Source organism: Nocardia sp. NPDC004654 (assembly GCF_040609595.1).
In the GTDB taxonomy this organism is placed as follows: domain Bacteria; phylum Actinomycetota; class Actinomycetes; order Mycobacteriales; family Mycobacteriaceae; genus Nocardia.
In genome coordinates, this window is sequence record NZ_JBEXKI010000013.1 from 1 (window position 1) to 55983 (window position 55983).

At 68.9% G+C, this 55983-nt stretch carries 55 protein-coding genes and 1 pseudogene (1 of these 56 only partly in view); 18 read left to right on the forward strand and 38 right to left on the reverse strand.

The genetic code is table 11. The annotated features are described in order from the left end of the window. Window positions 1-229 precede the first annotated feature (229 nt). Window positions 230-328 (reverse strand): transposase, encoded by a 99-nt coding sequence (locus tag ABZV58_RS33330; protein WP_355004171.1) that lies wholly within the window; start codon window positions 326-328, stop codon window positions 230-232. Between the two features lie 609 nt (window positions 329-937). Here ABZV58_RS33330 and ABZV58_RS33335 point away from each other — a divergent pair. Next, entirely contained in the window at window positions 938-1267 is a 330-nt protein-coding gene (locus ABZV58_RS33335) for a hypothetical protein (RefSeq protein WP_355004172.1), read from the forward strand. A gap of 34 nt (window positions 1268-1301) precedes the next feature. On the opposite strand, the gene ABZV58_RS33340 is transcribed toward ABZV58_RS33335, so the two are convergent. Beyond that, window positions 1302-1835, reverse strand: a complete 534-nt coding sequence (locus ABZV58_RS33340) for a DinB family protein (protein WP_355004173.1) — start codon at window positions 1833-1835, stop codon at window positions 1302-1304. An 88-nt stretch (window positions 1836-1923) separates the two neighbouring features. Between ABZV58_RS33340 and ABZV58_RS33345 the strand changes: the two genes are divergently transcribed. After that, the gene (locus ABZV58_RS33345) at window positions 1924-2886 is read left to right on the forward strand and encodes a YafY family protein (RefSeq protein WP_355004174.1); all 963 of its coding nucleotides are present in this window, start codon (window positions 1924-1926) and stop codon (window positions 2884-2886) included. Window positions 2887-2949: 63 nt separating this feature from the next. Here ABZV58_RS33345 and ABZV58_RS33350 read toward each other — a convergent pair whose 3' ends face one another. Next, a complete protein-coding gene (locus ABZV58_RS33350) occupies window positions 2950-3456 on the reverse strand; it encodes a hypothetical protein (RefSeq protein ID WP_355004175.1) in 507 nt (168 codons plus the stop codon). Between the two features lie 529 nt (window positions 3457-3985). Between ABZV58_RS33350 and ABZV58_RS33355 the strand changes: the two genes are divergently transcribed. Beyond that, window positions 3986-5956, forward strand: a complete 1971-nt coding sequence (locus tag ABZV58_RS33355; RefSeq protein ID WP_355004285.1) for a UvrD-helicase domain-containing protein — start codon at window positions 3986-3988, stop codon at window positions 5954-5956. Between the two features lie 109 nt (window positions 5957-6065). Here the strand turns inward: ABZV58_RS33355 and lipA are convergent, their stop codons facing one another. The 6 genes and pseudogenes from lipA to sucB form a co-directional block, all read right to left on the reverse strand. After that, entirely contained in the window at window positions 6066-7106 is a 1041-nt protein-coding gene (lipA, locus tag ABZV58_RS33360; protein WP_355004176.1) for a lipoyl synthase, read from the reverse strand. A 251-nt stretch (window positions 7107-7357) separates the two neighbouring features. Next, window positions 7358-8053: pseudogene (gene lipB, locus ABZV58_RS33365) on the reverse strand (lipoyl(octanoyl) transferase LipB); the annotation flags it as partial. A gap of 469 nt (window positions 8054-8522) precedes the next feature. After that, entirely contained in the window at window positions 8523-8660 is a 138-nt protein-coding gene (locus tag ABZV58_RS33370) for a hypothetical protein (RefSeq protein ID WP_355004177.1), read from the reverse strand. Between the two features lie 53 nt (window positions 8661-8713). Further along, window positions 8714-9238, reverse strand: coding sequence for an N-acetyltransferase family protein (locus tag ABZV58_RS33375; RefSeq protein WP_355004286.1), 525 nt, complete (start codon window positions 9236-9238; stop codon window positions 8714-8716). 127 nt (window positions 9239-9365) lie between these two features. After that, on the reverse strand, window positions 9366-10274 hold the full coding sequence (locus ABZV58_RS33380; RefSeq protein ID WP_355004178.1) for a TIGR01777 family oxidoreductase: 909 nt from the start codon (window positions 10272-10274) through the stop codon (window positions 9366-9368). A 21-nt stretch (window positions 10275-10295) separates the two neighbouring features. Continuing rightward, on the reverse strand, window positions 10296-12068 hold the full coding sequence (gene sucB / locus ABZV58_RS33385) for a 2-oxoglutarate dehydrogenase, E2 component, dihydrolipoamide succinyltransferase (protein WP_355004179.1): 1773 nt from the start codon (window positions 12066-12068) through the stop codon (window positions 10296-10298). 260 nt (window positions 12069-12328) lie between these two features. Between sucB and ABZV58_RS33390 the strand changes: the two genes are divergently transcribed. Beyond that, a complete protein-coding gene (locus ABZV58_RS33390) occupies window positions 12329-12691 on the forward strand; it encodes an oxidoreductase (RefSeq protein ID WP_355004180.1) in 363 nt (120 codons plus the stop codon). Between the two features lie 370 nt (window positions 12692-13061). Here ABZV58_RS33390 and ABZV58_RS33395 read toward each other — a convergent pair whose 3' ends face one another. The 3 genes from ABZV58_RS33395 to ABZV58_RS33405 all read right to left on the reverse strand — a co-directional run bounded on the left by ABZV58_RS33395 (window position 13062) and on the right by ABZV58_RS33405 (window position 15939). Continuing rightward, the gene (locus tag ABZV58_RS33395) at window positions 13062-13478 is read right to left on the reverse strand and encodes a hypothetical protein (RefSeq protein ID WP_355004181.1); all 417 of its coding nucleotides are present in this window, start codon (window positions 13476-13478) and stop codon (window positions 13062-13064) included. A 145-nt stretch (window positions 13479-13623) separates the two neighbouring features. Then, a complete protein-coding gene (locus tag ABZV58_RS33400) occupies window positions 13624-15135 on the reverse strand; it encodes a leucyl aminopeptidase (protein ID WP_355004182.1) in 1512 nt (503 codons plus the stop codon). Window positions 15136-15144: 9 nt separating this feature from the next. Continuing rightward, window positions 15145-15939, reverse strand: a complete 795-nt coding sequence (locus ABZV58_RS33405; protein WP_355004183.1) for a helix-turn-helix domain-containing protein — start codon at window positions 15937-15939, stop codon at window positions 15145-15147. Between the two features lie 88 nt (window positions 15940-16027). Between ABZV58_RS33405 and ABZV58_RS33410 the strand changes: the two genes are divergently transcribed. Then, window positions 16028-16639, forward strand: coding sequence for a GNAT family N-acetyltransferase (locus tag ABZV58_RS33410; RefSeq protein ID WP_355004184.1), 612 nt, complete (start codon window positions 16028-16030; stop codon window positions 16637-16639). A gap of 151 nt (window positions 16640-16790) precedes the next feature. Here ABZV58_RS33410 and ABZV58_RS33415 read toward each other — a convergent pair whose 3' ends face one another. After that, window positions 16791-17435 (reverse strand): hypothetical protein, encoded by a 645-nt coding sequence (locus ABZV58_RS33415; protein ID WP_355004185.1) that lies wholly within the window; start codon window positions 17433-17435, stop codon window positions 16791-16793. A 176-nt stretch (window positions 17436-17611) separates the two neighbouring features. Between ABZV58_RS33415 and gcvT the strand changes: the two genes are divergently transcribed. The 4 genes from gcvT (at window position 17612) to ABZV58_RS33435 (ending at window position 20677) form a co-directional block, all read left to right on the forward strand. Beyond that, entirely contained in the window at window positions 17612-18712 is a 1101-nt protein-coding gene (gcvT, locus tag ABZV58_RS33420) for a glycine cleavage system aminomethyltransferase GcvT (RefSeq protein ID WP_355004186.1), read from the forward strand. Window positions 18713-18863: 151 nt separating this feature from the next. After that, window positions 18864-19964, forward strand: a complete 1101-nt coding sequence (locus ABZV58_RS33425; RefSeq protein ID WP_355004187.1) for a branched-chain amino acid aminotransferase — start codon at window positions 18864-18866, stop codon at window positions 19962-19964. Between the two features lie 286 nt (window positions 19965-20250). Further along, window positions 20251-20493: a hypothetical protein gene (locus ABZV58_RS33430; RefSeq protein WP_355004188.1), complete on the forward strand. Its 243-nt coding sequence runs from the start codon at window positions 20251-20253 to the stop codon at window positions 20491-20493. Window positions 20494-20497: 4 nt separating this feature from the next. Then, window positions 20498-20677, forward strand: a complete 180-nt coding sequence (locus ABZV58_RS33435; protein ID WP_355004189.1) for a hypothetical protein — start codon at window positions 20498-20500, stop codon at window positions 20675-20677. A 260-nt stretch (window positions 20678-20937) separates the two neighbouring features. Here ABZV58_RS33435 and ABZV58_RS33440 read toward each other — a convergent pair whose 3' ends face one another. The 5 genes from ABZV58_RS33440 to ABZV58_RS33460 all read right to left on the reverse strand — a co-directional run bounded on the left by ABZV58_RS33440 (window position 20938) and on the right by ABZV58_RS33460 (window position 26104). Then, on the reverse strand, window positions 20938-21651 hold the full coding sequence (locus tag ABZV58_RS33440; RefSeq protein WP_355004190.1) for an MBL fold metallo-hydrolase: 714 nt from the start codon (window positions 21649-21651) through the stop codon (window positions 20938-20940). A 405-nt stretch (window positions 21652-22056) separates the two neighbouring features. Further along, a complete protein-coding gene (locus tag ABZV58_RS33445) occupies window positions 22057-22809 on the reverse strand; it encodes an adenosylcobinamide-GDP ribazoletransferase (RefSeq protein ID WP_355004191.1) in 753 nt (250 codons plus the stop codon). Then, window positions 22806-23882 carry a nicotinate-nucleotide--dimethylbenzimidazole phosphoribosyltransferase gene (cobT, locus tag ABZV58_RS33450; RefSeq protein ID WP_355004192.1) on the reverse strand — a complete coding sequence of 359 codons (1077 nt, stop codon included), beginning with the start codon at window positions 23880-23882 and terminating at the stop codon, window positions 22806-22808. The genes ABZV58_RS33445 and cobT overlap by 4 nt, the downstream gene beginning before the upstream one ends. A gap of 154 nt (window positions 23883-24036) precedes the next feature. Then, on the reverse strand, window positions 24037-24588 hold the full coding sequence (locus tag ABZV58_RS33455; protein ID WP_355004193.1) for a bifunctional adenosylcobinamide kinase/adenosylcobinamide-phosphate guanylyltransferase: 552 nt from the start codon (window positions 24586-24588) through the stop codon (window positions 24037-24039). A 541-nt stretch (window positions 24589-25129) separates the two neighbouring features. After that, window positions 25130-26104 carry a helix-turn-helix domain-containing protein gene (locus tag ABZV58_RS33460; RefSeq protein ID WP_355004194.1) on the reverse strand — a complete coding sequence of 325 codons (975 nt, stop codon included), beginning with the start codon at window positions 26102-26104 and terminating at the stop codon, window positions 25130-25132. Window positions 26105-26190: 86 nt separating this feature from the next. Here ABZV58_RS33460 and ABZV58_RS33465 point away from each other — a divergent pair, with 86 nt between their 5' ends. Beyond that, window positions 26191-26346: a hypothetical protein gene (locus tag ABZV58_RS33465; RefSeq protein ID WP_355004195.1), complete on the forward strand. Its 156-nt coding sequence runs from the start codon at window positions 26191-26193 to the stop codon at window positions 26344-26346. Between the two features lie 119 nt (window positions 26347-26465). Here ABZV58_RS33465 and ABZV58_RS33470 read toward each other — a convergent pair whose 3' ends face one another. Further along, window positions 26466-27137, reverse strand: coding sequence for a DUF3043 domain-containing protein (locus ABZV58_RS33470; RefSeq protein ID WP_355004196.1), 672 nt, complete (start codon window positions 27135-27137; stop codon window positions 26466-26468). A 190-nt stretch (window positions 27138-27327) separates the two neighbouring features. Here ABZV58_RS33470 and ABZV58_RS33475 point away from each other — a divergent pair, with 190 nt between their 5' ends. Further along, window positions 27328-27678 (forward strand): iron-sulfur cluster assembly accessory protein, encoded by a 351-nt coding sequence (locus ABZV58_RS33475; RefSeq protein WP_067785873.1) that lies wholly within the window; start codon window positions 27328-27330, stop codon window positions 27676-27678. A gap of 239 nt (window positions 27679-27917) precedes the next feature. Then, entirely contained in the window at window positions 27918-28886 is a 969-nt protein-coding gene (locus ABZV58_RS33480) for a carbohydrate kinase family protein (protein WP_355004197.1), read from the forward strand. 177 nt (window positions 28887-29063) lie between these two features. Here the strand turns inward: ABZV58_RS33480 and asnB are convergent, their stop codons facing one another. Continuing rightward, window positions 29064-31007: an asparagine synthase (glutamine-hydrolyzing) gene (asnB, locus tag ABZV58_RS33485; protein ID WP_355004198.1), complete on the reverse strand. Its 1944-nt coding sequence runs from the start codon at window positions 31005-31007 to the stop codon at window positions 29064-29066. Between the two features lie 490 nt (window positions 31008-31497). On the opposite strand from asnB, the gene ABZV58_RS33490 reads away from it, so the two are divergent. Both ABZV58_RS33490 and ABZV58_RS33495 read left to right on the forward strand, forming a co-directional pair. Then, on the forward strand, window positions 31498-32484 hold the full coding sequence (locus ABZV58_RS33490; RefSeq protein WP_355004287.1) for a cytochrome c oxidase subunit II: 987 nt from the start codon (window positions 31498-31500) through the stop codon (window positions 32482-32484). Between the two features lie 13 nt (window positions 32485-32497). After that, window positions 32498-32914, forward strand: coding sequence for a cytochrome c oxidase subunit 4 (locus ABZV58_RS33495; RefSeq protein WP_355004199.1), 417 nt, complete (start codon window positions 32498-32500; stop codon window positions 32912-32914). A 61-nt stretch (window positions 32915-32975) separates the two neighbouring features. On the opposite strand, the gene ABZV58_RS33500 is transcribed toward ABZV58_RS33495, so the two are convergent. From ABZV58_RS33500 to ABZV58_RS33520, 5 genes are all read right to left on the reverse strand, one after another. Further along, on the reverse strand, window positions 32976-33938 hold the full coding sequence (locus ABZV58_RS33500; protein ID WP_355004200.1) for an SDR family NAD(P)-dependent oxidoreductase: 963 nt from the start codon (window positions 33936-33938) through the stop codon (window positions 32976-32978). Between the two features lie 132 nt (window positions 33939-34070). Next, window positions 34071-35348 carry an FAD-binding oxidoreductase gene (locus ABZV58_RS33505; protein WP_355004201.1) on the reverse strand — a complete coding sequence of 426 codons (1278 nt, stop codon included), beginning with the start codon at window positions 35346-35348 and terminating at the stop codon, window positions 34071-34073. Between the two features lie 172 nt (window positions 35349-35520). Next, window positions 35521-37077, reverse strand: coding sequence for an alkaline phosphatase D family protein (locus ABZV58_RS33510; protein ID WP_355004202.1), 1557 nt, complete (start codon window positions 37075-37077; stop codon window positions 35521-35523). 401 nt (window positions 37078-37478) lie between these two features. Continuing rightward, entirely contained in the window at window positions 37479-39068 is a 1590-nt protein-coding gene (locus ABZV58_RS33515; RefSeq protein WP_355004203.1) for an AarF/ABC1/UbiB kinase family protein, read from the reverse strand. Between the two features lie 86 nt (window positions 39069-39154). Beyond that, window positions 39155-39919, reverse strand: coding sequence for a sporulation protein (locus ABZV58_RS33520; protein ID WP_355004204.1), 765 nt, complete (start codon window positions 39917-39919; stop codon window positions 39155-39157). 217 nt (window positions 39920-40136) lie between these two features. Here ABZV58_RS33520 and ABZV58_RS33525 point away from each other — a divergent pair, with 217 nt between their 5' ends. Next, on the forward strand, window positions 40137-40997 hold the full coding sequence (locus tag ABZV58_RS33525) for a DMT family transporter (RefSeq protein WP_355004205.1): 861 nt from the start codon (window positions 40137-40139) through the stop codon (window positions 40995-40997). 70 nt (window positions 40998-41067) lie between these two features. Beyond that, entirely contained in the window at window positions 41068-42384 is a 1317-nt protein-coding gene (locus ABZV58_RS33530; protein ID WP_355004206.1) for a hypothetical protein, read from the forward strand. A 56-nt stretch (window positions 42385-42440) separates the two neighbouring features. Here the strand turns inward: ABZV58_RS33530 and ABZV58_RS33535 are convergent, their stop codons facing one another. From ABZV58_RS33535 to ABZV58_RS33580, 10 genes are all read right to left on the reverse strand, one after another. Then, window positions 42441-43163: a lysophospholipid acyltransferase family protein gene (locus tag ABZV58_RS33535; protein ID WP_355004207.1), complete on the reverse strand. Its 723-nt coding sequence runs from the start codon at window positions 43161-43163 to the stop codon at window positions 42441-42443. A gap of 180 nt (window positions 43164-43343) precedes the next feature. Beyond that, entirely contained in the window at window positions 43344-44357 is a 1014-nt protein-coding gene (locus ABZV58_RS33540) for an ROK family protein (RefSeq protein WP_355004208.1), read from the reverse strand. Continuing rightward, window positions 44354-45121, reverse strand: a complete 768-nt coding sequence (locus ABZV58_RS33545; RefSeq protein WP_355004209.1) for a hypothetical protein — start codon at window positions 45119-45121, stop codon at window positions 44354-44356. Before ABZV58_RS33545 ends, ABZV58_RS33540 begins: the two co-directional genes overlap by 4 nt. Window positions 45122-45134: 13 nt before the next feature. Then, window positions 45135-46454 carry an ArsA family ATPase gene (locus ABZV58_RS33550; protein WP_355004288.1) on the reverse strand — a complete coding sequence of 440 codons (1320 nt, stop codon included), beginning with the start codon at window positions 46452-46454 and terminating at the stop codon, window positions 45135-45137. Next, a complete protein-coding gene (locus tag ABZV58_RS33555) occupies window positions 46451-46888 on the reverse strand; it encodes an SRPBCC family protein (protein ID WP_355004210.1) in 438 nt (145 codons plus the stop codon). Before ABZV58_RS33555 ends, ABZV58_RS33550 begins: the two co-directional genes overlap by 4 nt. Window positions 46889-46952: 64 nt before the next feature. Beyond that, a complete protein-coding gene (locus ABZV58_RS33560; RefSeq protein WP_355004211.1) occupies window positions 46953-47348 on the reverse strand; it encodes a polyketide cyclase / dehydrase and lipid transport in 396 nt (131 codons plus the stop codon). 29 nt (window positions 47349-47377) lie between these two features. Next, window positions 47378-48505: a glycosyltransferase family 4 protein gene (locus tag ABZV58_RS33565; RefSeq protein WP_355004212.1), complete on the reverse strand. Its 1128-nt coding sequence runs from the start codon at window positions 48503-48505 to the stop codon at window positions 47378-47380. A 63-nt stretch (window positions 48506-48568) separates the two neighbouring features. Further along, the gene (locus ABZV58_RS33570; protein WP_355004213.1) at window positions 48569-49570 is read right to left on the reverse strand and encodes a hypothetical protein; all 1002 of its coding nucleotides are present in this window, start codon (window positions 49568-49570) and stop codon (window positions 48569-48571) included. A 6-nt stretch (window positions 49571-49576) separates the two neighbouring features. Then, a complete protein-coding gene (locus ABZV58_RS33575) occupies window positions 49577-50602 on the reverse strand; it encodes an NlpC/P60 family protein (protein ID WP_355004214.1) in 1026 nt (341 codons plus the stop codon). Between the two features lie 257 nt (window positions 50603-50859). Next, window positions 50860-51441 carry a C40 family peptidase gene (locus tag ABZV58_RS33580; protein ID WP_355004215.1) on the reverse strand — a complete coding sequence of 194 codons (582 nt, stop codon included), beginning with the start codon at window positions 51439-51441 and terminating at the stop codon, window positions 50860-50862. A gap of 593 nt (window positions 51442-52034) precedes the next feature. Here ABZV58_RS33580 and ABZV58_RS33585 point away from each other — a divergent pair. Then, window positions 52035-53813 (forward strand): DEDD exonuclease domain-containing protein, encoded by a 1779-nt coding sequence (locus tag ABZV58_RS33585; RefSeq protein ID WP_355004216.1) that lies wholly within the window; start codon window positions 52035-52037, stop codon window positions 53811-53813. Here the strand turns inward: ABZV58_RS33585 and ABZV58_RS33590 are convergent. Continuing rightward, window positions 53810-54088: a hypothetical protein gene (locus ABZV58_RS33590; protein ID WP_355004217.1), complete on the reverse strand. Its 279-nt coding sequence runs from the start codon at window positions 54086-54088 to the stop codon at window positions 53810-53812. The two genes, ABZV58_RS33585 and ABZV58_RS33590, sit on opposite strands and share 4 nt — an antisense overlap. 255 nt (window positions 54089-54343) lie before the next feature. Between ABZV58_RS33590 and ABZV58_RS33595 the strand changes: the two genes are divergently transcribed. Next, on the forward strand, window positions 54344-54619 hold the full coding sequence (locus ABZV58_RS33595) for an Lrp/AsnC ligand binding domain-containing protein (protein ID WP_067785820.1): 276 nt from the start codon (window positions 54344-54346) through the stop codon (window positions 54617-54619). A gap of 4 nt (window positions 54620-54623) precedes the next feature. Here ABZV58_RS33595 and ABZV58_RS33600 read toward each other — a convergent pair whose 3' ends face one another. Both ABZV58_RS33600 and trpD read right to left on the reverse strand, forming a co-directional pair. After that, the gene (locus ABZV58_RS33600; protein WP_355004218.1) at window positions 54624-54902 is read right to left on the reverse strand and encodes a hypothetical protein; all 279 of its coding nucleotides are present in this window, start codon (window positions 54900-54902) and stop codon (window positions 54624-54626) included. 223 nt (window positions 54903-55125) lie between these two features. Then, on the reverse strand, window positions 55126-55983 hold the 3' portion of the coding sequence (gene trpD, locus ABZV58_RS33605; protein WP_355004219.1) for an anthranilate phosphoribosyltransferase. 204 nt of this gene lie beyond the right edge of the window; only the last 858 of its 1062 coding nucleotides appear in the window; its start codon lies off the right edge, out of view; it ends in the stop codon at window positions 55126-55128.

Genomic DNA, 55983 nt, shown 5'->3' on the forward strand with positions numbered 1-55983 from the left:
GGCCGTTTGACGCCAATCGAATACGAGACCATCATGACCCCACCGGCCAGTCAGGCCGCGTGATCGAACCTGTCACCCGATCGTGCAGCAGTCCCGTCCGACTCCGCTCTACAGTTCCGGCCCTGTCGAAGGCCACGTCAACCGCGTCGAGATGATCAAGCGCCGGATGTTCGGTCGGGCAAACCTCGACCTGCTTCGCAAGCGCATACTCCTGCAAGCCAACTGAGTATTACGAAGAGTGTGCCAGTGCCCGGATCTTCACGTGCACGCAGTCGATGAACACCACCGGATACACCGCGTCCAGGAGTCGGTTCTGCCATTCGGTCACGGCGGGATGGATCGGTCTGGCGCGGATACGACACCGTGCTCGACCGTGAGCGCTCGCTCGCTTCCTCCGTGGCGAGTTCCACAAGGCGAGAACGGAATTCGATTCTCTTGCCGCCGCCTCGCCGCCGGGATCGGATTCACCACATTGGCATCGGCTTTCGTATCGCCGAGTGAGTCAGGTGTCGTGGTCAGTGCCGACCGCCTCGCTGCTATCGAGGTTCCTGGTTTGTAGGAGATCCGTCGACCCTCGTTGTCGTAGGCCGGTCGTCCTTGCTTGTCGAACCACTCGCCCGTTTTCGGATCTCGGGTCCAGCCCTCGAACGTGGGCCGAGGCGGCCCTGCCTGATACGGAGAAGCGGACGCCCTCGCTTTCCAGCCTCTGGCGGGGTCGTCGATGCACGTCGGATCGGTCCATTGGAAGCCCTCGGCGAACGAACCTTGCGCGTTGGGCACTCGGTGTGCGTTCCAGGCGGGGTGCGACCGATTCCAATTCGCGAGCGGTTGAGCGGCGGTACCGAGTAGATTGGCGAGGTCGCCGTAGGTTGTCCAGCGACCTGCGGGCAGGGCCGCCGATACGTTGAAAAGCTCTGCCCACAAGGGGTTTTCGGATATGGAGAACTCCATCCGGCGTGCCATGGCCGTCATTAGCGCGTTCGATTCCAATACCCGCCCTCTTCTGGAAAAGCACGGCGAAAGTCTATCCAAAAGCTGGATAGGACAGGTGATCTCACCCAATGGCGAAGCGAACTGGGCGTTCCAAAGCATCACGCCGATGCTGCGGCAGCAGTTTCTTGGAAACGACTGCGGTTGCGGGCTAAGGCAATCGGGAGTTCACTCGTGCTGGTTCGGTGCTTGCCTGGAGGGTTCTGCAGGCGAGTTTCGGCGATCTCGAACTTGCTACCGGTTGTCACCTGCCGGCGCCAATGCCACCGACAGGTGATGTCCCGACTCGACTCCGCCGCAATTGGTTTCGCTCAGCCCATCGACTTCGCACCATCGAGCGATTCGCGGATGATATCGGCATGCCCTGCGTGCTGGGCGGTTTCGGTGGCGATATGCAGCAGCGTCCGCCGCGCGCTCCACCGCGCACCGGGCTCGAACCACGGCGCGTTCGGCAGCGGATGGGAGACGTCGAGGTCGGGCAGTTCGCGCAGCAGCTGGTCGGTTTCGGCCGCGACCTTCTCGTACTCGGCGAGCACGTCGGCGAGGGTCTCACCCGGCAGCATCGTGAACTGGCTGCTCCACTCGGCGATATCCGCCTCGGTCATCGATTCGAAGTCCGGCTGCGCCGTGGGCCCCTCCACGATGAACTGCGCCCATTTCCGCTCTACCAGCGTCACGTGCTTGATGAGCCCGCCCACACACAGTTCGCTGGCGGTGGTGCGCTGACCGGCCTGCTCGTCGGTGAGATCCCGAGCGGTAAAGCGCAGGAAATGCCGGGCCTTGGTGAGGGTTTCGAGGATGTCGGCGCGTTCGGAGTCGAGCTGGGGGAGCGTGGCGGTGGTCATGAGCGGGTTCCTCTCGTGATCGGTGTGAATCCCAAGGTAGAAACAATTGCGGCCAGTTTTCGTCCGCAATGTCGGCGATACTGAGAATATGGCTGATACGAGTGCGCGTACGTTGCGACTGCTGTCGCTGCTGCAGACCCATCGCTACTGGCCGGGAACGGAACTGGCTGAGCGCCTGGGCGTCTCCGCCCGCACCCTGCGCCGTGATATCGACCGCCTGCGCGACCTCGGCTACCCCGTCGATGCCCGCCCCGGTGTTGACGGGGGCTACCAGCTCGCCGCGGGCGCCGCGCTGCCCCCGCTCGTCGTCGACGACGAGGAAGCAGTCGCGTTGACCGTCTGTCTTCAGGCTGGTTCCCAGGGCGCCGTCGACGGTCTGGCCGAACCATCGATCCGCGCCCTGGCCAAAGTGGTTACTGTCCTGCCGACCCGCCTGCGCCGCCGTGTCGACGCCCTGCGCGCGATGACCGTCTCCACCGGCTGGACCGTCCCGCTCGCCGACGTCGACCCGGCCGTCCTCACCGACCTCGCGATGACCTGCCGCGCGGAGGAACGCCTGCGCTTCACCTACACCGCCGCTGGCAACGCCACCACTGATCGCGAAGTCGAACCCCACCGGCTGGTCTCCCTCGGCCGCCGCTGGTATCTGGTTGCCTACGACCTCACCCGCCACGGTTGGCGCAGCTTCCGCGTCGATCGCATTTCCGGCTCCGTCCCCACCGGCGCTCGTTTCCGCCCCCGTGATCTCCCCGCCCCCGACGCCGCCACCTTCGTCCGCAACGGAATCGGCTCCCTCCGACCCTCTTACGAGGTCTCTGCCGAAATCGAAGCGCCCGCCGACCTCGTCCGCTCCCGCATCGGCCGCTGGTGCACCGTCACCGACCTCCCGGACAACCGCTCCCGCATCGACCTCACCGCCGACGAACTACATTGGCCGCTCTTGGCCTTGGGCACCGTGGGCGCCGAGTTCCGCGTGCTGAGCCCAGCGGTGCTCGTGGACCGCGTGCAGGAATGGGGCGCGCGATTCACCCGCGCGGCCGAGCATCGCTGAGCCGGAACGTAATACGGTAATCGCGGAGTTCGTCGTCATTCGAAACATGGCATCCGAGAGGCTCTATATCTCGGCGACCATGACGTGCAGCAGGATCCGCTGAGGTTCCCGCTCGTCGACGCGAACTGTGCGGGACGTTCGATGGTTACCGTCCGGGGTCCTGCTCCGATCCCATGCAGCTCGGACGAGCGGTGAGTTGTCGACCAGCCGTGGCCCATCGACGACATCCGGATACCTGGCGTACGAGGTCTGGAATTCGCCGTGGAAGTCGGATATTCGCAGCGTTTCGTCGATCGCTTCTCGCGTTGCTGTCATCGACATGTCGTAATAGTCGTCGAGTCCGCTCGTGAAGCTCACGCCGAGAACGGTGACGCCGGGCGCGAGCTCGAACCGGGCGAATTCCAGTGCCTCTCTGATGCGATCGGGATCGATCGAGTGCTGATAGCCGCGGCCGTCGGTCCGGGATTCTTTTGTGCAGGAGGTGAGCGACGCTGTGAGCGTCGCACCGCAGGCGAGGGTGACGATGCTGGCTATCAAGGACTTTCGGAACCGCGCGCGTATTGCTTTCATCGACCGTAACCGTTCATTTGGTGAACACCGTAGCGACCGATCGAGCGCTGTGCGGATGCCAGCGCTGAGGAATCGGCTCGGTGCTCCGTGCTAGGTTACGACAATTCCTCACCGGCGGGGGTGCATGCGACGAACAACAGGCACCGTTCCAGCCGCACATCGCGCTGGTGGTCCGGGGGGTCGATCTCTTTCGGGGTGACCGCAGCGGGCGTGGGCAGAGCCGGATCACCCTCGCCCTGCCACTGGAGGAGGCGAGCGCGCTCATCGCGGAAGCGAGGCAGCTGGCGGGCGACCCACCGCCGCGCTGGCGGCGGTGGCGTTGGCCGAGTCCGGGCGGGTGTATGCACCGAGGCGCTCACCGCCCAGCCTCCCGCCGCTGATGACGTACCGGCGATCGCGTGCGCTGAATCGTTGATCAGCGAACCCGTTGTCAGTGCGAAATGTATTGAAGCTGGGCACAACTCGGGACAGCATGCGGGTTCGCGGCTATTCTGCTCGGTAGGGGTTGATTCGAATGGGAGGGGGTGTGATGGTCTCGATCGAACGGGAACGTCGCAGGCATTGGGTCGAGGGAAAGCTCGCCACACTCACCGGGTTGGGGCCATGGCATCGTCGGATTCTGTCGGTTGCTCTGATGGAATCCGGGTGGCATCTGCTTGTGGCGCGGGAACCGGAGTATCCGCCTGTCGACCGTGCGGCGGCATTCGCGGTGGGACGGACCGGGGTGTTCGCGCTCGTCTTCGCCGATGAGGTGCCGGGTGAATCGGAACTGCGTTCGGTGCGACGGCATGCGGAGGAGACGTTCGCGAATCTCTATTCCGGTCGCAGGCAATATGTTCCGCACATGATACAAGTGGTTCTGGTGTCTTCGGCCGACACGCCGATGGCGGCCGACGGCCGATTTCGGGTGGCGACCGCGGCGACTCTGCGCTCGAACCTGCTCGGAAACGACAAGGCGCTGCAGTCGAATTCTGCTCGCCACCTTGCCAAGACAGCCTCCGCTCGGCTGAGTGGGTACGAACTCATTACCACCGACGAAGCGCCGGCCGCGGAAACCGTCGAAGCGGAAGGTCTTTTCACCGAGGTCGAGGTGCGTGAGCATGAGCGTGACCGCATGCTCGGACGCCCATTCGCCGAGTGGATGACGTTCCTGGATCCCGAGCAACTCGCCCTCGTCAACCGCAATTTCAATGGCCCGGCGAGGTTCAGCGGGCCAGCCGGTACCGGAAAGACCGTAGTCGCGCTGCATCGGATGGCCCGGTTCGCTAAACACAATTCCGGGCGCCTGCTGTTCACCAGCTTCGTCAAGACGCTGCCTACCTACCATCGGTCGGGATTCGAAAGGCTCGCGCCGCACGTCGGCGATCGTGCCGAGTTCACCAGTCTGCACGCATGGGCGGTTCGCTTTCTCCGCCAACGCGATGTCATGCCCCGGCTGAACACCGACGTATGCGACAACGCCTACTCCCATACCTGGTTGAAGGCGCGCGAACACCTGGCCGATATCAAAGGCACCGGTGTCGAATACTGGAAAGACGAACTCGAACGCGTCATCAAGGGGCGCGGTGTCACCTCCTTGAAGGAGTATCAGGGGATCAACCGCACCGGCCGGAACCGTGTCATCCTCACCGATAGTCGGCGCGAAACCGTGTGGAAGGCAATATACGAGCCCTACCAGGCCATTTTGGAGCAGCACGAAGTCTGCGATCTGAACGACGTGGTCAGCGCCGCTCTGGCGGAACTGAGGCGTCGTCCGCTCGAGGAACCGTACGGGCTGGTCGTTGTCGATGAGGTCCAAGATTTCACCCTCTTGGAACTCCAGCTCGTGCACCAGATCGCGGGTGGGCGCGCCGATTCTCAGCTTTTGCTGGTGGGGGATGGCCAGCAGCAGGTGTATCCCGGTGGCTGGACGCTGTCGGACGCGGGCATCCCGATTGTCGGCCGCGGTGCTGTTCTGCGGGTCAACTACCGCAACCGCATGGCCGTACACGACTATGCGAAGTCCATCGACGCCACCAACGTCGTCGACGATCTCGATGGTGGCCCGGGATTCGTCCTGCGCGACACCGAGGTGGTCCTACCCGGCGGCCGCGCCGACGGATACACGGGGCGACGGTCGGATGTCGAGACGCGATTGATCGAGGCGGTCGAGAACGCGGCCGCGACGATCACCGACATCGCCGTGTTGACGAACACGAAGAGTGAAGCGGCACGGCTGGCCGACCGGCTAACCAGGGCCGGTATACCGACCTTGCCGCTCACCCGCTACGACGGCACACAGCATGGAGCGGTGAAGACTGGGACCGTGCACCGGGCGAAGGGAATGGATTTCGCCGCGGTCTTCCACGTCACCACTCGCTCCGGCGCACCGGTCGCCGAGCTGACGGGGGCCGAACGCGACAGAGCCGAACTGGCTGCCCGACAGACGATGGTCGCGCTGACCAGAGCACGCGACTACATCTGGGTCGGTGTTGTCGACAACCAAGTGCGGCCACTCTGACCATCCGCCGAGCGAGACTCCCACGGCGCTGACGCCTTCCGCGGCTACCGGGGAACTGTGTGATGTCCTGGCCGGCTCGCTGTCTGTGCGTCGACGTGACGGTCGGGAATCAACTCCCGAAGCGCGCGAGCACGGAGGAAGCTTCCTGGGAGGCGGTGCCTTCCTCGGCGAGATGGGCCATGGTGGGGGCGATCTCGCGGCCGTGGTGGGTCATCGCCTGGGCGTAGAGGCGGCCCGCTCGGTAGGAGGAGCGGACGAGGGGGCCTGCCATGACTCCGGCGAAGCCGATTTCTTCGGCGACCTTGGAGTGCTCGACGAATTCCTCCGGCTTCACCCAGCGGTCCACGGGGTGGTGGCGGGGGGAGGGGCGGAGGTACTGCGTGATGGTGAGGATGTCGCAGCCCGCCTCGTGCAGGTCGCGCATGGCCTGGGTGACTTCCTCAGGCGTTTCGCCCATACCGAGGATGAGGTTGGACTTCGTGACCAGGCCTGCTTCGCGGGCGGCGGTCAGGACGGCAAGGGAGCGCTCGTAGCGGAACGCCGGGCGGATGCGCTTGAAGATGCGCGGAACCGTTTCGAGGTTGTGCGCCAGGACTTCTGGGCGTGAGGAGAAGACCTCGGCGAGCTGGTCCGGGTCGGCGTTGAAGTCCGGAATCAACAACTCCACGCCGGTGTTGGGGTTCAAAGACTTGATGGCGCGGACGGTTTCGGCGTAGAGCCAGGCGCCGCCGTCTTCCAGGTCGTCGCGGGCGACGCCGGTGATGGTGGAGTAGCGCAGGCCCATGGCCTGGACGCTTTCGGCGACGCGGCGGGGTTCGTCGCGGTCGAGGGCGGCGGGTTTGCCGGTGTCGATCTGGCAGAAGTCGCAGCGGCGGGTGCACTGTTCGCCGCCGATGAGGAAGGTGGCCTCGCGGTCTTCCCAGCATTCGAAGATGTTGGGGCAGCCCGCTTCTTCGCACACGGTGTGCAGACCCTCGCGCTTCACCAGGCCCTTGAGTTCGGTGTACTCGGGGCCCATGGTGGCGCGGGTGCGGATCCACTTGGGTTTGCGCTCGATGGGGGTTTCCGCGTTGCGGGCTTCGATGCGCAGGAGTTTGCGGCCGTTGGGTGCGGACGCGTTGTGCGGTGTCGGGGTGTCGACTGAGGTCACTTGATCGACCTTACGCCTCGGGTGTCGGCCGCCGTCGGGGTGGCGGGAGCCGCGCTGTGGGATGCGTCGATGGAACGGTCTGCCGTCGAGGCGGTGGCCGCGCCCGCGGGCTCGGTACCGTTGTCCGCGACCTTCACGTCCGCGGTCGAGCTCTTCGGTGCCGCGGAGTCTGCGGCAGCCTCGCCTGCGCCGTCGGCGGCTCTTATGGCGGTCGTGGTCGCCGTGATGCCGGCGGTGGGGCTGGCCGCGGGCCGGTTGATGTCGTGGTCGCTGACCGGGAGATCGCCGTTCAGCGCGCGCACGATCGCATCGGCGACCAGTGGCTTGATCTCGGCGACGGTGACTTCACGGCCGAGTTCGCGGGTCAACGTGGTGACGCCCGCGTCGCGGATGCCGCAGGGGACGATGGCCCCGAAACCGTCCATGGAATTGCAGTTGAACGAAAGGCCGTGCAGGGCAACGCCGCGCTGCACGCGCACACCGATGGCGGCGATCTTGCGTTCGGGGGACCAGTCGTTGGCGGGCAGCCAGACGCCGGAGCGGCCTTCGACGCGGCCGACGATGAGGCCGAGTTCGGTGCACACCGAGATCAGCGCCTCCTCGAGGCGGCGCACGTACTGGACGACGTCGACGGGCTCCGCCAGCCGGATGATCGGGTAGCCGACGAGTTGTCCTGGACCGTGCCAGGTGATCTTCCCGCCGCGATCGACCTGCACCACGGGGCTGCCGTCGATCGGCAGGTCCGCGTCCTCGGTGCGGCGGCCCGCGGTGTAGACGGAGGGGTGTTCGAGGAGCAGCAGGTGGTCGGAGCCGAGGCCTTCGGCACGTTCGGCGGCGATGGTCCGCTGCAGGTCCCAGGCGGCGTGGTAGTCGATGAGACCGAGATCCTCGACGACGATCGGGGTGCGATCGAAGCGGGCGGACCAAGTGGTGCGCGTGTCGTTCACGCCGTTGACGGTACGCCCCGCGGTTTGGAGGCCGGTAGAGACTGGGTGTGCGGTATGCCACAGGCTTGCGGTGCCGCCCGGGTGCGTCCCGTCGGCCGCCGAGGTTCGGGCTCATCCGCCCGAGTGAAATGGTAGGTCCGGACGGAATCGTCAGGGCGCCGCGGGACGTGCTTCGCGCTGCGGGGTGCATCGCCGGAACGGATGGCTCGGTCGGGCTCGGGAGCTCCGCGGGAAAGGGCTTGTCCGGAGCAACTCCGTTCCAGCTGTGAGCACGCCACGGGTCCGGCGAGCGAGTCGCGATGTGGCGTGAGCGCGAGGTAACCAGCGCGCCGGCAGGGTCTGAAGCGGGTTGGGTGTGAGTTCTCTCGGTAACGGCGTGGTCGGGAACGGCGGCAGCATCGTCGGCGCGGTGGTCCGTTACGTGGTGACCTAGTTACGACCGAATTCGTGTACGCCAGGGCTTACCCCGTCAGCTGAAACGCTGCCCGCCTCGATCGGCAGGCAGCGGTCGGCCGCCTCGATGTTGCCCGAGGTGGCCGGTGGGCCAGACCTGGTAGTCGGTGAGGGAGCCCGCGGCGCCGAGGGCGTCGACGATGGGACGGTTCATCCTGGCGGGCAGCAGACTCTACGGATTTGCCGTGATCCGGTGACGCGGTGGATTCAGTCCACCTCGACCGGCAGCGTCAGCTGCATCAACGTCAAGTCCATCCAGCGGCCGAATTTGTGTCCCACCTCGGGCAATTGGCCGACCACCATGAAACCGAATCGCTCGTGCAGGACGATCGACGCGGCGTTCCCCGATTCGATGGCGGCGATCATCGCGTGCACGCGTCCGGATGTCGCGGCGCGGTCGATCAATTCGGTGAGCAGGGCGCTGGCCAAGCCGCGGCGTTGGAAGCGGTCGGCGATGTAGACCGAGTTCTCCACGGAGTAGCGGTATCCGACCTTCGGCCGCCACTGGCCGTAGCTGGCGTATCCGGCGACTTCGCCGTCGACCTCGGCGACGAGGACGGGCATGCCCGCCTCGACCCGGGAGCGGAACCAGGTGTGGCGCTCGTCGATGCCGACTTCGTCGATGTCCCAGATGGCGGTGGAGGTGGCGATGTTGGCGTTGTGGATGTCGAGGATCGCGGGCAGGTCACCTTCGCGCGCGTCGCGGATGACGGTGGCGTGGCGGGTGTCCATGGCGGTCAACGGTGTGCTCCGTGGTTCGGCGAAGGAGGTCAGCGGCGAGCGCGGTGTGTGCGGGCCTACCGTCGGTGTTCGAACCCGATCATCGCGCGTCCGGGAAGCTGCGGCAATGCGGGCTGGATCACCTGTCGTCCCCATCGCGGCCGATGGTTGCCGCCAACGCCGCACCGATCGTGGGGTGACGGAAGGGATACCCCGCCTCCTCCAACGCCGTCGGGATCGCCCGCGGCCCGCGCAGGATAGCCTCGTCGGCGAACTCCCCTATGAGCCCACGCAGCGCGAACGCGGGCAACACCAGCGGGGTGGGGCGGTGCAGCGCGCGGCCGAGTGCGCGATTGAATTCGGCGTTGGTGACCGGGGCCGGGCCGACCGTGTTGATCGGCCCGGACACGGTGTCGTTGGTGAGCGCGAAGACGATCGCGCCGATCTCGTCGTCCAGCGAGATCCACGGGGTGTACTGACGCCCGTTGCCCAGCCGTCCGCCGAGACCGAGCCAGTACAGCGGGTGCAGCATGCCGAGCATCCCGCCGTGCTTGGACAGCACGACGGCGCTGCGCAACAGCACCGTGCGCACGCCCGCGGCGGTGGCGGGACCGGTCGCAGCCTCCCAGTCACGGCACAGCGTGGCGAGGAAACCCGAACCGGCGGGGGAGGATTCGTCCACGACGCGGTCGCCGGTGGCGCCGCCGTAGTAGTGCACGCCGCTGGCGTTGACCAGCACCGGCACGCCCGCGGCGGCCACCTTGTTGGCGAGGACGTCTGTCGGGGTGATGCGGCTGTCGCGCAGCTCCTGTTTGTAGCTGCCGTTCCAGCGGCGTCGCCCGAGGCTCGCCCCGCACAGGTTGACCACCGCGTCCGCTCCGCGCAACGCCCGCTCGTCGAGCTCGGCGCGGGCGGGATTCCAGACGAACTCGTCCGGGGCGGCGGCGGGACGGCGCACCAGCCGAGCCACCTCGTGCTCGTCGCGGCGCAGTGCCGCGACGAGCGCCGTCCCGATCAGCCCGGACGAACCGGCGATCACGACCTTCATGCGGGACGAACCTTCCCCGGGTCAGAGGCCCAGATCGGCCTCGAACGCGGCCTCTTCGAGGCGGTGGCGGATCGTGGTCAGGAAGCGACCGGCGTCCGCGCCGTCGATGAGGCGGTGATCGTAGGTGAGCGGCAGGTAGCACATGGAGCGCACGCCGATCGACTCGTTGCCGGTCTCGTCGGTCACCACCACCGGGCGCTTGACGATCGCGCCGGTGCCGAGCATGGCCGCCTGCGGCGGGACCAGGATCGGGGTGTCGAACAGCGCGCCCTGGCTGCCGATGTTGGTGATGGTGAAGGTGCCGCCCGACAGTTCGTCCGGCTTCAGGCCGCCGTTGCGGGCCCGGTCGGCGATGTCGGCGATGGCGCGGGCCAGACCGGCCAGCGACAGGTCGCTGGCGTTGTGGATCACCGGGGAGAGCAGGCCCTGCTCGGTGTCGACGGCGATGCCGAGGTGCACCGAGGCGTGGTAGGTGATCTCCTTGGCGCCCTCGTCGTAGGAGGCGTTGACGTTCGGGTGCACGCCGAGCGCCTCGACGACCGCCTTCGCGAAGAACGGCAGGAACGTCAGGTTGACGCCCTCGCGGTCCTTGAACGCGCGCTTGGCCTGCGCGCGCAACGCCGCGATCTTGGTGACGTCGGCCTCGTGGACCTGGGTCAGCTGCGCGGTGGTCTGCAGCGATTCGCGGGTCTTGGTGGCGGTGATCTGCCGGATCCGGTTGGCCTTCTGGGTGGTTCCGCGCAGGTGCGCCAGCTGCGAGGCGGCCGGAGCCGACGGAGCCTTGGCGGCGGGCGCGGCGGCGGCCGGAGCGGGCGCGGCGGCCGGAGCCGGAGCCTTCTTGGCCTCGGCGGCGGCGAGCACGTCCTGCTTGCGGATACGGCCACCGACGCCGGAGCCCTGCACGGAGGCCAGGTCGACGTTGTTCTCCTCGGCGAGCTTGCGCACCAGCGGGGTGACGTACGGGGTGGCGCCGTTGCCGTCGGCGGCCGGAGCCTTGGCCGGAGCCGGGGCGGGCTTGGGGGCCGGGGCGGGAGCCGGGGCGGGCTTGGGAGCCGCGGCGGCGGGGGCCGGTTCGGGCTTGGGCTCGGGAGCCGGGGCCGGGGCCGGAGCCGGTTCGGGCTTGGCTTCGGGCGCGGGGGCCGGAGCGGGCGCGGGGGCGGAGGCGGCGGGGGAACCGCTGCCGATCACGCCGAGCTGTCCGCCGACGGAGACCACGTCGTCTTCCTGCGCGGTGATCTCCAGCAGGGTGCCCGCGACGGGCGAGGGGATTTCGGTGTCGACCTTGTCCGTCGAGACCTCGAGCAGCGGCTCGTCGACCTCGATCGTGTCGCCGACCGACTTCAGCCAGCGGGTGACGGTGCCTTCGGTGACCGACTCGCCCAGCTCGGGCATCTTCACCGGAGTGCCGTCGGCGGCGCCTGCCGACGCGGCGGCGGGCTGCTCGGCGGGAGCCGGTGCGGCGGGCTCGGGTTCGGGTTCGGCTTCGACCGACTCTTCGGCGGCGGCCGGTGCGGCGGCTTCGGGCGCGGGCGCGGTTTCGGCTGCGGGCGCCTCACCGGCGTCGCTGATCACGCCGAGCTCACCGCCGACCTCGACCACGTCGTCTTCCTGGGCGACGATCTTCGACAGCACACCCGCCGCCGGGGACGGGATCTCGGTGTCGACCTTGTCGGTGGAGACCTCGAGCAGCGGCTCGTCGACCTCGACCGTGTCTCCTTCCTGCTTCAGCCACCTGGTCACCGTTCCCTCGGTGACGCTCTCACCAAGAGCCGGCATCTGGACGGAGAAGGCCATGTCCGTTGACTCCTCTGACTGCTCGACGGGTTCTACAACAGTTGATCTCTGGCGGGTCGCCCTCCGCTGGTCGCGGTGAAAACCCGGAAGCCACCATCATTCTGAGTGGCACCGGAGATCTGTGCGGTTCTTGTACCGCGGTCCATCCTTGCACTCGTCCGCGTGGCGTGTAGCACAGGGCATGTCTCTACCGGGAAGCTGGCAGTATGGGAGGACCGGGTGTGAGCATTTGTCCGGTGTACAAAAGGAGGTCGGCGTCGATGGGTTTGCTGGATCGTTTCCGTGGCGCTCTGAACCGGGGCGGTCCCGCCGCACGTGCGTCGACCTCGGGCAACGACGACGCCCGCTACCTCGCCGACTGGGTGCGCACGCACATCGGTGTCGAGGGGTACTTGGAGCCGAAGACCACTATGACGGATGTCACGGTGGTGTTGGTCGCCGCCGACGGGGAGTGGACGCGACGGATCGTCGGGGAGCGCGGGGCTCAGCGGTTGGCGCGGGATCTGAGCATTCCGGTGTACGAGGTGCGCAAGACGGGGTATCCACAGCGGATGCGGGATTACGACGCTCGGAAGAGGATTGAGCGGCAGCGGGCGTTCGAGGAGGAGTTGCGGGATTTGTGAGTTCGGCAGTGCTGGGCGCGTCGGGTTCCGTACCCGGCTTACCTTCCGCAGTTTTTGTGCGGGGGTGCGGCTTCCGGCCGGGTCGACCGGCTCTGGTTGCGTTCAGAGAGCTTTGTCGAAGTGAGTGCCCTTGCCTTGTAAACCCCTGACCACCATTTGCCTACTTTCGATAGAGAAATGGATTCGACGGTAGTCATATGGCGGCAATTGAAGATCGAATAGCAGCCATTTGACTACCGTCGATTTTCAGCGTGTTTCTCCGCCCGCGTATTTCGCCCGTCGCCAGCCTCGCGCGACTGGGCTCGTCGAGCAGGTCGAGAGTGGGGGTGGGCTGGGGTCGGCGTGGGCAAGGCATCGGCCTGGTCAGCACTCAGATATCGCAGCGGCGGACGTTCACCAGGTTGGGCAGTCCATCGCGACCATTCCCATGGCCCCGCCACAGATCGCGCCAACCGGGATACCCGCCGTCGCTACCCCGAATCTCCACCAACCCGAAGATCGACTCCCCGACACTCGCGCGCACCCACTTCGGCAACAGAATCCTGTTCCCGCCGAGGACGACGATCGGTATCAGCAGCACCGAATAGCTGTACGGTTTCGGGATTTCCAGCATCAGTAGCAGCGGCACCGCAACGATCGAGCCGAACTGCAGGACGAAGTCGATCAACGTGGCACCCAACGACCGCAACTTGCGGGTCGACGGATATCGCGTATCGCCTTCCTCTCCATGGTATTTCGGCAGGAAATTGGGCGATTTCGCCAACCCGAGGGCATCCACCGAACTCATCGGACGATCATGCCACAGCCCGAATGCCGAGTGTGCTGACGCCGATCCCATCGCCGCCGCCGACCATCCGGGCGATGCGCATGCGGAAGCAACCAACCACCGGAAGTGCGCCGCCCCGATCGAAACCCGAACGGCGCACCCGAACTCACTCTCCGACGATGTCCTCGATCACCGCGATCAACGTCCGCACCGGCACACCGGTACCACCCTTCCCGATGTACCCGAACGGCCCACCCGTGTTGTACGCGGGCCCCGCGACATCCAGGTGCGCCCACTCCACGCCCTCTGGCACGAACTCCTTCAGGAACAGCGCCGCGGAGAGCATGCCGCCCCAGCGGTGTTGCGCGACGTTGGCGAGGTCGGCGATCTTGGAGTTCAGGTCGGCGCGGAGTTCGGCGGGAAGGGGCATGGCCCAGCCGTTTTCGCCGACCTCGCGGGAGAGGCGGGCGACGCGGTCGCGGAAGTCGTCGGTGCCCATCACGCCCGGGGTGCGGGTGCCGAGGGCGACCATCTGGGCGCCGGTGAGGGTGGCGACGTCGATGAGGTAGTCGGGGGAGTCCTCGGCGGCGCGGACGATGGCGTCGGCGAGGATCAGGCGGCCCTCGGCGTCGGTGTTGAGCACCTCGACGGTGGTGCCGCCGTACTGGGTGAGCACGTCGCCGGGGCGCTGCGCGGTGGCCGACGGCATGTTCTCGGCCATCGGGACAGTGGCGGTCACGGTGATCGGCAGGCTGAGTCGCGCGGCGAGCAGGGTGGTGGCGATGACCGCGGCGGCGCCCGCCATGTCCGAGGTCATGTTCTCCATGTTCTGCGCGGGCTTGATGGAGATGCCGCCGGTGTCGAAGGTGATGCCCTTGCCGACCAGCGCGATCTTCTTCGGCCCGCCGGAGTAGCTGAGCCGAATCAGGCGCGGCGGCCGCGACGAGCCTTTGCCGACGCCGAGCACGCCGCCGTAACCGCCCGCCTCCAAGGCCTTTTCGTCGAGTACCTCGACCTCGAGACCCGCGGCTTCGGCCAATACCTGGGCGCGCGAGGCGAATTCGGCGGGGAACAGGTGGCTGGGCGGGGTGTTCACGAAATCGCGTGCGGTGGCAACGGCTTCGGCGATCAGCTGGGCGCGGAACAACGCCTCCTCGCCGAAATCCGCTTCGGGGACCAGGAATTCGATGCGGGCGACCGGCTGTTCGTCCGGCTTGGGCGCGGACTTCTCGGACCGGAACGGATTGAACGAGTAGGCGCCGAGGTAGAAGCCCTCCGCGGCGGCGCCGAGATCCAGGCCCGACAGCGTGGTCGCCACCAGTTCGGTGCCGTTGAGCGAGCGACCCGCGACACCCGCGGAGCGGCGGATCTGCTCCGCGTCCACTTTGTCGGCGGCGCCCAGCCCGACGGCGAGCACGCTGGTGACGTTGTCCAGCCCTGCCGGCGCGGGCACCCTGGTCAGCTCTTCGGCCTTGCCCTTGGCGCCGACCGCACCCAGCTGGTCGAGCAGCTCCGCGCGGACCTCGGCGGTGAGCACATCGCCGAACAGGTCGTCGGGCGCGATCGACGGACCGTTCTCCGAAGACGTCAATCCGATCACCAGCACGTCGGTGTCCGGCCCGATGGTCAGGGTGCGCGCCAATTCCGGTCCGAGTGAGCGATCTGCAACAGCGGTCATTGGCACAGGCTATTCGGTCTGCTTCGACAGCCGCATGGCGACGCCGTCCAGCAGCAGTTCGACGCCGGTGGCGACCAGCGCGTCGAGGTCCAGCTCGGGGCCGGGCGGCCCGTCGGCGAACAGTTTGCGCATGGTCGGCCGAGTATCGACAAGTTCGGCGAATTCGGCTCGCAGCGACTCGGGCAGCGTCTCGAACTGCTCCCCGCGATCGGAACGCAGCAGCGCCAAGCCTTGAACCAGGCCGGAGTAGGCGAGATAGACCGTGATCACCTCGTCACGGGTGAGGCCGCTGGCGTCCAGCGCGGTGAACGCGCGCTCGAGGACGTCGAAGAGGGCGGGTCCGATCGGCGGTTTGGTGCGGGCCAGCACCGGCAGCACCCACGGATGGCGCTGGTAGAGCAGCCACTCCTGCTCGGCCTCGTGGGTGAGCGCGGCACGCCAGCCGGTCGGGGTGACCGGGGGCGGCGGGCTTTCGGCGAGGACGAGTTCGGTCATCGCGGTCAGCAGCGCTTCCCGGTCGGGGAAGTGCCGGTAGAGAGCAGCCGTCGCGACGCCGAGCTCGCTGGCGAGGCGGCGCATGGTGAGACCGTCGATGCCCTCGCGATCGGTCAGCTCGACCGCGGTCCGGGCGATCGCGACCGCGGTGAGCCGGGCGGGACGCGGACGCGCGGCGGGCACGCGCCGGTCGCGGCGAGCGCGGTAGGCACGGGCCTGACAGGAGCGTGAGCAGTAGCGGCGCGACCGGCCGCGGCTCGGCTGGGTCAAAGCCTGTCGGCAGGTGGCGCAGGCCGATGATTTCGACACACCAACAAGTGTGACGAAATGGTGGCTGAACCGCACCGCTCTCCATAAATTGGCGAACGTTGACGTCGTTCACAACGGGAGGTTGACCATGCAGCCCACAGTTCGCCGAGCGGGAATTCAGGAGATCGACGCCGTCGCGGCCGCCTTCGCGAGGGGGTCCGCCGACGAGGCGGTGACGGCCTGGGTGCTCGCCGACCATCCCGAGGTGGCGGAGGCCTTCCGGACCGAACACACGCCGCGCCTCGTCGAACGCGCGATCCACGACGACGAGGTCTGGCTAGCGGGAACCGGCGACGAGATCTGGGCGGTCTCGCTCTGGCAGAAGGTGACCTCGGCCGATCGGGTGCTCGCCGAGGCGGCCGAGGCGCGCGCCATGGCGAAGGCTGTCCCGAACGTTCGTCCGATGGAGAGGCTGGTGGCGGTCACAGCGCTGCTCGCGGAACATCATCCGCGCGAGTTCCCACACCGCTACCTCCAGGCGATCGTCACCGTGCCCGAACACCGCGGCAAAGGCGCGGGCGGCGCCATCCTCGCCGACCGGATCAAGGCGTACTCCGACGCCTCCGAGACCGCTTTCCTGGAGGCGAGCACCGAACGCTCGTCCCGCCTCTATGCCCGCAACGGGTTCGTCCGCACCGGGATCACGCATACGTTGCCCGACAACGGCCCGACGCTGATCCCGATGTGGTTCCGAGGCTGACCAGCAGTGGAGGCGGCTCCGGTGTGGGCGGGGCGTCCCGGTTCGTCCTGATCACGCTGTGGTTCCGGGGCTGACGTGTGGAGGAGCGGTGTCGGTCGCGCGGCCCGCTCATCGTGGTCCGCCGCGTAGTCCCCATTCGTCGAGACCGCCATCACAGATGACTGACGAAATCACCGTTGTAGACGCGGGCGACCCGCAACCTTGGTTGGTCGAAGCCTACGGCCTCTCCGGTATGGATCGCGATCAGCGAATCCGGCCCTCGCCACCAGGTATCGGCAAGGCCGCGAACCTCGGGCACGGGTTCGAAGTCGCGGGGCGGCAGCTCATCGATCGCGTCACCGCGAATTGTGGTGATCTGTCGAGCTCGAGTCGATGCGTGGTGAGCCAGCGCGACCGATTCGATCCAGCCTTCGATGCTCGCGTGCAAGGGCACCCATTGATCTGCGTCGATGCCGAATTCCCCTGCGGGACCGATCATGAACGCGTAGCCCATCGACACACGCTGCACACCCGCGTCGAACCACCCGACACGCTCGGGAGTTCCCGCGGGCAGGTCGCCCCACAGCATTTTCGGCCCGCCGTCGTAGTCCACCGACGGCGGCAGGACCAGTCCACCCCAGCGCTTCTGAAAATCCAGAATGCGATCGACCTGTGTTGCGGGAATACCGAACTCGAGCCACTGGTCCCCCAGCTTCTCGAAACTGGGCGATTCGACGCGAACACACTGCGTCGAAACAAACCACTCACCCCGACGCGTCAGAGGCTCAGCCGAATCGATGACGGGCCGCATGTCCACGCGACCGACGGTAACCGACTCGCGCGAACACGCGCTGCTGCCGCCCTCCCCGCGAACCTGAACGGTTCCCGTTCGTTGCCGCTGGCGCACCCTGAGGTGCGATGGGTTCCCCGGTCGACCCGCGCCCGGCTGTTCGGGTCGCCGTGGCGCGTGCGCCGAGCGGTTAAGCTCGCCGGGTGACCGAGACGAACCTGCTGCAAGGCCCGATTCACCGAGTCCACGTCGAGTTGGGCGCGACGTTCGCGCCGTTCGGCGGGTGGGAGATGCCGGTCTCGTACGCGGGGACGGTCGGGGAACATCAGGCGGTGCGGACTGCCGTCGGGTTGTTCGACGTGAGTCATCTCGGCAAGGCGACGGTCGCGGGTCCCGGTGCGGCGGCGTTCGTGAATTCGGCGCTGACCAACGATCTCGGCCGGATCCGTCCCGGCAAGGCGCAGTACACGCTGTGCTGCACGCCGGAGGGCGGCGTGATCGACGACCTGATCGCCTATTACGTCAGTGACGACGAGATCTTCCTCGTCCCGAACGCGGCCAACACCGCTGCGGTGGTCGCGGCCCTGCGCGCGGCGGCGCCCGAGGGGATCACCGTCACCGACGAGCACCGAGAGTACGCGGTCTTCGCGGTGCAGGGCCCGCGCTCGGCCGAGGTGCTCGGTGCGCTCGGCCTGCCCACCGACATGGAGTACATGGCCTACGCCGACGCCGAGTGGGACGGGCGTCCGGTCCGCGTCTGCCGCACCGGCTACACCGGCGAGCACGGCTACGAGCTGCTGCCGCGCTGGGCCGACGCCGAGGCGGTGTTCCGCGCCCTCGCGGCACAGGTGAAGGCCGCCGACGGCCAGCCCGCCGGTCTCGGCGCGCGCGACACCCTGCGCACCGAGATGGGCTACCCGCTGCACGGACACGAACTGTCCCTGCGTATTTCGCCGGTGCAGGCGCGAGCGGGCTGGGCGGTCGGCTGGAAGAAGCCGGAGTTCTGGGGCAAGTCCGCACTGGAACAGGAGAAGTCGGCGGGACCGCAGCGAACCCTGTTGGGGCTCAAGGCACTCGACCGTGGCGTGCTGCGTCAGGGACAGTCGGTGCTGCGCGATGGCGAACCCGTCGGCGAGACCACCTCGGGCACTTTCTCGCCCACGCTCAAGGTCGGCATCGCGCTCGCCCTGCTGGATACCGATGCCGATCTCCAGCCGGGTGAAGAGGTGGAGGTGGATGTGCGCGGCCGCCGGTTGCGCTGTGAGGTCGTCAAGCCGCCGTTCGTGCAGGCGCGTACCGCCTGAGCGCCGGGCGTCCTCGGGCTCGCCGCGCGCTGCGTGTGGTCACTCGGGGCCTACGGTCCGACTGAGGGCGTGACGGCGGGAACCGCGTGGAGGCCGAGCCGAATCCCGACAGGTGGACGGACGCGAATCGGGCACCGATAGGATCACCTCCATGACCGTCGCCGCACAGTTCGCCCATGTTCCCCATCCTGCGCCCGCACCGGCGCAGCGGGTACAGGAGATTCTGGCGGCGCCGGGGTTCGGCCGGTTCTTCACCGATCACATGGTGTCGATCGACTACACCGCGGGTGAGGGCTGGAGCAACGCGCGGGTCGAGCCGTACGGGCCGCTGCCGATGGACCCGGCCACCATGGTCTTCCACTACGGCCAGGCCATCTTCGAGGGGCTGAAGGCGTACCGGCAGAGCGACGGCAGTGTCTCCTGCTTCCGTATCGACGCCAACGCGACCCGCTTCCGCAAGTCCGCGCGCCGCATGGCGATGGCCGAGCTGCCGGAGGAACTGTTCATCGAGTCGGTGCGCCAGCTGCTCGCGGTCGATGAGCGCTGGGTGCCCGCCGCGGGCGGCGAGGATTCGCTCTACTTGCGGCCCTTCATGTTCGCCACCGAAGCGGGACTCGGCGTGAAGCCCGCGGCCGCCTACAAGTACCTGCTGTTGGGATCTCCCGCCGGAGCGTACTTCCCGCGCGGTGTGAAGCCGGTGCGGGTGTGGCTGTCCACGGAGTACGTGCGCGCCGCGCCCGGTGGTACCGGCGAGGCCAAGGTGGCGGGCAATTACGCCGCCTCGCTGCTCGCCCAGGCGCAGGCGTCCGAAAAGGGCTGCGACCAGGTGGTGTGGCTGGACGCGTGCGAGCGCCGCTACGTCGAGGAGATGGGCACCAACAACCTGTTCTTCGTCTTCGGCTCCGGCTCCGAAGCGCGGCTGGTGACCCCCGAACTGTCCGGCTCGCTGCTGCCCGGCATCACCCGCGACTCGCTGCTGACCCTCGCCGCCGATGCGGGCTACCCCGTGGAGGAGCGCAAGATCTCGGTGGAGGAGTGGCGCAAGGGCGCCGAATCCGGCGCGATCACCGAGGTTTTCGCCTGCGGCACCGCCGCCGTGATCACCCCCGTCGGCTGGGTGCGTTCCGCCGAGGGCGAATTCACCATCGGCGGTGGCGAACCGGGTGAGGTCACCATGGCGCTGCGCGACACGTTGACCGGAATCCAGCGCGGTACCTTCGCGGACATCCACGGCTGGATGCGCGGTATGTGAGCAAGGCTCGCCCTGAGGGCGGGCCGTAGGGCTCCGGCTGTCGGACAGCCGGGGATTGGGGAGGGCATCGGGCGTCGATCGGTAGTGGCCGGAATCGCGTTGCTGAGTCTGGGTGTTTCGGCGTGCGGGGATGAAGCGTCGGTGGCAGACAAAGCGCTCAGCAGCACCTTCGTCGTTGCCGCGCCGACCAGCACCGGGCGTCCCGCCAATCCCGAACCGGTGTGGTCGAAAGCCGCCCTGGGGATGGCAATACACCGCTCTCGTAAATCTCTACGCCGGTGACGCGGTGCCGGTCCCGGCTCAGGACGCGCTGGTCGCGGTGAATCGATCGACCGGTTCCGAGCTGTGGCGCAGGGAACCCAAGCGGCCCGAGAAGTACTCCTACCGGGTGAGCGGCGACGCCGTCGTCTTCCTGGAGGACCAGGGCAAACCCGGCGACCCGGCGTTGGTGGAGGTGATCGAGGCCGTTGCCGGATCCTGGCTTCCCGCCGACCGCGATGATGCGGCAACGCACGATCGTCGCCGGTGACCGCGTGGTGATCGGAAGTTTCGCCGAGTCGAAGACCGACCGTGGCTACGTCACCCTCGTCTACGACCGGGAATCGGGCCGCGAACTCCAGCGGTACCGGGGCTACCTGTGCGGCGGGGGACCCGATTGGGTGGCCGTCTCGGCTGAGCGGGACGGGAAGCCGGTGCTGGAGTTCCATCGCTGAGCCGGGAAGGTCACCCGCCGCGTTCTCGAGCCGCGGTCGCCGTCTCGTGGTGGCCGTTGCGTGGCCCCCGCCTCGGCGGTCATGCCCGACGCCACCAGGCCCGAATGGGCAGCGCGGGCCCACTGGACGGCGGGCGTGGCCGGGGTCCGAGGGCGACGAGGCGGTGGAACGCCACGTCTCGTCGTAGGGCGGCCGAGCGGCCGATGTCGTCGGCTACCGGCAGCGCGGCCCGGCCGAGGATGCCGATGCGTCGCGCAGGCTCAGCCTGGCATCAGCATCTGCCACTGCTCCAGCGTCTGCGGGCGCATGACGTAGTTGTTGTCGCGGATGGTCGACAAGGCGGCGCTGGGCTCGTGGGAGTACCAGTGGCCGGGGTAGACGACCGGGTCGCCGTGCAGGCCGGCGAGGTAGCGCAGGCTGCGGAACATCTCGTCGGAGTCGCCGCCGGGGAAGTCGGTGCGGCCGCAGCCGTCGACGAAGAGGGTGTCGCCCGCGATGAGGCGGTTGTCGAACAGGAAACACTGGCTGCCTGGCGTATGGCCAGGGGTGTGTAATAGCTCGATTTCGAACGCGCCGACCTCGACCTTGTCGCCGTGCTCGTGGCCGGTGAGTTCGCTGGGCGCGATGCCGGTGACGTTGGCGACCCAGGCCAGTTCCTTGTTGTTCACGTGCACCGGGACGCTGGTCTTCTCGAGCAGTTCGCGTACACCGCGCAGGGTGAAGCCGAGCATGGTCCCGCCGACGTGGTCGGGATGGTGGTGGGTGGCGAGGACGCCGGTGAGGCGCAGGCCGTCGGCCTCGGCGATGGACACCAGATCGCCCGCGGCGTACGCCGGATCCACCACAACGCATTCGCCCGTCTCCCGATCACCGATCAAGTAGGCGAAATTTCGCATCTGCGTCGCGATCGGATCACCGACGGCGTAGTCCCGTCCGGACAACAGTTGCCGAAAATAGAGGCGCTCGGAAGACATACCGCACACATTAGATCCTGACCCAGACGGTTCGTGCGCCAAGTGCGTGAAAGATTCCGATAGGTCGGATCACGGCGTGCGCAAACAGGTGGCGAGTGGGTAGGGTCGCCGTCTTCGGGCGCGCGGTGCAGGCCCTGATCGTCGTCGCGCCTGTACCCTGCCGCCACACCGGCGCCGACTTCGGTTGTCTGCCAAAGGTTTTCCGGGCTTGCGCGCCAGGCGAGCAATCGGGCCGCGCGTCGCCGCACCGCGCGACTCCGCCCGAGCCTTCCCGAAAACAGTGGTCAGCGAACCGCCCCGCAACGCCATGCGCCCATTCTCGGCGCTCGGAGAAGAGACGAAGTTCATACACTGTCCAACAAGATATGAATTCGCGTGATACCGACGGTTACGTGAATTCGTGAATTATCCGGCGAGCGAGAGTCCGACAGCGGAGATGGTGACCGAAATCTCGATCGCCGCGCCGAGCACGTCACCGGACAAACCGCCGAACCGGCGCAGCATGTGCCGCACCACCACCGCGGCGATACCGACCGCCACCGCGATCGCGAGCGGTCCGAGCCAGGGATGCTCCGGCACCGCGACGACGCCGCACGCCAGCGCGACGATCACCCACGCCGCCCCGGTCAGCGGGGACTGGGTGCCCGCCACGAGCGCGCCGAAGGCGGTGCCCGGCGCGGCGGGAATGCCGCGGCGACAAGCCAGGACGACGACGACCCGTCCGATCGCGACGGCCAGCGCCACCGCGAACCACCGTCCCGCGTCGGCCAGCGCGGCGAAGGCGAACGCCTGCACCCCGATGGCGAACACCAGCGCGGCCACCCCGAACGGCCCGACCCCGCCGCTCTTCATGATCTGCCGCGCCCGCTCCGGCGGCCCGTAACTGCCGAGACCGTCCATCGAGTCGGACAAGCCATCGAGGTGCATGCCCCGCGTGAGCAGCGCCAGCGCCGCCACGGTCAGCAGTCCGGACAGCGGGGCGCTCGCCCCGGCCGAGGTCAGCGCCCACACCAGCCCCGCCGCGATTGCACCGAGCAGCGCACCGACCAGCGGGGCGAGCGCGATCGCGCGGCCCGCCGCGGCCTGATCGACGTCGTCCGGGCCCCGTACCGGGAGCACGGTCAGCCACGAGACGGCCAGGCGAACCCCGGGCGTCATTTGGTCAGATCGGGCGCGGCCGGGATCTCGGCGTCGGAGGTGCTGACGCCCGCCTCGCCGAAGGTGGCCATCTCGGTGAGCGCGGCGACCGCGGCGCGCAGAATCGGCAAGACCGTGAGCGCGCCGGAGCCTTCGCCGAGTCGCATGCTCAGGTCGACCAGCGGTTCCATGCGCAGCTGTTTCAGCGCGAGGTTGTGCGCGGGTTCGGTGGAGCGGTGCCCGGCCAGCCACCACGCGCTCGCGCCCGCGGCCAGATCCTCGGCGACCAAGGCCGCCGCGGTGACCACGACGCCGTCCAGGATCACCGGCGTGCGCCGGGTCGCGGCCTGCGCGAGGAATCCGGCGATGGCGGCGATGTCGGCGCCCGCGGCGACGCGCAGCAAATCCACCGGATCCTTCAGGACGGGCCGAGCGCGGCGCATCGCGTCGCGGATCGCCGCGACCTTGCGCGACCAGCCCGCGTCGTCCACGCCGGTGCCGCGTCCGACCGCGACCACCGGCTCGGTGTCGGTGAGCGTGGCGATGAGCACGGTGGCGGGCGTGGTGTTGCCGATGCCCATGTCGCCCGCGACGAGAAGGTCGGCGCCGCCGTCGATCTCCTCGTCGGCGATGGCCCGGCCCGCGGCGATGGCGGCCTCGACCTCCGCCTGGCTCAGCGCGTCCTCGCGGTCGATGGAACCGCTCGACCTGCGCACCTTGTGCTTGCCCACGAGCGGATCGGTCTCGGCGTCGACCGAGATGTCGGCGACCCGCACGGTCGCACCCGCGACGGCGGCCAGCGCGTTCACCGCCGCGCCGCCCGCGAGGAAGTTGGCGACCATCTGCGCGGTCACCTCGCTCGGATACGCCGACACACCGTGCCGCGCGACGCCGTGATCACCGGCGAAGACGACGACCCTGGCGCGCTCGAACTGCTTCGGCGGGCACACGCCCTGGCACGCGGCCACCCAATTGCCCAGCGTTTCCAGGCGGCCCAGCGCGCCAGCGGGTTTGGTCAGTTGCGTCTGCCGCTGTTCGGCGGCCGCGCGAATCCGCGCGTCGGGGGGCGCAACCGGTCCGAATCCGTGTGTCACTGTCGAGCCTCTCCGGTCGGGCGGCGTCCGCCGCACGTGCTTCCGACGCCCAATCTTGCCCGGAGCGCGCCGCCCACACCGCACCAACCTCCACCACCGACCGTCGTTTCGCTACCGAGCGAACTCATACGGATTCGACGGGAGCCGCTCGGATCTACTTCAGGCGGAGTGGCAGCCCGGCGACGACGAGGAACGCTTCGTCGCAGACCGCGGCGAGGCGCTGGTTGAGGAGGCCGATCTCGTCGCGGAACAGACGACCGGAGCGAGTCGTTGGGATGACGCCCATGCCGACCTCCGGGCTGACGATGATCAGGCGGTCGCGGTAGTCGGCGACGGCGGAGACCAGGGCGTCGGCATCCGGGCCGACGGTGCCCCGCGGGGAGTCCCAAGCGTTCAGAGCATCGATGCGCGCGGTCAGCCAGGTGCCGATGTCGTCGACCAACGTCGCGGCTCCGGGCGCGGGGTCGGCGAGAACCGCTGCGGCGTCGGCGCTTTCGACCACCGACCAGTCGCCGGGTCTGCGGTCGCGATGGCGGGCGATGCGTTCGGCGAAGTCGTGGTCGTCGGGATCGGGGACCGAGGTCGCCAGGTATCGCACCGCACCCGAGGCCGCGGCGAGTCGCTCCGCGAACGCCGACTTTCCCGAGCGAGCCCCGCCGAGCACAAGCGTCCGCGGAGGACGCGCGGTTCCGGAATCCTGCGACACCCCCGCACGCTATCAACAGGCTTGCCCGAGCCATGCCTGCGACTTTCGACGGAGTGCTGGCAGCCCCGCTCGGGTGTAGCGGCTCGCCCGGCGTCGCTGAGCCGGAATGCGGCGATTTGGCGCACCTTTGTGGACGCGGCACTAGCCTTGCCGGGACCTGGCGGCGAGCCCGAGGGCTCGACCTGCTTGCCGCTGGCCTCGATCGTTGAACTCGCTGATCCGAGGGAGAGGCCGTGCGGCCGTCCGGGCCTGCTGCTCGCCATCATCGGCGCGATGCCGATGGTTGAGCCGCCGAGGGCGGTCGGCGGTCCCGAGCTAACTCTGCCGCGCGTGTCGCACGTTTGCTGATACCGGCTGCGCGGTGCCGAGCGTGAACGGCTGCTCTCGAGACAGGACGGGCGCCGCCGGTCGCAGGCGTCGAAGCGAGACAGGGGAGGGGCGAGCACCACCGGAACGTCGTTGCGGCCCAAGCGCGGGCAGCGGATTCGCCTGCTCCGGCCGCTGTCGGACGGACTCGTCCGCTAGCGATCGGGCGCATGACTCAGCTAGTCGACGCGGTGGCCCCGAAGCGGCGGCGGTATTCCGTCGGGGAGATGCCGACCAGGCGTTGGAAGTGGTGGCGGAGGAGCGCGCCGGAGCCGAAGCCCGCGCGGGCGGCGATCTGTTCGAGACCCTGTTCGGTGTCTTCCAGCAGGTGCTTGGCGTAGAGGACGCGCTGGTTGGTGAGCCATTTCACCGGGGTCGTCCCGGTCTCGGCGGCGAAGCGGCGGGCGAAGGTGCGCGTCGACATCATCGAGCGCGCGGCCAGGTCGTCGATGGTGTGCGGCAGATCCAGGTTCTCGCTCATCCATTGCAAAGTGGTGGCGAGACTGTCGGAGGTGCAGGCGGGGACCGGGCGTTCGATGAACTGGCGTTGTCCGCCGTCGCGCTGGGGCGGCACCACCATGCGGCGGGCGATGCCGTTGGCGGCGGCGCTGCCGATCTCCCTGCGCACCAGGTGCAGGCAGGCGTCGATGCCCGCGGCGGTGCCTGCGCTGGTGATGAGGTTGCCCTCGTCGACGAAGAGCACGTCCGGGTCCACGGTGGCGGACGGGTAGCGAGCGGCGAGCTGGTCGACGTAGCGCCAGTGCGTGGTGCATTTGCGTCCGTCGAGCAGACCGGCCGCGCCCGCGACGAACGCGCCCGAGCAGACGGTCAGGATGATCGCGCCCGCCTCCGATGCCGCGCGCACGGCGTCGACGATCCGGGGGTCGAGTCCGTCGATCAGCGCGGTGGCGGGAGCGGCGGGGATGGCGACCAGATCCGCCTTGGGCAGTTCGTCCAGCGCGAACTCCGGTGTGATCGTCACGCCGGGGGTGGTGGAGCGAAGCGCGCGGCCTGGTTCGGCGCCGCAGACCTTGAAGTCGAAGCCGGGCAGTCCGTCGGCGGTTCGATCGAGCCCGAAGACCTCGCAGACCACCCCGAACTCGAACATGGCCAGCTTCTCGAACAGCACGACAGCGACCTTCGACAGCATGGTCCGAGGATACCTGGCTGGATCTTTGCGAACAATGGCTTGGCTGCCACTTTCGGCGGAAAGTTTATAGGCGAAAAATTTCTGCCATGTTGACTTTCCTTCTCATCGCGATCGTCGTGGTAGCTGTTTCCGTCTTCCTGGCGCGCGGGCGGGGACTCGCCGGCTCCGCGCATGTGGTCGACCGGGACGCCCAGCGCCTGCAAGCCGAGCTGAACGCCATTCGCTTCTCGCACCACCGCTGAGAACGAAAACGGCCGTTCGCGGCACTCGCCACGAACGGCCGAACTTCGGAGTGCCTATGCCTTGCCGGGCACAGTCCGTCGACGGACCGCGCATGGCCGGAGCGAAGGCGGAGGTACGCCTATACGGCCTCGCCGGGTGAGACCCGCGGCTTAGGCGCCCGCATCTTGCGGATCTGCGACGCGCGGACGAAGGCGTACCAGCCGAGACGGAAGCCGGTGTCGGTGTTGTCGGGGAACCGCTCGCGGACCCGGTTGTTCACGATCCGGCCGAGGACGACGCCCTCGATGGCCATGAACAGCATCATCACCAGCATGGCCAACGTCACGATCGTCTGCAGACCGGGCGCGGCGAACATCGACATGATCAGCACCAGCGCCATCGGCATGAACAGGCCGACCAGGTTGCGCCGGGCGTCGACGAGATCGCGCACGTAGGCGCGGACCGGACCCTGGTCGCGCGGCAACAGGTACTTGTCCTCGCCCGCGAGCATGCGGGCCCGGCGCTCCTGGGCCGCCTGCCTGCGCTCGGCGCTCGCGGCCTTGCGCTCCTCCTTGGTGCCACGGGTGGCCTTACGGCGGGCCCTGGCCTCCTTGGCGGTCAACGGCGCGGGCGCGACCGGTCCGCGCCGCTTGCCTTCGGCCTCACGGCGTTTCGGGGTGGGGCGGCCCTTGCCCGGGGTGAGCGTGGGGGGCGTCTTGGTGGTGATGGCGGTCGAGCCGCCGTTCGCGTCCGCCGTGCTGTCGGCGGTCGCGTCGGTGGTGCTGGACTCGCCGCGACGGAACAATTTCACAGCAACCAGGCTATTCGATGTGCCAGCCAGCCGGAAATGCGGCCGTGAGTCCGGCCACCGAACACCGAGGTTGTGTCAACGCGCGAGGGGCCGAGTGGCAAGATGGGGAATAGCAGCCCGCTGAGTGGTGTTGACTCCACGAGCCGTGCGCTGTTCACGGGTTGACCCACAGCTGTCCTTAGGAGAGTTCATGACTGTGCCGAACGAGACGACCACCCACGGTGTGACTCTGACGGATGCCGCCGCCTCGAAGGCCAAGGCGCTGCTGGATCAGGAGGGCCGCGACGACTTGGCGCTGCGCATCGCCGTGCAGCCGGGTGGTTGCGCGGGCCTGCGTTACCAGCTCTTCTTCGACGACCGCTCGCTCGACGGCGACCTGACCGTCGACTTCGGCGGCGTCACCCTGGCCGTCGACCGGATGAGCGCCCCCTACGTGCAGGGCGCCTCGATCGACTTCGTCGACACCATCGAGAAGCAGGGTTTCACCATCGACAACCCGAACGCCACGGGCTCCTGCGCCTGCGGCGACTCCTTCAACTGACCCGCGAAAGGCGAACGTCCGTCTTCGCTCCGGCCATGCGCGGAAATCGACGGCCTGTGATTCGGCGCGCAGCCGAGCCGAGCGTTAGCTCGGAGTATGCGCGGCTGTCGACCACCCGCGTGCAGCCGCGCGAGCTGACGCCAGTGCCTCTGTAGCGCACCGCGGATCGGCTACGGTGGGAGCGGGATCTCGATCTCCGCTTCCACCGCCTGCCGCCTACCGTTGAAGGGCTCAGCCTCGTGTCTATCGCCGTGTCCGCGTCCATCGCGACCGACCACCTCATGCGTTTCCCCGGACGGTTCGCCGATGTGCTCCTGGCCGATCAGCTCGACCATGTCTCGCTGAGCTTCCTCGTCGACGACCTGCAGATCCGTCGCGGCGGCGTGGCGGGCAACATCGCCTACGCCATGGGCGTGCTCAACCGCGAGCCGCTGCTGGTCGGCGCGGTCGGCGCCGATTTCGCCGACTACCGCGCCTGGCTGGAGGGGCACGGCGTCGACTGCTCGACCGTGCACATCTCCGATCGCGCGCACACCGCCCGGTTCGTCTGCACCACCGACGACGACATGGCGCAGATCGCGTCCTTCTACCCCGGCGCGATGAGCGAGGCTCGCGACATCTCCCTGGCCGAACTCGCCGAGACCAAGCGGCTGGATCTGGTGCTCGTCGGCGCCAACGATCCCGAGGCGATGCTGCGCCACACCGAGGAATGCCGCGAACTCGGCATCCCGTTCGCGGCCGACCCCTCTCAGCAGCTGGCCCGCCTCGACGGCGACCAGGCGGTGCGCCTGATCGACGGCGCCGCTTACCTTTTCACCAACAAGTACGAGTGGGCGCTGCTGCTGCAGAAGACCGGCCTGAGCGAGGACGAGGTCGCCAAGCGCGTCGGGATCCGGATCACCACCCTCAGCGGCGACGGTGTGCAGATCGTCGACAACGACGGCACCGAGATCCACGTCGGCGTGGTGCCCGAGCGCACCAAGGTCGAGCCGACCGGTGTCGGCGACGCCTTCCGCGCCGGCTTCCTCACCGGCCACACCGCCGGACTGAGCCTGGAGCGCTCCGCCCAGCTCGGCTCGCTGGTCGCGGTCCTCGTGCTGGAGACCATGGGCACCCAGGAGTGGACGCTCAACAAGGACGACGCGCTCGAGCGCCTCACCCAGGCGTACGGCGCGGAAGCCGCCGCCGAGATCAAGCCGCTGCTCTGAATGTCGCCTAGCGGCCGTCCGTCGAAAGGCGGCCGCATCGGACAAATCCCCGTCGCAGCACCGGGCTGCGTTGCCCATCGGATGACGCCGGACTCCGGCCGTACAGCACAGCGCCCCTCGGTCTACCGAGGGGCGCTGTCGTATTCGGGGCTTTACACCGCGCGCGTTCGCGCGGGCCTACAGCGACACCGGGTACACCGGCTCCTGGATCTCCGGCTTGATCCGATCCTCGACGAAGATGCCGTGCCACACCATGAACACCAGCAGCGTCCACAGCCGCCTGCTGTGGTCGGAACGACCGGCGCGGTGGTCGTCGAGCATGGTCTTGATCGCGGCCTTGTCCAGCAGGTGGTCGGTCTGCGAGTCGGCGATCTGCACCTGCGCCCAGTCGTAGAGCTCGGTGCCGCGCAGCCAGTGCCGCAGCGGAACCGGGAAACCCAGCTTGGCGCGGTGCAGCACGTGCGGGGGCACGATGCCCTCCAGCGCCTGGCGCAGCGCGTACTTGGTGGTCTCCTTGGTGATCTTCTGCTCGAAGGGCAGCTGCTCGGCGACCTTCAGCACCTCGGCGTCCAGGAACGGCACCCGCAGCTCGAGCGAGTTGGCCATGGTCATCTTGTCGGCCTTGACCAGGATGTCGCCGCGCAACCAGGTGAACAGGTCCAGGTGCTGCATCCGCGCCACCGGGTCCCAGCCGCGGGACTGGGCGTAGAGGGGGGCGGTGACGTCCTGGTGGGTCCACTCCGGGCGGAACTCGCGCAGCACAGCGCGCAGCTGGGCGTCGTTGAAGCTGCGGGCGTTGCCGTAGTAGCGCTCCTCCAGCGTGAGCGAGCCGCGGTGCAGCAGGCTCTTGCCGCGGGTGCCGTCCGGGATGCGCTCGGACAGCTTGCCCGCCAGCTTGCGCACGCCCTTCGGCAGGTACTCGAAAGGCCTGAGCGACAACGGCTCCCGGTAGATGGTGTATCCGCCGAACAGCTCGTCGGCGCCCTCGCCGGAGAGCACCACCTTGACGTGCTTGCGCGCCTCCTTGGCGACGAAGTACAGCGGAACCAGCGCCGGGTCGGCCACGGGGTCGTCCAGGTACCAGACGATCTCGGGGATGGCGGCGGCGAATTCGGCGGGGGAGACCACCTTCACGATGTGGCGAGCGCCGATCGCCTCGGCGCTCTGGGCGGCCACGTCCACCTCGGAGTAGCCCTCGCGCTCGAAGCCGGTGGTGAAGGTGATCAGCTTCGGGTTGTGCCGCATGGCCAGCGCCGCGACCGCGGTGGAGTCGATGCCGCCGGACAGGAACGACCCGACCGTCACGTCGGCGCGCATGTGCTTGGCGACCGAGTCCTCGAGCGCCGCCGCGATCTCGCGATAGCGGGCGGCTTCCGAACCCGCCGCGAACGGACGCACCTTGAAGGACGGCCGGAAGTAGCGGGTGATCTTCGGCTCCGCACCGGGACGGACCGTGGCGTAGGTGCCCGACTCCAGCCGCCGGATGCCCTTGTGCAGCGTCTCGGGCTCCGGGACGTACTGCAGCACCGTGTAGTGCTCCAGCGCGCGCGGGTCCAGTTCGTCGGACGAGCGCAGCGCGGGCAGCAGGTCGAGCAGGCTCTTCTTCTCGCTGCCGAAGGCCGTCCCGCCGGGGCCGGTGGCCAGGAACAGCGGCTTGATGCCGAACGGATCGCGGGCCAGGAACAGCTCGCTGGTCTCGGTGTCCCAGATCGCGAAGGCGAACATGCCGCGCAGTCGCCGCACCGCGTCGGCGCCCCAGTAGTGGAAGGCCGCGACGATCGCCTCGCTGTCGCCCTCGGTGGCGAACATCTTCCCGTCCGGGAACTCGGCGCCGTGCGCCGCCGCCAGTTCCTCGCGCAGCTCGATGTAGTTGTAGATCTCGCCGTTGAAGGTCAGCGCGTAGCGCTCCGGGTTCTCGGCGGGACCCCAGCGCAGCGGCTGGTGCGAGTGCTCGATATCGATGATCGACAGGCGGTTGAAGCCGACGACGAGGTGGTCGTCGTGCCAGGTGCCGCGCTCGTCGGGGCCGCGGTGGCGCATGCAGTGCAGCGCGTTGTAGACCTGGTCGACCACGTCGGATGTCGCCGCGTCAGATGTCAGGAATCCGAGCAGTCCGCACACGGTGTCGGCAACCTCGTTTCTCCGGTGGGGACGCCACCCGTCCGGGCGTCCGAAATGGCTGGGGGAGCTGCGGCGCGCGCCACGCACACCGCGGGCCGAAATATTGTGTCCGAGTATGCCGCACGCGGGGAATCCGCGCGGCGCGCGCGTCCTGTCCTGCGCGGATGCGCTGGTGACCGCCCTCGCCCCCGCGCTGGCGGAGTGTCGAGGGCGACCCGACGACAAGCAAGACGCCGGTTTGGTCTACGCTGCGTAGTACTCAGGCCATTCTCAGGCGACGCGTGCGCGGAGTCGAGACGGCCTGACATGTGCTTGGAAAGTGTCGTCAGGGCGATCGCGGCCCCGGCGGCGCACTGTCGGAATGTGTGGCGACCAGGAAGGCGTGAGCGTGGCGCACAAGGCGAGCGAAGAGATCGGGGCACGACCCGTGAAGGGGCAGGGCCGCGTCCTTCGGCGGGCCGGGCTGGCGGTGTCCTTGGGGATCACCGCGATGCTCGTCTCGGGCTGCTCGATCGACAATGTTTGGCTGCGGTTCGGCTGGCCCTCCGGTGTCACGCCGCAGGCCACCCGGATGCGGGAGCTGTGGACCTGGTCGGTCGTCGCCGCGCTGGCGATGGGTGTGCTGGTCTGGGGCCTGACCTTCTGGACGATCGCGTTCCACCGCAAGAAGAAGGACTCCCCGGAGTTCCCGCGGCAGACCGGTTACAACGTGCCGCTCGAGCTGACCTACACGGCGATCCCCTTCGTCATCATCGCCGTGCTGTTCTACTTCACCGTGGTCGTGCAGAACTACGTCCACGAGAAGGTCGACAACCCGGACGTGACGGTCGACGTCACCGCCTTCCAGTGGAACTGGAAGTTCGGCTACCGCGAGGTCGACTTCAAGGACGGCTACCAGTTCAACGGCATCGACTCCGTCCGCGAGGACGCCGCGCAGGCGCAGCTGGCGGAGTACGAGGAGCGGACCAAGGACGGTCACCCGCAGCCGGGCCCGGTGCACGGCAAGCCGGAGAACGACATCCTCTCCTACCTGCACTACGACACCGTCGAGACCGTCGGCTCCAGCAGCGAGATCCCGGTCCTGGTGCTGCCGACCGGCAAGATCATCGAGTTCCAGCTCGCCGCCGCCGACGTGATCCACTCCTTCTGGGTGCCGGAGTTCCTGTTCAAGCGCGACGTGATGCCGAACCCGAAGGAAAACCAGTCGGACAACGTCTTCCAGATCACCAAGATCGAGAAGGAAGGCGCGTTCGTCGGCCGCTGCGCCGAGATGTGCGGTACTTTCCACTCGATGATGAACTTCGAGGTCCGCGCCGTTTCGCCGGAGAAGTTCACCCGGTACCTGGACGAGCGTCGCGCGGGTAAGACCAATGCCCAGGCGCTCGAGGCCATCGGTGAGTCCCCCGTCGCCACCTCCACCCGGCCGTTCAACACCGACCGCTCGGTCAAGAGCGCGGCCGCGCCCGAGACCAAGTGAGGACTGATCTGACATGAAGATCGAAGCGCGCATTTTCGAACTGCTCACGGTGTTCTTCGTCATCGTGGGCGTGGTGTACGGCTTCTTCACCGCCCAGTCGCGCACCGGCGTCGAGTGGGCGGGCACCACCGCGATCGTGCTGACCGCAGGCCTGTCGCTGATCGTCGGCACCTACTTCCGGTTCGTCGCCCGTCGCCTGGATTTGCGTCCGGAGGACTACGAGGACGCCGAGATCGTGGACGGCGCCGGTGACCTCGGCTTCTTCTCGCCGGGCAGCTTCTGGCCCATCACCCTGGCGGCCGCCGGTTCGGTCACCGCCCTTGGCCTGGCCTTCTTCGAGCCGTGGCTGATCGCGGTCGGCGTGCTGTGTGTGCTCGCCGCTGCCGCGGGCCTGGTGTTCGAGTACCACCTCGGTCCCGAGAAGCACTGAGCGTAAGCACCGAGCGCCCCACCGGGTTTCCGGTGGGGCGCTTTGCTGTTCCCGAGAGACCTCAGAGGCCGAAAGCGTGCCGAAGGCGAGTGGTGGAGCGGGGCGCGACGCCCGCAAGGCCGCGTAAGGTGCGGGCGAGGCGCGGGTGTTCTTCGTCGCGGGCGGTGATGGCGGTCTCGACCGCGCGGGCGACTTCGGCGGGGTCGCGGTCGTACTGGTCGGCGAATGCCACCTCGGTTCCGGCCGCGGCGGGATCGGAGTGCACGGCCGGATAGTCGATCGCGGTGACCTGGATGCCGTGTGACCCGAGTTCGGCCTCGGCGCACTCGGCGAAGGTGGTCCACGCGGCTTGGGAACTCGCGTAGGAGGCGAAACTGGCCGCCGCCGTGGCATTGTGGTGCGCCGGGCCGACATTCACGACGTGGCCGGAGCCGGAATTGAGCATCGCTGGCAGCAGGCCGAGGGTCAGCCGCAGCGGGCCGAAGTAGTTGACCGCCATCATGCGCTGATAGTCGCGGAAGCGGTCCAGGGATTGCACGACCGGGCGGTGCTGTGGGCGACCCGCGTTGTTCACCAGGACGTCGACCGAGCCGAACTCGGTGAGCACCCAGGTGACCAGCTGGTCGACATCGCCGAGCGCGGAGATGTCGCACCGGAACCAGTGCGCCCGACCGCCCGCGGACGTGATCTCCGCGCAGGTCGTGATCAGCTGGTCGCCGCGCCGGGCGACCAGTAGCAGTTGGGCGCCCCGGTCGGCCAAGAGAGTGGCGGTGGCGCGGCCGACCTCGGAGCAGGCGTCGGTGACCAGGACGCGCTTGCCCGCGAGGGATTGGTCCGCGCCTGTGTGCTTCCCGGCGGGGCGATCCGTGCTGGGCTGGTCTGTATCGGGCCGATTCGTACCGAGCCGATCTCTACCGGGCCGGTCCGCGCCGCTTCGGCGGCTGCCGGATTGTTCGGCGCGCGATGCTGACGCGCGGAGTTTGCGTTCGACGAAACGGGCCGGGGCGGGGCGGAATTCGAGCATCGATACAGCTACCTTCGCATCCGATGACATGCTGAACGAACCCATCGGCACCCCGCCGACAATGCCGAGTCGACCGCGGTCGCCGAGTGGCTACGGAGCTACCACTCGGCGACCAATACGGTGCGGCACAGTCTAATCGGCCGATTCGTAGCGCATGGCGTGTTCGGACGCGCAGATCTCATCGATTCCGGCGACGATGTCGCGCAGCAGTTCCGAGGGCAGCGCGGACGGACGCAACCGGCAGGTGAAGGTGATCAGACCGTGGTCCTCGGCGGGCAGACTGCGCGCGGCCGCCTCGGACCGCAGGTAGGTCGAGCGCACGCCGTAGGTCATCGCGGAGATGACGGTGAAGCAGCCGGTGCGTTCCCGGTGGCCGGAGAACAGGTCGTGCAGCCGGTAGAACACCGAGGCGTAGGTCGACAGCGGCGCGAAAATGCCGACGCGATAGGCGGGTCCGCGCTCCGAGGAGCTGATCACCGTGTCGGCGAGGTATTCCGCGTCGCGCAGCGTGAGCACCTTGGGGGCGAACATCAGCGCGCCCGCCGCGGCGTTGCGCACCGGCATGCCCGCCTTGCCGCCCGCGTGCGAGGCGATGGCGCCCAACGACTTCCGGGTACGCGTGCCGACCTCGCGGCGCGCGCGCAGCGAACGGGTCGGCGTGGTGGGGTACAGGCTGGACCACTGGCCGAAGCGCACGGTGCCGAGCTGCACGTGGCCGGTGCCGACCGGCCGGGCCACCTTCAGCGGCGCGGTGTCGACCCAGCGGCCGACCTGCAACGCCGCGTTGCCCGGGCGCAAGATCTCCGAATGCGCGTGCTCGACGAAGGAATCGAAATCGAGGAACCGGTCGGCGTCGGTGGTGAGCCAGGTGTGGTCCTTGTCGATGTCGACCGCGTCCAGGGTGAGCGCGGTGATGATGCCCGCGCGCCCGCCCGCGCCGAGGATGCGGTGGAAGCGCTCGGTGTGGTGGTGGCGTCCGCAGGTGCCGATGCGCCCGTCCGGGTCGACGTATTCCAGATCCACGATCTGGTCGATGAACAGCCCGTACCGGTGCGAGGCGCTGCTCACGCCGCCGACCGAGGCGAACCCGCCCGCGGTGATGTCACGGTGGTCGCCGACGATGGGCAGGCCGAGCCCGTGCGCGCCGAGGCGGCGGTCGATGTCGGAGAGCTTGGCGCCCGCCTGCACGCGGACGGTGCGACGACCCAGGTTGATGTCGAGCACCGAGTTCATCCGGCGCAGCGAGACCACGGTGCGCTGATCGGGCAGCGTCAGGTTGTCGTCGAGCGGCTCGCCGCCGCGGACCGTCAGACGTTCCGCGCGACCGCGTGAATCCCGCACCGTGCGAACGACATCCGCGGTGTCACGAGGTAGATATTCTTCGGCGGAGACAGACTGCGGCGTGCTCATGGCACGACAGCTAACCACAGTCTGGCGCTCGGTGCGCACCCGAAGTCGGAGGCTCTTTCCTCGCACCCGGACAACCCCCTTCGACCTGCGGTTATGCGTATCTCGTCCACCTCGGGAATCGGTCCGCCGGACGCCCGAATCGGTACGGCGCGCATCGGCTTCCGATCGCGGCTCAGCGACCGGGCGCGGGCAGGCGCTGAGCGAACAGCACCGCGCCCGTCGCGTCGCACAGATTCACCGTCAGTTCGGCGGTGCGGCCGTCGATGTGGACCTCGCCGAAATGCTGATAGGCGGCGTCCAGCGGCGAGGTGTTCGGCGCGGGCGGCGCGTGCACGAACACCGCCTCGGGACCGAACGTGGGATCGAGCTGGTTGGGGCCGAAGGCGCCCGCGTTGAGCGGTCCGGAGACGAACTCCCAGAACTCGTCGAAATCGGTGAACACCGCGCGTTCGGGGGAGTAGCGGTGCGCCGCGGTGTAGTGCACGTCGGCGGTCAGCCACACCACGCCGGTCACCCGGTTCGCTTTGATCGCCGAAAGCACCTGCGCGATCTCGCTTTCTCGGCCCGAGGGCGCGTCGGGTGCGCCGTTGGCGGGACCCTCGAACGCGGTCTTGCCGTCCGGCACGATCACGCCGAGCGGCAGGTCGTTGGCGACGATCTTCCAGGTGGCCCGGGAGTCGCGCAGGCCCTCGATCAGCCATTTCGTCTGTGCCGCACCGAAGATCCTGCCCTCGGGCGCGGTGTTGGCGCCGTTGGCGTCCTTGTAGGCGCGCATGTCCAGGACGAACACGTCCAGCAGCGGGCCATAGGAGATCTTGCGATACAGCCTGCCGTCGACGGCTTCCTTCGGATCGAGCGGCATCCACTCGTGGAACGCTTGCCAGGCGCGGGTGGCGAGGGTGTCCATGCTGCGTTCGGTGTAGCCCTTGTCCGCGGCGACGGTGCCGCCGGGGAACCAGTTGTTGACCGTCTCGTGGTCGTCCCACTGGACCAGTTGCGCCACCGAGGAGTTGAACCTTCGATAGTTCTGATCGGTCAGGTTGTAGGCGTACTGGCCGCGGAACTGGTCGAGGGTCTGCGCGACCGCGCTCTTGGCCTCGGTGACGGTGTTGCGCCAGACCCGGCCGTCGGGCAGGGTGACCGACTCCTGGAGCGGGACATCGGCGTAGACGACATCGCCGGAATGCAGGAACAGGTGCGGGTCGCGCGCGGCCATGGTGGCGAAGATCGTCATCCCGCCGAGGTCCGGGTTGATGCCGTACCCCTGGCCCGCGACGTCGCCCGACCACTGAATCCTGATGTCGGACTGGGTGGTCGGCGCGGTGCGGAACACGCCTCGCAGTGGCTCGGAGGTGGCGCCGTCCTCGGCTTCGAGGGTGACGCGGTAATGCACCAGCGAGCCGGAAGGGAGACCGGCGACGCGGACGCGTCCGGTGCCGTCGGTGTCGGGGGTGAGCAGCGGGCCGGTGAAACGGCGCGCGTCGGCGAAGGATTCGGTGGCGGCCGTCTCCACGATCAGCGTGGCGGGCCGGTCCGAGCGGGCCCAGATCAGCGCGCCGTCCGAGCGCGGATCGCCGACCGCGACCCCGTGCGTCAGGGTGGGACGCTGCCGGACCAGCACCGGACCGTCGTCCGTGCCGCAGGCGGCCAGCGCTGGCGCGGCCACCAGACCGAGCGCGGAGGTGCGCAGCAGGGTGCGCCGGGAGAGTTCCGAATGACCGGGAGCCATGGATTTCACCCTCACGCAGGGAATTCAACGCGGGGTGAACGGGTGTGGTCCGTGGGGCCAACAGGTGAGTGGGGTCGCCGCCCGGCGCGCTGGGTTGGGCGGCATAGCCGTTCGCCGCGCTGAAGCATGGGTGGCGGCCATCGGCGCAACTGTCGGTCGCGCGCGCATTCGGCGGCCTTCGTTCACGGCTCGGGTCGGATGTTTGCCGCCCGAGGTCGTCGGTAGTGGTCGCCCATCACGCGGCGGTTTCGACGGCGGCTGTTCAGTTCGTTCGGTTGCCGGGTCGTCGGTAGCGCCAGCCTGGCTGCTGGGTTCGGCGGCGCGTGCCTGAAGTCGGGCGGCTCGGCGCGCTCGGTCGTCAGGGGGCGGCCGTCGGGCAACCTCGGTTGGGCGTTGGGCGTTCAGGGTTCGGGTGGCCGATTGGTCGGTGGCTCGTCGGGAGCGCCAGGTCCGCACGCGGTGGGTGCCCCGGGGCCGAGCGCGGTCGCTGGCCGGGCCGGGTCGGTGGTTGGGGCAGGTGGGGCCACCGACAGTCGTGCGCTCGGTGCGGCTGGACGTACTCGGCGCAGCGGTTCGGTCGGGCGGTCCGGCATCCACGGGGAATTCGCGTCGTCCAGGCCGAGGGCCGCGGTGACGTCCGGGAACCAGCGGATGCATTCGGTGCGCAGGGGCAGTTCGGGCTGGAGTTGCGACATCACGCTCACGCCGGCGAGGAAGGTGCGCAGCATGGGGGTGTGTTCGGCGGGCATGGTGAGCTGGCGGATGACGTTGGACAGGCTCAGGTCCACCGTCGCCGAGACCCGTTTGCGCAGCCAGTCGGTGGTCAGGCGGAAGGTCGGGTCGAGCATGGCGTCGCGCATCGGCGCCAGCTGCTCGAGCACGGTGTGGCTGTCCAGCGCGCGGTCCGGTTCGACGTAACCGCGGCGGCGGATCGCGGCCTCTAGGTCGGTCGGGTCGCCGGAGAGGATCGCGCGGGCGATGTCGGTCAGCGCCTCCAGGTAGCCGGGCGGGAACGGCGCGCACGCGCCGAAGTCGACGACCCCCAGTCTGCCGTCGGGCATGATGCGGAAATTGCCGGGATGCGGATCGCCGTACAGCAGACCGGCTTTCGTCGGACCGGAGAGCAGGAAGCGCAGCACGAGCAAACCGATCCGGTCGCGGTCGAACGGCGCGCCCTGCGCGACCATCCGGGACAGCGAGACGCCGTCCAGCCATTCGGTGATCAGCACGTCACCCTGTTGCGCGACCACGTCGGGCACCACGAAATCCGGGTCGTTCGCGTAGGCCGCGGCGAAGCTGCGCTGGTGCGCGGCCTCGATCTCGTAGTCCAGCTCCTCGCCGATGTAGGCGCACAGCGCCTCGATCACCGCGCGCGAATCCGCGCCGGGCAGCAAGGCGGTGAACAGCGGCGCGATCTGGCGCAGCGCCTGTAGATCGCTGAGCACCGCCTCGCGCGCGCCGGGATACATCACCTTCACCGCCACCCGTCGGCCGTCGTGCCACACCGCGCGGTGCACCTGACCGACCGATGCCGCCGCCGCGTGCCGGTCCTCGAACTCCAGGAACAGCCCGCGCCAGTCCGGACCGAGCTGGGCCGCCAGCGCCGCGTGCACCATCGGGGGCAACATGGCGGGCGCCGAATCCTGCAACTGATTCAGCGCGTCGCGGTACGGCGCGGCGAAATCCGCGGGCAGCGCCAGCTCGTACAGCGACATCAGCTGCCCGAGCTTGGCCACACAGCCTTTGAGCTCGCCGAGCACGTCGAACAGGTGCTGGGCGGTCCGCGCCTGGATCTCGCGGTTCACCTCGTCGGCGGAACGGCCGAGCATGCGTTTGCCCGCGCCCGCGACCCGCCTGCCCGCGAACGCGACCGGTAGACCGGCCAGCTTCGTGGTGCGGGCGAGTCGGCCCGTCGGCGGATCACCGGCGGGCTCGGCGTCGATACGCCTGGGCAGCTTCAGAATTCGACCACCGTTGTCGCGGCGGGCCATGGTCACCTCACTCGCACGCCGAGAAAGACCACCCCTACCCGTGGTCCCGCGTCGACGTTGTGCGTGACAAGGCTACCAACGAGGCCTCAGTGCGCGAGCCGTGCCAGGCGTTGATGCAGTTCTCCAGCCCAGTCGACGACCTCGAGACGCTGGTAGTCGACCCACAGCGCGTCGAAGACGTCGCGACCCTCGGAGATCCAGCCGCCGCGCTTGTCCGCCTCCAGCACGACGCTCATGCCGGTCTCGGTGGCGATGAAGGTGACCTCCAGCTGGTTCAGCCGCGGATAGTGCGGCGAACCGGCGAACTCGATCTCCTGATAGAACGGCAACGTCTGGGGCGTGTTGTGCACCCGGCCCGACTCCACATCGGCGCTGCGCAGGTGAAAACCCAAGCGCTCCACGGCCGCCAGCAGCACGTGCTGTGCGGGCAGCGCGCCGACGCCGATGGGGTCGGTGTCGGCGGCGTCCACCGCGCCGTGGATCTCCACGATCGTGCGCAGCGAGACCACCGTGCCCGGCAGATGCCTGCCGTTGTAGAACGTGATCGGCGTTTCCATCGGCGCGCGCGCCGCGAAACGGAAATCCAGCACCGCGCCGGGCGGCAGGTGCAGCGGACCGTGCACCCCGGTGCGCCCGAACGCGATGTCGCGCAAGCCCTCGTGGTCCTCGTACTCCTGCTCGGCCCTGGTCACGAATTCCACCGCGACCTGCGCGATGTCCTGCCCGACCTGCCCGCCGCGCAGCCGAACCACGCCCTCGACCACCCCGCCCGGCTGCACGCCCGGTGTGAACAACTCGGTCTCGACCTCGGCCCCGCCGACCCCTGCCGCCGCCAACAACTTCTTGAACATGCCCCGCAGTCTCCCCGCCCCGCCTTACCGACACCTTGTCGTTGCCTTGCGCTGTGACCAACGTCATCCGCGGCCCTCGCGGAGGTTCAGCGTCTGCGAGTCGTGTGGAAGCTTTGCGTGGGACATCGGGCCGGGTGGCCGTCGCTACGTGGCTGGGATACTGCGCAGGGCAGCGCTTTTCGAGCTGTGCTCGGCGGATGGTACCGGGGGAGGCGGCATGGAGTACTTGGGTGGCGGTAAGCGTGCTTCCATCGCGTTGCTGCTGGCAGGGACGAGTCTGTGGGGCCTGTTCAGCGCAGGTTTGGCCGTGCTCGGGTCGGGTCGTGCCGGACCGCTGGTGTCCGCGGGCGCGGCCGTTCCGCTGCTCGTCGTCGCCGCTGCCACCGGTGGTCGGCCGCTGCGCGAACTGCGCTCGCATCCGCGGCTCTACCTTCGGCTCGGGTTGCTGGAGGCGGTGAACATCTCGCTGTACGCCGCGGCGTTGTCGATCGGTCCGGTTCCCGTGGTCGTCGCCTTACACCTGACCTCCCCGATCATGTTGCTCGGCGTAGCGGTCGTGCACCGGAAGCGCGCGATGAACGGACGCTTGCTGCTCGAGGCGCTGCTGCTGGCGGCGGCGATCGCCCTGGTGTCGTGGCGACCGGCCGGTGGCGTCGACGCGGGCCGGGCGCTGCTCGGCTGCGTTCTCGCGCTCGGCAGCGCCGCCGCCGTGACCGCGTTGATCATGCTCGTCGCGCGCGAGTCCGCGCACCGCGATCCGACGGCCGCAGCGGGGTGGCAGCTGGCATTCGCGGCGGCGCTGTCCGCACCATTTCTGCTCGGCGGCGCCGAGAGCGGGCAGCGGTTGCTCGTACAACTGCTGCTCGGCGCCGCGTTGCTCGGACCAGGCTTCGCGCTGTACTGGCGTGCGATGCGCCATGTGGACGCGCCCACCGCGGGAGCACTGGGACTCAACGAGGCGGTGGTGGCCTCGATCGTCGTCGCCATCCTGGACCGATCCCAGATCTCACTGCTCACCGTGATCGCGGGCGTGCTCGTCGCGATAGCGGTCTTGCTGGACGTTCGCGAACGGACATAGCGACAGGCCTGCGCCGAAGTGACACCAGTTACCCTCGTCCGCAGAGATTTTCACGTTCGGAGGGGGAACTGTGTCGTACATCGACGACCGCATCGCACTCGCGGCGGACTGGTTCGACAGGAATCTGGTTCGTCACGACGAGAGCTACGCGGGCTGGGGTTGGTCCGCCGACGTGCCACCCAATCCCCAAGACACCGCCGAGGTGGTGTGCGCGCTGAAACGAGTGGGCCGACCAGTGCCGGAGTCGGAGTCCGTGCTCGCACTCGTGCGGCGTGACGTCGTCCGGCACAGCAACCGAGGGGAGTGGGAGTTCCACGCGCCAGTGGATGCGGCATGGCGACTGCGCGCGCTGCGGTGTTTCGAGGCGTCTGCGGCGGACGGCGACGTGCTGGCCTGCCGGAACGCACTGCTCACCGCACAGGATGCCGATACCGGCGGCTGGGCGCTCGCCGACGGCGTCGCCGCTGTGTCGGTGACGGCCACGACCGCGGCGATCCGCGCGCTGGTCGAGCTGGCGACGGACGACGACGAGGCGGCGCGCGCGGCGCTGCGAGGTACTTCCTTCCTGGTGTCCGCGGTGCTCGGCGACGATCCGAGGGTGGCGCCGAACTACGCGTCCGCGCAGATCGCCGGATTGCTCGCGCTGCCCGAGATCACGGGTCTAGGTGGCGCTCGGGTGGAGCGGGCACATCGGTTGGCCTCCGAGCGGGTGCTCGACTGCCTGGAGGTTGGAATCGGCACGCTGGAAGAGGAACAGATCCGCCGCGGCGATGTCGCCCAGACATGGCATCACGCGACACTGCAACTGTCCGTCGCGGCGTTGGCCACCGCGGGGGAACGTTTGGTCTTCCACCCCACGTTCCGCCGGGCGTTCGTCCAGCTCCTCGACTTTCAGCAGCTGTCGCCGATCCACCGGGACCGCGGCGGATTCCGTACCTCCCGGGAAGGTTTCATCACCTCCTACGCGACGGCACAGGCCATCCACGCGCTGGCACAGGTCAGGTCCGAGGTCGGCGAATGGGTAAATCCGGCAACGGTCTTCGACCTGCTGTGCGAACGCAAGGGTATGCACCACACCGATCCGCAGGAAGTCGTCCCGATGGGCAAGCGGCCGATGGTGATGAACAGCCCGGCCGGCGCGGCATTCTTCGCGATGGGGTCGGCGGCCGGGATCACCATCGTGACGCTGGCCCTGCTCTTCTCGAAACCGCTGGGGGAGATAGCGAGCCGCGCATTGGTGGCGTGGGGGACGCTGTTCGTTTTCCTGGGGATCTACGGTTTCGCCGCGACCCGGTTGATCTCGTTGCCGAAGGGGAAGGTGGCCGCGGTCGTGTTCGCCGCTTTCACCGCCATCGTCTTTCCGGTGGTCGCTTTCCTCTTGGCCTAGGCGGAAATGAGAACGGCCCCGGGAGCTTTAAGGCTCCGGGGCCGTTCTCGGGGAGGTCAGCTGGCGGCGGTGTCGGGGATGCGGGCGGCTTCGGGCTTCGAGCCGGAGGGGACGCCCTTGAGGCTGTGGGCGTAGACGTCGACGTATTCCTGGCCGCTCAGTCGCATGAGTTCGTACATGACTTCGTCGGTGACCGCGCGTTCGACGAAGCGGTTGCCGCTCATGCCCTCGTAGCGGGAGAAGTCGATGGGGGCGCCGTACTTGATGGTCACCTTGCGGCGGCGCCACTTGAAGGGGCCGGGCGGGGAGACCTCGTTGGTGCCGATGACCGCGACGGGGATGACGGGCACGCCGGTTTCGAGCGCGAGCCGGGCCAGGCCGGTCTTGCCCTTGTAGAGGCGGCCGTCGGGGGACCGGGTGCCCTCGGGGTAGAGGCCGACCAGGCGACCCTCGTCGAGCAGCTTGCGCGCGGCGTTCAGCGCGTCTTCGGCGGCGGAGGCGCCGCTGCGGTCGATCGGGTACTGGCCGGTGCCGCTGAAGAAGAACTTCTGCAGGCGACCCTTGAAGCCGGGAGTGGTGAAGTACTCGGCCTTGGCGAGGTAGTTGATGCGCCGCGGGCTCGATAGCGGAGCGAACAGCCAGTCGGCGAAGGATAGGTGATTACCCGCCATGATGGCCGGCCCGTGCGCCGGGATGTTCTCCACGCCTTCTACGGTCGGCCGATTGTAGAGGCGAATGAAGGGTCCCACGAGCACGAACTTCAGCAGCCAGTAGAACATGACGTCCTTCCCCCGGGACCGGGATAGTAGCGGGCAACCTGCGTCAGTTGCCGACTTTACCGCTGGCTGGAGATCACATCCAATTACAGCGGTGTATCTCACCACAATCGGGCCGAAGCGGCTCTCGAAGGTCCCTCCGCCACCGATTGATTCGAACGGGTGTGCCCTTGGGCACCGAAGTCAGCGCCCGCTGCGCGCGACGCGCGACGGCCGCCGCCCCGGCTCGTCGAGCACCGCGCGGGCCAGTTCGGCGGCGCCGATCATGCCCGCCGCTTCGCCGAGCTGGGTGGTGCGAATGCGAGCCAGCGGTCGGTGGCCCGCGCCGGTGAGGGCGCGGGCGTACTCCTCGCGCGCCTCGTCGAGGAACAGCGGAGCCGAACTGCTCACCCCACCCGCGATGACGACCAGATCGGGATCGAAGATGTCGCTGACGAACGCGAGCCCGAGCCCCAGCCAGCGCGCGAAATCGGCCATCGCGGCGAGCGCGACCGGATCGCCGTCCTGGGCAGCGCCCGCCACCCGACGACCCGTCAGCGAACCGGGATCGCGGTAGACCTCCCTGGCCAGCACCGTCGAGCGCCCGGGGTCGGTGGCCAGCAGTTCGATCGCGGTGTCGGCGAGCGCCGTTCCGCTGCAATACCTTTCCCAGCATCCGTGCTTGCCGCACGGGCAGACCCGTCCCTGCGGCACCACCTGTAGATGACCGAGTTCCGGCGCGACGCCGTGCGAGCCGCGATAGAGCTTGCCCTCGATGAGCAGCGCCGCCCCGATGCCGGTGCCGATCGCGACGAGCACCACGTTGTGCCCGCCCGCCGCCGCGCCGAACCGGTACTCGGCCCACGCCGCGGCGTTGGCGTCGTGCTCGAGGATGACCGGCAGGTCGAGGCGCTCGCCGAGCCGCGCCGCGACGGGCGCGTCCTGCCAGGGCAGGTGCGGCGCGAACCGGACGGTGGAGCGATCGTCGTTGATGAAACCGGCGACGGCCAGACCGACCGCGCCGATCGGGTGGCGGCGGCACAGCTCGCGCACGGCGCGGTCGAGCGCGTCCTCCAGCGCGCGTGCGCTGTGCGGGGTCGGCGACTGCACGGTGTCGAGCACCTCGCCGTCGCCGTCCACCACCGAGGCGCGAATGTTGGTGCCGCCGACGTCGATACCGACGGTCAGCGGGAGCGCGGCTGCCACCTGGTGTGTCATGCCTTGATCGTCACGGGGATACCGACGTATCCGGACCGTTTGCTCCGGGCGGAGGAAGGCGCGTCGGACGACAGCGGTGTGTTGGTGCGCTGGTCGGGCGGTGCGCCGGAGCTGTCGCTGCGCCCGTCGTCGGAGCGAGCGGCGTCGTTGCGCGGACCGCTCGAGTGGGCCTCGTCGCTGTGTCGATTTCCGGAGCGGGACGCCGCGCCTCGGACGTCGCCCGCCTTGTTCTCCCGGCCACCGACGGAAACATGCGCGCCGCTCGACCGCGACGCATCGCCGTGCCGGTGACCGTCCCGCGATGTAGCCGTGCTCCGGCCATCCGAGGGGGACCCGGCGTCGTGTCGATCGGCCGCGCCCGTGCGCTGGTGAGCCGAACGGTGAGCCGCACCCGATCGACCGTCCCCGGCGCCGCGCCGCGCATCCGACCGCGTCCCATCACCGCCCCCCGGATGACGATGCCCCACATCGGTTTCCGCATCCTCGTCGTCCGGCAGCAGCGGATCCACCGGCACCCCGGCCAGCGCCTCGCGCAGCACCGTGACGATGGCGGTGCCGTGATCGGCGATGGCCGCGACCACGTCGTGGTGTTCCCCGCGCACCAGCGCCGCGGCCGCGCAGATCGGGCACCAGCTGCACGCCGACCAGTCCGGCTGACCCTGCGCCGCGCTGCGCCGCAGCACCGGCTCGACGCGTTCGAGCACCGCTTCCGCCAGCAGCTTGAGTTCCTCGGCGAATTCGCTGAATCCGTCGCCGACCGGCATCTCACGCTCCATCTCAGCGGCCCTCGGACGTCATCGGCCACACGTCCGGGTCCGGGCGGAATCGCACGACCAGGTAGCCACTGTCGAGTTCGGCGTCGTCGACCGTGCACCGCCGCAATACCGGCGCCAGGCGCAACCGGCGCCGCACACCGTCCGCTCCCACGATCAAATCGTCCTCCACTCGTCCCAGTCGCAGCGTCGCCGGATCGACGACGGGCAGGTGCATCCGCATCGCGTACACCGAATGCAGACCCGTGCCCGACTCCAATCGAACCACCGGTTCACCGGAACGTGTGCGAACCTCCGCCGGATTGTCGCCCAGCATAGGTGCAGTCTCGGTGTCCGACGCGACGGAACCGACGCCGAAGGACAGCGCCTGCAGCGACCCGAGACCCACCGGTTCCGCGCCGGTGTGCTGGGCGATCAGCACCGGAATGTCGCGCATGGCCTTGCCGAGCGCCTCGATCACGTCGAACTGCTCGGCCCTGCGGTTGTGATACCAGTGCACCGCGGGATGCGCCTCCTCGGCCGGGCCGGTCGGTTCGGGCATCGGCGGCAGCACCTTGTTGACGATCACCGCGTCCAGCCGCAGTCCGAGCAACGCGGTCGCCGAACGCACCCGCCCGGACTCGGCGAGGGCGACCCGCTCGGCGACGGTGACCAGTCGCGCGCCGGTGCGGTCGTGGTCGGCGAGCAGGTCGCGCACTGCGCCGACGGCCTTGACGATCCGGTCCACGGTGGCGGCGAGCACCGCCTTGCGCAGGTCGGTGCCGATGGTGCTCATCGCCCGCGCGTGCGGGGGCCAGATGCGTTCCAGGTAGCCGAGCAGGGTGTCGGGCGCGGTGACGATGCGCAGCATGTCCGCCGAGGGTGGGCAGTCCACGACGACGACGTCCCACTCGTCGTCGTCGGCGAACTGGGCGATCTCCACCAGCATCAGCAGTTCCTGCACGCCGGGCAGGCCGGTCAGCTCGGCGGGGTCGAGCGCGGCCAGATCGATGCCGTGGTCGTGGGTATGGGCGCCGCCCGCCGACAGCATGCGGGTCACCTCGCGGAACCGATCCTCCAGCAGCGCCAGGGAATCCACCTCGATGACGTCGAGTCCCGGCAGCACCCTGGTGATTCCGGTGACCGTGCCCGGATCGTGCGGGAAACGGAAACCGAGCGCGTCGCCGAGCGAATGCGCCTGATCGAGTGAGGCCAGCAGGACAGTCTGCCCGGCGCGGGCGTAGGACATGGCGGTGGCGCACGCCAGGGTCGTCTTGCCGACGCCGCCTTTGCCGACGAACAGCTCGAGCCGGGTCCGCTCGCCGGGCTTGCGCTGCCCGGTCAGCCTTCGACCCGTTTCTTCAGTTCCTTCAGCGCGGTATCGGTGATGACCTTCTCGGCCTTGCGCTTGAACATGCCGATCATCGGGATGTTGAGATCCACGGTGAGTTCGTAGATCACCTGGGTGCTTCCGTCGGGCTGGTCGACGAGTTCGTAGGTCCCGTCCTGCGCCTTCTGCAGATCACCGCTGATCAGCTTCCAGCTGACCGCCTTGTCGTCGGCGCGCCAGGTGTAGGTCAGCACGTAAGTGTCCTTGACGACGCCCGCGTCGAGCACGAAGCGGGCGGTGCGCGCCCGGCCGTCCGCGCCCTTGTCCAGCACCTCGACGGACTTCGCCGCCGAGACCCACTCCGGGTAGGACTCCAGGTCGGCGATGACGGCCATCACCCGCTGCGAGGGGGCCTCGATGAGGATCGACCTCTGGGTCCGGTCGGCCATGGTGGTCAACGGTTCCTTTCGGTGTTGAGTGGCCGCGCGGGCGCGGCCTGCGTGCCGCCCGTCCTCAGGCTGCGGGTGTCGCGGCGGGCGTCACCCCGGCCGGGCGGCCCGCCTCGAGCCGCGCCTTGATCTCGAAGGACATGTTCTTGCCCGCGACTCGGCGGACCCGGTTGGCGGCGAGCAACTCGCGCGGCGACATCCGTTCGGCGCCCTGCGGTTCGCAGTGCAGGAAGTAGTGCAGGATCACCCCGTCCAGCGAGGGTTCCAGCCACACCTCCATGCTGCCCGTCAGCGCTCCGGACACCGACCAGCGAATTCCCTTGTCGCCGCGGTCCTCCCGCACCTCGAGGGTGAGATCCGGCCACCACTGGCGCCATCTGTTCGGACCATCGAGCACTTCGGCGACCGCCGCGCCCGAGGCGGCGACGAACGTCTGGTCCGCGACCTGAATGCTGCTCACACCGCTGAGCGTAGTTGATCGGGGTTCGCTCAGCGGAGGAGGTGGCGGAGGCGCGCGCCGAGGGTGTCCCAGCGCCAGTTCTGCTCCACCCACGCGCGTCCCGCGGCGCCCATGGCCGCGGCGGCGTCGCGGTCGGCGAGGATGTCGACGAGCGCGTCGGCGATCTCGGTGACCTTGCGTCCGTCCACCACTCGGCCGGTCTTGCCCTCCAGCACGGTTTCCGGCGCACCGCCGGAGCGACCCGCGACCACCGGGACGCCCGTGGCCGAGGCCTCCAGGTAGACGATGCCGAGACCTTCGACGTCGAGTCCGGCGCCGCGGGTGCGGCACGGCATGGCGAAGACGTCGGCGATGGTGTGGTGCGCGGCGAGTTCGGCCGACGGGACCCGGCCGGTGAAGACCACGCTGTCGCTCACCTCGAGCGCGGCCGCCAGACCGCGCAACTTGTCCTCGTAGGGTCCGCCGCCCGCGATGACCAGCACCGCGCCGTCGACACGATCGCGGATCTCGCGCATCGCCGCGATCAGCACGTCCTGGCCTTTGCGCGGGACGAGCCGGGAGAGGCACAGGATGGTCGGGCGATCGCCGAGCCCGTAGCGCTCGCGCAGTTCGGCGCGGGCCGCGGGATCGGGACGGAACGTCTCGGTGTCGACGCCCGGCGGCAGGTATTCCAGCGCCGCGCCGGCGCCGAAGGCCGAGGCGAACCGGCCCCGGGTGTACTTGCTGACGTAGGTGACGACGTCGGTGTGGTCGCCGATCGCGCGCAGCGCCTGTCTCGCGCCCGGCAGCATCGACCAGCCGACCTCGTGTCCGTGCGTGCTGGCCAGGATTCGCTCGGCGCCCGCCCGGCGCAGCCGTGGTGAGAGCAGGGCGAGCGGCGCCGCCGCGCCGAACCAGACGGTGTCGCACTTCTCGTCGCGCAGCAGCCGCGCGGCCCGGCGCAGGACCAGCGGCGTCGGCAGCATCAGGGTGGTGGGATGGCGTACCACCTGGAACTTCTGCTTGGCATCGAACTTCAGGTGCGAGTCACCGCGCCAGCGCGGCGCGTAGACCACCAGATCGTCGGGCGGCAGCTCGCCGACGAGCGTCTGCAGATACGACTGGATACCGCCCGGCCGCGGCGGGAAATCATTGGTAACCAGCAGAGTTCGGGCCATGGGGACAACCTACTTGGTGCGATCGGCTCGCCGCCGATCCGGTCGGGCTGCGCGGGGGCCTGCTCACATGGCCTGAGCGGAGAGCCAAGCGCGCCAGTCCGCGACGAAATCGGCGCGCCCGACGCCGAGCACCTCGCGCAGCACGCGATCCTCGCCCGCGGCGTCGAGACGGTCCGCGGCGATGCGCCGGTAGAGCTCGACGAGGCGGTGTTCGTCGTACTTCTCGGCGACGAACGCGGAGACCGTCCAGGCCTCCTCGTAGGCGGCGACGGCAGTGCCACCGGCGAACGCGGTGTCCCGCGGCAGGTCGGCGGGCAGCGTCCCGGCGCGCAGTGCGGCGACCACCGTCGGCGCGATGTCGGCGAAGGCGTGGCCCTCGCCGCGGTGGGCGGCGTACTCGGCGAAGCCCTCCAGCATCCACTGCGGAGCGCCGTCGGCGGTCACGGCGCGGGCCGCGATATGCGTCAGTTCGTGGCGCAGCAGCGTGCGCAATCCGGCGGGGGACAGGCGCCGACCCGCGTCTGGGCTGAAAACCACTCGCTGACCGGTCGGTTGGCTGCCCCGCACGAACGGATCGGCCACCGAGGCCGCGGCGACCTCTTCGGGCATGTCGGCTCCCGCGCGCACCAGCGCGGCGAACTCCGACGGATTGGCGGCGACCAGGACGAGCGCCGACTGCGCCCAGTCCGGTCCCCACAGTTCGGTGATCGCGGCCGTGGCGTCGGGCAGCTCGCGCGCGAGAATCTCGAGCTCGGCGCGGTGACCGGGGTGGCCGACCACCAGCGACTCCGTGCCGTCACCGCCGGGGACGCGCAGCGTTTCGATCGGCCCGAACGGTTCCAGGGTGCGGCGCACCGCGGCCAGGCGCGGGTCGTCGGCGGGCGCTTGCCCCAAGCTCTCGGTGGAGACGTGCTGGGCCGCGCGGATTTTCGGCATCGCCCACTTGGGCGCCATCGCCAGTGCGCAGCAGGTGCCCGTCAACAAGGTGATCATCGCGATGGTGAGAACGAACTGACACCGCCCCTTGGCCATGCACCAGCCGCGTGCCCGTCGCCAACCCTCCATAGCGGATCAGTATCGCCTAGCGGAGTGGAACGGTGTCGTCCCCATGGGCGCTACGGCCACCGGCACGCCGAAAGTGGAGGCGTGCAACATGAGTCCGTTGCCCGCGTAGATGCCGACATGCGAGATGTCGGAGTAGAAGAACACCACGTCGCCGGGCTGCATGTTCTCCTTCGACACCGGCGTGCCGTAGGACGCCTGCGCGGAACTGGTGCGCGGCACGTTCTTGCCGACCTGTTTGAACGCCCACTGCACCAGGCCCGAGCAGTCGAACTGGTCCGGTCCGGTCGCGCCCCAGACGTACGGGTCGCCGACGCGGGTGAGCCCGGCGGCCAGCGCGCTGGTTCCGCTGCCGGGAACCAGTCCTTGCAGCAACGTGTCCCGATCGAAACCGGGCGGGAACGGCGATCCGGCCAGCGCGGACCTGTCCTTGACGGACAGCGAGCTCCACGCCTCGATCACCTGGGCGATCGCGCCGCCCAGCTCGCTGCGCTTGCGCTCCAGATCGGCGCGCACCTGCTCGGCCTTCTCGGCGGCGCCGCGGGCCGCGTCGGCGGCGGCGCGTGCGGCGGACTCGGCGGTCTCGGCCGCGTCGGTCGCCTTCTTGAACTCTTTGAGCTGATCGGCGGTCTGCGCGCTGAGCACGTCCAGCGTGGACATCTGGTCGAGCAGCTGCTGCGGCGAATCGCTGACCAGGACGGCGTACATGCGGTTGGTACGCGCGCCGGTATAAGTGGCGATCGCGGTGCGGTCGATGACCGGCTGGAACTTGCGGACCTCGGCGCGGGCGGCGTCGGCGACCTCGGTGGTCGCGGCCAGCTTCGCGTCGGCTTCCTCTTGCACCGCGAGTTTGGCGTCGAGTTCGTCCTGGGCGCTCAGCGCCTGCTGATTGAGTTGCTCGGACTGACGCGAGAGATCGATCATCCGCTGCACCGCCTCGCTCGCGGTGCCCGGCAGTGCCACGGGATCGGCGACCGCGGGACCGCTCGCGTAGAGGGCCGTGGCCAGCACTCCCGCCGCCAGTACTCCACTCACCAGACGATTGGTGCGCGGTCTCCGGTGACCAGCAGCCACTGGCGTGCCCCGTTCTCTCGTAATGCCGAATCGTGAAATCGAAAGCGACGCTGTCGTCCACACCCCGGTTCGCGGAAACGAGTTCGGCGGCTCCGCAACCCGGGTATGTCTCATTTAGGTTACGAAACGGCAGCGGTCGGTGTCCAGTGGGGAACGAACCGATCACGGCCGCGGGGAGATCGAGCCGGGCCGCGTGGGCGGCCCGGCTCGACTCGGAATCAGAAGCGGCGCGCGCCCGCGACCGGCATGGAGTCCAGCGAGGCGATCATCACCGGGGTGCCGGAGGTGGAGGCGTGGATGATGTTGCCGTCGCCCGCGTACAGACCCGAGTGGCCGCCACCGTAGAACGACACCAGGTCGCCCGGCTGCAGGTCGTTCAGCGAGACCGGGGTGCCGGAGGCCAGCTGGGCGCCGCTGGTGCGCGGGAGCTCCATGCCCGCCTGGCGGTAGGACCACTGCACCAGGCCGGAGCAGTCGAAGGCGTTGGGGCCCGCGGCGCCGTACACGTAAGGGGAGCCGAGCTTGGACATGGCCGCGTCCAGGGCGACCTCGCCGAGGGTCTTCTGCGGCGCGACGAACGGCAGGGGAGCGCCGCCGGGCGGGGTGCCCAGCTGCACGCCCGGGATGTCGGCCGGGATCGGGATCTCGTTCGGAACATCGAACGTTCCCACGCCGGGGATGGTCACCGGCTGAGCCGACGCGGGGGCGGCCGGAAGGAGGAACGCGCCGATGGTGGCAGCGCCGACGGCTCCGGCGGCAACGGCACGCTGCGCCTGTCGCTTGACGGTGTTGGTCGCCATGATGCGGTTACTTCCAATCTGCCCCACGACGCCACACCCGGTGGTGCAGCGGACTGCGTGCTGCCGCTCCGTTCGGTGCGGCGGACTCCGTGAGGTCTCGAAAAGGTTACGAACACATCACGGTGTTTTGTAAAGCCCAGGGCATCCGAAATGGCGATGATCAACAATTTCCGCCAGGCATATCTGCGAGGTATCTCACACCAATCACGAAACGATAACGAGGGCCGGTTATCGGCGGGCGTCCATGTCGCTACCCTCAGCTGTCCCAGGTGGTGGCCCGGTCCATGCGCGGCGTGCATGACCGTTGTTTTCGCAGGTGAAAGCGCTCACTCTGCTGCTTGACGCGTCCTCCATCCGGGCGGTTGACCAGAGTGGCCCGGCAGTGCCGCAGCATGTCCAGGACGACTGGTCGGCTGTACCGGACACGCCCGGGCGCTGATTCCTTCGCGGCGGAAATGTGATCTGGATCGCTTTTCGGTGATCTAGATCATTTCGGGGGTATCGCAATGAGAACCTCGCGCGAAAAATCGGACGAATGGCGCACGGTTTCGCGCGCCCGGAAGTTGTCGTACCGAGGTCCTACGCTGCTCGCCGTGCCCGACCCCGTGCCGCGCCAGGCCGCCGCCAAGCAGCTGGCCTTCGACGAACTCGATACGCCGCTCTACGACACCACTTTCGTGGTCGTCGACCTGGAGACCACGGGAACCCGCGCGGACGGCGACGCGATCACCGAGATCGGCGCGGTCAAGGTGCGCGGCGGCGAGGTGCTCGGCGAGTTCGCGACGCTGGTGAATCCCGGCAGGGAGATACCGCCCGCGGTCGTGCACGTCACCGGGATCACTACGGCCATGGTCTATGCCGCGCCGCGCATCGAGTCGGTGCTGCCGGGATTCCTCGAGTTCGCGGCGGGCGCGGTGCTCGTCGCGCACAACGCCCGATTCGACATGGCCTTCCTGCGCGCGGCCGCGGCGCGCTGCGAGACCGAGTGGCCCAAGGCGCCGGTGCTGTGCACGGTGAAGCTGGCGCGACGGGTGCTCGGCAGGGACGAGGCGCCCTCGGTCCGGCTCGCGTCGCTGGCCCGGTTGCTCGGTGCGAGCACGCAGCCGACGCACCGCGCACTGGACGACGCGCGCGCCACCGTCGACGTGCTGCACGCGCTGATCGCCCGGGTGGGAAACCAAGGCGTGCACAGCCTCACCGAGCTGATGGACTATCTGCCGGACGTGAGTTCCGGGCAGCGCGCCAAGCGGGTGTTCGCCACCGACCTGCCCGCCGAGCCTGGGGTCTACCTCTTCCGCGGTCCCACCGACGAGGTCCTCTATATAGGCACCACGGTGAATCTGCGTCGCCGCGTACGCAATTACTTCACCGGCTCGGAGACGAGGGGTCGGATGAAGGAGATGGTCGCGCTGGCGACTCGCGTCGACCACGTGGTGTGCGCGCACGCGCTGGAGGCCGGGGTGCGCGAGCTGCGGCTGCTCGTCGCACATGCCCCGCCCTACAACCGGCGCTCGAAGTTCCCCAAGCGGGGATGGTGGATCGCGTTGACCGACGAGCCGTTCCCGCGGTTCGCGATCGTCCGTACGCCGACGCGGGACGCGTTGGGCCCCTTTACTTCTCGGCTGGATGCCGCCGATGTCGCGGCCACCGTCGCCGAGCACGCCGGACTGCGCACCTGCACTGCCCGACTGCCCCGCGGCGGCCGCCACGAATGCCCGCCCGCGGTGGTCGGCGGTTGCCCTGCGGCGACCCCTTCCGGAATCCCTATAGATACAAAGGAATACGCACCCGCTCCCGCCGCGGTGCGCGCGCTGTTTCGCGGCGATTCCGACGCCACTGTGCGGGTGATGCTCGACCGCATCGAAACGCACTCCGCCGCCGAGCATTTCGAGGCCGCCGCGCGCCTGCGCGATCGCACCGTCGCGGTGATCAGGGCGCTGCGGCGCACCCAGCGGCTCGCGGCGGTCGCCCGGATCGCCGAGTTGATCGCCGCGCACCCGGACGGCGCGGGCGGCTGGGAGTTCGCCGTCATCCGCTACGGCCGCCTCGCGGGATCGGGGGTGGCGCGGCGCGGCACGCCGCCGATGGCGATCGTGGAGCAGATCGTCGCGGCTGCGGAGACGGTCGTCCCGGACGGCGCGGGAGGCGCGGGAGGCGCGGATCCGGACGATGCGCCCCCGCTGCGCGGAGCTTCGCCCGAGGAGGCGGGCCTCGTCACGCGCTGGCTGGCGCGGCCCGGCGTGCGGATCGTGCGGACCACGGACGGGTATCACGAGCCGCGCTACGGCGCGGGCCGATGGCTTGGTTGGGCCGAGGTGGCCGACACTGCGGCCAGGACGCGATCGGCCGAGGCGGACTACGCCGAGCGTTAGGCGTAGATGCGCATTCGCTTCGAGCCATGCGCGGTCTGGGGGGCGGCCTGCATCCGACTCGGATGACGGGCGATCAGACCTCCGGGTCCTCGACGCCCGCCGCGAGCAGCTGCACCCACTCGGCGGGTGCCGGGCAGCTCCTCGGGAAACTCGCCGGGGCCGCCCGCCCAGATCAGCGCCCTGGCCTCGGCGAGGTCGCTCAGCGTCGCGCCACCTTCGGTGACCGCCTTTTCGAGCGAGGTCGGCGCGGGCTGGGTGGGGCGCCCGTCGGGCATCCCGGCGCATTCGGCTCCGGCCATGCGCGGTCGGTGGGCGGGCTGCGTCTGGTTGCGTCTGTCAGACGTACTTAGGAATTCGCTCCGGCCGTGGGCTGGCCGCGTCCGTCGGGCGTCCTGCGCATTTGCTCTGGCCGTGCACGGTCGGTGGGCGGCTGCGTCCGGTTGCGCCCGTCAGGCGTACCTCCGCATTCGCTCCGGCCGTGCACGGTCCGAGGACGGACTTCGGCCGACAGCGCCGATTACGCTGGCAGCATGATTAACGCGATCGTGCTGATCCACGCCGACAACGGCCGTATCCCGGAGACCGCGCAGGCGGTCGCCGACACCGAAGGCGTCACCGAGGTGTACTCCTGCGCGGGCGATGTGGACCTGATCGCGATCGTGCGGGTGCGCGATCACGAGCAGGTCGCCGAGGTGGTGACGCACCGGATCGACAAGACGCCCGGCGTGCTGCGCACAACCACCCACATCGCGTTCAAGTCGTACTCCCGCGCCGACGTGGAGGCCGGTTTCTCGCTGGGAGAATGACCGGTCAGGACGCGCTGATGGACCAGCCGGTGACCGAGCGGGTCTCACCCGGGTCGACCATGGCGGCCGCGTCGCCCGTGCACTGGTCGTCGCTATACACGCTGATGACCTTGTCCGTGTTGTTCTCCACGGAGAGCTCATCCGGTTGGTCGGCGACCTGAACACAGCCCACCGGGGCCTGGATCGCCTTCCCGTTCACGATCACTCCGCCCTCTTGGGCGTTGGCTGTCGGCGCGGCCAGCAGCAGGCCGGCAGCCATGATTCCGAATAGTGCGCGCTTCATAGTCGGCTCCTCACGTGTCGGACCGGACGGCACACCGATTCGCGTCGGGATGCCGTGCCGGAGAGGTGCCCGGCGGTCGGATAACCGCCGGGATCGTGATATGCAGACTCATTGCCACGGGCGCATCGCTGCGGTCGATCCATCCCGCGCCGGGTCAGTCTAGCCGTCTGTCACGTGCGTGGAAGAGGTTCGGCGACAATCGGATCGAGCGTTTGCCTGAAGTTCACCGATCGCCGAGCGTGTTCGAGAGTTTGACCCAGCTGTCCAGTAGCGCGGCCGCCTGACCACCGTCGATCGCGGCGGCCGCGCGCTCGATACCGGCGGCAAGCGCGTCGTGTACGTCGGCCTCGGGATCGCCCTCCCCGCGCGAGAGGTCGTAGGCGACGATGGCCGCGGCGGAGTTCACCAGTACCGCGTCGCGCACGGGGCCCGGCGCGCCCGCGAACACCGACCGCGCCACACCGGCGTTGGTCTCGGCGTCACCGCCGCGCAGCGCGTCCAGTTCGACGCGTGGGATGCCGAGGCGGGTCGGGTCGATGGTGGTCTGTCGCTTCCGGCCGCCCGACACCACCCAGGCGTCGGTGGTATCGGAGGTGGTGATCTCGTCGAGCCCGTCGTTGCCGCGCACCACGAGGGCGCTCGCCCCGCGCTCGGCGAACACGCCCGCGACCACCGGAAGCAGATCGGGGAAGGCGCAACCCACCAGGCCCGCGCGCGGCTGCGCCGGGTTGGTCAGCGGACCGAGCACGTTGAAGACAGTGGGAATCCCGATCTCCTTGCGCGCCGGGCCCGCGAAGCGCAGCGCGGGATGGAACAGCGGCGCGAAGCAGAAGCCGATCCCGACCTCGCGGACGCACTGCGCCACTGCGTCCGGACCGAGGGTGAGCCGCACGCCGAGCGCCTCGAGCACATCGGCGCCGCCGCTCTTGGACGAGGCCGCGCGATTGCCGTGCTTGACCACCGGCACCCCGGCCGAGGCGACCACGACCGAGGACATGGTGGAGATGTTCACCGAGCCGGAGCGGTCGCCGCCGGTGCCGACGATGTCGACCGCGTCGCCGTCGATGTGCACGAGACGGGC

Bases quoted from the DNA above. Each gene is read 5' to 3' on its own strand.
- ABZV58_RS33500 (WP_355004200.1), bottom strand. From the start codon at position 33,938: ATGCTCGAATTCCGCCCCGCCCCGGCCCGTTTCGTCGAACGCAAACTC.
- ABZV58_RS33350 (WP_355004175.1), bottom strand. From the start codon at position 3,456: ATGAAAGCAATACGCGCGCGGTTCCGAAAGTCCTTGATAGCCAGCATC.
- sucB (WP_355004179.1), bottom strand. From the start codon at position 12,068: ATGGCCTTCTCCGTCCAGATGCCGGCTCTTGGTGAGAGCGTCACCGAG.
- ABZV58_RS33340 (WP_355004173.1), bottom strand. From the start codon at position 1,835: ATGACCACCGCCACGCTCCCCCAGCTCGACTCCGAACGCGCCGACATC.
- ABZV58_RS33570 (WP_355004213.1), bottom strand. From the start codon at position 49,570: ATGGAGGGTTGGCGACGGGCACGCGGCTGGTGCATGGCCAAGGGGCGG.
- ABZV58_RS33410 (WP_355004184.1), top strand. From the start codon at position 16,028: ATGCAGCCCACAGTTCGCCGAGCGGGAATTCAGGAGATCGACGCCGTC.
- ABZV58_RS33440 (WP_355004190.1), bottom strand. From the start codon at position 21,651: ATGTCTTCCGAGCGCCTCTATTTTCGGCAACTGTTGTCCGGACGGGAC.
- ABZV58_RS33375 (WP_355004286.1), bottom strand. From the start codon at position 9,238: ATGGACACCCGCCACGCCACCGTCATCCGCGACGCGCGCGAAGGTGAC.
- ABZV58_RS33525 (WP_355004205.1), top strand. From the start codon at position 40,137: ATGGAGTACTTGGGTGGCGGTAAGCGTGCTTCCATCGCGTTGCTGCTG.
- ABZV58_RS33335 (WP_355004172.1), top strand. From the start codon at position 938: ATGGAGAACTCCATCCGGCGTGCCATGGCCGTCATTAGCGCGTTCGAT.
- ABZV58_RS33565 (WP_355004212.1), bottom strand. From the start codon at position 48,505: ATGGCCCGAACTCTGCTGGTTACCAATGATTTCCCGCCGCGGCCGGGC.
- ABZV58_RS33355 (WP_355004285.1), top strand. From the start codon at position 3,986: ATGGTCTCGATCGAACGGGAACGTCGCAGGCATTGGGTCGAGGGAAAG.
- ABZV58_RS33465 (WP_355004195.1), top strand. From the start codon at position 26,191: ATGTTGACTTTCCTTCTCATCGCGATCGTCGTGGTAGCTGTTTCCGTC.
- ABZV58_RS33590 (WP_355004217.1), bottom strand. From the start codon at position 54,088: ATGCCCGACGGGCGCCCCACCCAGCCCGCGCCGACCTCGCTCGAAAAG.
- ABZV58_RS33515 (WP_355004203.1), bottom strand. From the start codon at position 39,068: ATGGCCCGCCGCGACAACGGTGGTCGAATTCTGAAGCTGCCCAGGCGT.
- ABZV58_RS33345 (WP_355004174.1), top strand. From the start codon at position 1,924: ATGGCTGATACGAGTGCGCGTACGTTGCGACTGCTGTCGCTGCTGCAG.
- ABZV58_RS33475 (WP_067785873.1), top strand. From the start codon at position 27,328: ATGACTGTGCCGAACGAGACGACCACCCACGGTGTGACTCTGACGGAT.
- ABZV58_RS33370 (WP_355004177.1), bottom strand. From the start codon at position 8,660: ATGAACCGTCCCATCGTCGACGCCCTCGGCGCCGCGGGCTCCCTCACC.
- ABZV58_RS33595 (WP_067785820.1), top strand. From the start codon at position 54,344: ATGATTAACGCGATCGTGCTGATCCACGCCGACAACGGCCGTATCCCG.
- ABZV58_RS33495 (WP_355004199.1), top strand. From the start codon at position 32,498: ATGAAGATCGAAGCGCGCATTTTCGAACTGCTCACGGTGTTCTTCGTC.
- ABZV58_RS33390 (WP_355004180.1), top strand. From the start codon at position 12,329: ATGGGTTTGCTGGATCGTTTCCGTGGCGCTCTGAACCGGGGCGGTCCC.
- ABZV58_RS33580 (WP_355004215.1), bottom strand. From the start codon at position 51,441: ATGGCGACCAACACCGTCAAGCGACAGGCGCAGCGTGCCGTTGCCGCC.
- ABZV58_RS33520 (WP_355004204.1), bottom strand. From the start codon at position 39,919: ATGTTCAAGAAGTTGTTGGCGGCGGCAGGGGTCGGCGGGGCCGAGGTC.
- ABZV58_RS33400 (WP_355004182.1), bottom strand. From the start codon at position 15,135: ATGACCGCTGTTGCAGATCGCTCACTCGGACCGGAATTGGCGCGCACC.
- ABZV58_RS33555 (WP_355004210.1), bottom strand. From the start codon at position 46,888: ATGGCCGACCGGACCCAGAGGTCGATCCTCATCGAGGCCCCCTCGCAG.
- ABZV58_RS33540 (WP_355004208.1), bottom strand. From the start codon at position 44,357: ATGACACACCAGGTGGCAGCCGCGCTCCCGCTGACCGTCGGTATCGAC.
- ABZV58_RS33600 (WP_355004218.1), bottom strand. From the start codon at position 54,902: ATGAAGCGCGCACTATTCGGAATCATGGCTGCCGGCCTGCTGCTGGCC.
- ABZV58_RS33460 (WP_355004194.1), bottom strand. From the start codon at position 26,104: ATGCTGTCGAAGGTCGCTGTCGTGCTGTTCGAGAAGCTGGCCATGTTC.
- ABZV58_RS33510 (WP_355004202.1), bottom strand. From the start codon at position 37,077: ATGGCTCCCGGTCATTCGGAACTCTCCCGGCGCACCCTGCTGCGCACC.
- ABZV58_RS33490 (WP_355004287.1), top strand. From the start codon at position 31,498: ATGCTCGTCTCGGGCTGCTCGATCGACAATGTTTGGCTGCGGTTCGGC.
- ABZV58_RS33395 (WP_355004181.1), bottom strand. From the start codon at position 13,478: ATGAGTTCGGTGGATGCCCTCGGGTTGGCGAAATCGCCCAATTTCCTG.
- ABZV58_RS33425 (WP_355004187.1), top strand. From the start codon at position 18,864: ATGACCGTCGCCGCACAGTTCGCCCATGTTCCCCATCCTGCGCCCGCA.
- ABZV58_RS33535 (WP_355004207.1), bottom strand. From the start codon at position 43,163: ATGTTCTACTGGCTGCTGAAGTTCGTGCTCGTGGGACCCTTCATTCGC.
- ABZV58_RS33380 (WP_355004178.1), bottom strand. From the start codon at position 10,274: ATGAAGGTCGTGATCGCCGGTTCGTCCGGGCTGATCGGGACGGCGCTC.
- ABZV58_RS33505 (WP_355004201.1), bottom strand. From the start codon at position 35,348: ATGAGCACGCCGCAGTCTGTCTCCGCCGAAGAATATCTACCTCGTGAC.
- ABZV58_RS33545 (WP_355004209.1), bottom strand. From the start codon at position 45,121: ATGCCGGTCGGCGACGGATTCAGCGAATTCGCCGAGGAACTCAAGCTG.
- ABZV58_RS33445 (WP_355004191.1), bottom strand. From the start codon at position 22,809: ATGACGCCCGGGGTTCGCCTGGCCGTCTCGTGGCTGACCGTGCTCCCG.